This is a genomic window from Novosphingobium sp. ES2-1 (genome assembly GCF_015169775.1).
Classification (GTDB): Bacteria; Pseudomonadota; Alphaproteobacteria; order Sphingomonadales; family Sphingomonadaceae; genus Novosphingobium; species Novosphingobium subterraneum.
Genome location: NZ_CP063445.1, coordinates 560,981 through 615,462, shown reverse-complemented (window position 1 = coordinate 615,462; position 54,482 = coordinate 560,981). Strand labels below are relative to the sequence as shown.

Genomic DNA, 54,482 nt, shown 5'->3' with positions numbered 1-54,482 from the left:
TGGAAAACAGCACTCGCGCACCGTAATTCTGCAAGACTTCGATGTGGTTTCCCACGCGGACGATCGTTCCGCCGTTATTGGCGAGGATTGTCGCCGTCTCGCGCTTGTCGTCTGCCCCGCGCACGAGTGTCACGGTCTGTCCAACCGCTTTGTCCATCAGCTTTTCGGGCGTCAGCAGGTCGTAGTCGAAGTTCTGTTCGACAATGCTCGTGCCCCCGGCATTCAGCGTCACTGTCTCTGGTCGGATGGCTGCAGAAACATCAGGAAACTCCTGACGATGCCGCCCCGTCGGCAAAGACATCTGCCGCACGTCCTGCACCAGCGCGAGATCGTTGTTGTAGATGGTGAGCGAGACGTCGCCTTGCGCGCTTGTCGGAATGGTCTGAGCCAGAGCCACTATGGGAACAGCCGATCCCAGAAGACCAAGAACCTTGCGCATCTGCCCCTCCACCGTTCTCGAAAGGCTAACCTCTCTCCGGTGGCAGATCAACGCAGGCTGAACGACGGTTGCGATGAAACATGAGCGGCCTAAAGAGGAAAGATGGCCGAACACACATCAATGCTCCGCGATGGATTCCTTCTGCTCGGCTTCGCCTTGGCCTTCGTGTTGATCTTCCGACGCTTGGGGCTGGGGGCGACCTTGGGCTATCTCGTGGCCGGAGCTGTTGTCGGCCCGCAATTGCTGGGTCTGGTTGGCGATGCGGAAGAGAAGCTCGGCATCGCCGAACTGGGCATAACCTTGCTGTTGTTCCTGGTCGGGCTGGAATTGAACCCATCCCGGCTGTGGAAGATGAAGCGCGACATCCTCGGCCTTGGCCTGCTTCAGGTAACCGCTTGTGGGCTCGCCGTCGCAGGCATGATCCTGTTGACGACGGATTTCAGCTGGGAAGCAGCGCTGGCCCTGGGCCTGCCGCTGGCGCTCTCGTCCACGGCGCAGGTGCTGCCTATGCTGCAATCCTCGGGCCGATTGCGCACGCCGTTCGGCGAACGCGCCTTTGCGATCCTGCTCTTCCAGGATCTTTCGATCATCCCGATGATCACGATCATCACGGCAATGAGCCGCAACCCCGCCGATGCCGGGGGCCCTCCCGGGTGGCTGATGGTGCTCTACACTCTCGGCGCCATCGGGGGACTGATCGCCGCTGGCCGCTATCTGATCCGGCCGCTCTTCCGCCTGATCGGCAATCTGGGCGAGCGCGAGATGTTCGTGGTCGCTGCCTTGTTTACAGTCATGGCGTCGGCAGCCGTCATGGAACTCCTAGGTCTGTCGACTGCTTTGGGCGCATTTGTCGCAGGCGTCATGCTGGCAGACAGCCCCTATCGTCACGAACTCGAAGCCGATGTCGAGCCGTTCCGCTCGATTCTGCTCGGGCTCTTCTTCCTCGCCGTAGGCATGATGCTCAACCTTGCCGCCATCGCCGAGCGCCCCCTGTTCGTCGCGGGAATGGCCCTCGGCCTGATCGCGGTGAAGGCGGCGATCATCTTCGGCATCGGCCGCCTCTTCGGCATGCCCTGGCGCGGCGCACTCGCCCTCGGCCTGCTGCTCAGCCAAGGCGGCGAATTCGGCTTCGTGATGTTCACGCAGGCGCAAAGAGCACTGCTCATCGCTCCCGAAGCCGCCAGCCTGTTCGGAGCTGTTGTCACCCTGTCGATGGCCACGACGCCGTTTTTGATGATGGCGACAGCAGGGATCCGACGCGAAGCGGAGAATGCTTCGCACGGAGAGCGCGAAGGCCCCCAGCCCGACGGTTCGAACGCCGTGGTCGTGGGTTTTGGCCGCTTCGGGCAGGGTGTCACGCAGATGCTTCTGGCCAGCAACATCCCGGTAACAATGGTCGATACCGACATTGAGATGATCGACGTGGCAGCCACGTTCGGGGCCAAGGTCTATTTCGGCGACGGGACAAGGCTCGATCTGCTGCGTCAAGCCGGGGCAGCGGAAGCGGAGATGATCTTCTTCTGCATGGACGGCGATCAGGTCACGACTGATCTGGTCGAAGCCGTGCACGAAGCTTTCCCGCGCGCGTCAATCTACGTTCGCGCCTACGACCGGCGCGCGCTCATCCGGCTGCGCGGCACGCCAGTCAGCGCCGTCGTGCGCGAAGTGATGGAGTCCGCGGTCAAGATGGCGCGCGTCGCCCTCGCTGACGCAGGCCTCTCGGCAGAAGATATTGCGCGCGCCGAAGACATGTTCCGCGCCAATGATCGCGAACGGCTCAAACTGCAGATCGAAGCGGGCGACGTCCGTGTCGCGCGTGACCGTATCATCACGGAGCCGCAAGGGCGTCCGGCCTGACGGGCTAGGCAAGCAACTCGGCGGCTTCGTCGCGAATGCGCTGCGCCAAGGTGCGGTAATCGTCCGCACTTGCCGATTTGGCACGCCAGGCAGCAACGATGGCACGTTCGCAGCGCCAATTCTGAACCGGCAAGCGAACGACCAGAGCATCGCCCCCCACTTCCGACCGAAGGTAAAGCTCTGGCAGAATTGCCAGACCAACACCGCTGCCCACCATCTGGTGAATGCTGTCCAGGCTTGTCCCCTCGTAATCCAGCAGCATCTCGGCACCGAGTTCGGCGCAGACACGCTGGACTTGCTGGTGATAGTGGTGGCGTGGATCAAGCGTCAGGAAGCGCTCACCCTTGAGGTCCGACCGGTCAATGTGGGCAATCCCGGCGAGGTGATGGCTGCGCGATGCCACAACGCTCATGGGCTCGTCGAACAGGGGGACGACCTCCAGGTCCTCACCAATCACCGGCCCCGGCCCCACCATCAGATCTATCCGACCCGAAGCGAGATCACGGGTCTGTTCGGCCGGGATCCCTTCACGGATATAGAAGCGCAAGTCGCTCTGTTCGGCATTGAGCGCGCCGATCAGGGCAGGCAAAAGGTAAGGCCCGAGAGTGGGCGTGATCCCCAGCCGGACGATCCCGGAAGGCTGCTTGCGCGCGCGCGCCGCAACCGCGCGGATGTCGCGGATTTCCCGCAACACCCGGCGCGCTCTTTCGGATATCTCGCGACCGACCGGCGTCAATTCCACGCTTTGCGCTGCGCGATCGATCAACGCGGTGCCGAGCCGATCTTCAAGAGCACGTAACTGATGGCTGAGGGTAGGTTGCGAAATGTTGCAGGATTGTGCCGCGCGCCCAAAGTGACGCAGTTCGGCAACCGCCAGGAAATACTCAAGCTGTCTGACTGTAGGCATGAGACCTCCGATAGAAGAATTCTATCGATTCGTCGCCGTTCTTTCGATTGGACGCAATGGCCTGGCCCCGGCATTGTGCAGGGGCAAGGCAAAAGAGGATGCCCCGCCGACGGTCGATCTCCCACAGTTCACGCTTGTCCCCCCTCGCTGAACTGCCCGACTGTCCCTTGATGCCTTGCCGGGGCGACGCACCGCCAGTCCGCGTCGCCCCCAAGAGTTTCGCAACGGGCCTTGCGCGATCTACCCGACGCAAGGCGCGCCACTGCCGATCTGGCCCGCCCCCGGAAGCGGCAAGCCGACGGCAGCGGAGCACTGGCGGCGCATTGTGACGACCCTGGCACGAGGCGCCGCCAGACAATTCAGGGTTATCCCGCCCAGACCGAGAGGTCACTTGCCATGCTGAAGATATTGGCCGCGATTGCCGTAACGACCGGAACGCCCCAACCGCTGGAGGCCCACCACGCCTACCGCTTGCCTGAAGCCTCGTCTCCTCGCCCGGTCACGCATGATCGGCGCTGTTCAAGCACGCGCGAGGTCACGGTCTGTGCAAAGCGAGGCGATGGCCTACGCTTGGTCATGGATGGCGTAGAGGCCGGGCCACCGCTTCACCAGGCGCAGCTGCGGATCGCACCATCGCGCTGTGCCAACCCGGTCGAGAACGGATTGCGCTGCATCCGGCCCGAAGTGTTCGCCCGCTTGAACCTCGACGACTGAGGTCACGCTCCGCGTTCCAGTGCTGCGATGATGTGCTGCGCCAACAAGTGCGCCGTATCCGAAAGGCCGGGCGCTTCGAGCAGGGCGATCTCGGTGTCGTAAAGCGGCGGCAGGCCAGCCTCCTCTCCAGCTGTCGCCAAGCCGGCAGGCACCATTTCCAGCGGCAGTACGGTGATCCCAAGTCCTGCACGCACCGCAGAAAGACTCCCCGCCAGGCTGGTCGATGTATAGGCCACGCGCCAGCCGCGCCCTATCGCGTCCAGTGCTTCCGTGGCGCGTTTGCGATAGACGCACGGCTCGGGCGAAACCACCAGCGGCACCCGCTCGAAGTCTGCCGCTGATTGCCGGTCCCGCGCGACCCAGACCAGTGGCTCGCGCCACACCCGAACGCCGTCCTGCACGTCCTGTGTCGGCTGGCGCTTTACCAGGACAAGATCGAAGTTTCCTGCGTGAAAGCGCTCGAGGAGATTGAGAGTCAGGTCGCAGGTAACCTCAAGCTCGACCAGCGGGTGCGCCTCGGTGAATGCTGCAAGAACCGAGGGCAGATGGGCCGTTGCAAAATCCTCGGGCACGCCGACGCGGACCGATCCGGCAATGTCCGGCTCGAACATCTCGGCCAAGGTTGCATCGTTCAGCCGCAGAATTTGCCGGGCCGGGCCGATCAGCCGTTCGCCTTCGGGCGTGATCGAAAGGTGTCGCGGGCTCCGCAGGAACAGCGAGCGCCCGACCTGCTCTTCAAGGCGCTTCAGTTGCAGGGATATCGCCGACTGCGTCCGGCCCAGCCTCTCACCGGCGCGGGTAAGGCTTCCCGTATCCGCAATCGTCACGAAGCAGCGCAAAAGGTCGATGTCGAGGTTCCGCAGGGCCATCACGGGATTTTATCATTGACGTTTGCAATCTTCAATATTTCATAAATTCGTTTCTAAAATCATCGACCGTGCTGCACCTGCGAAACGAAGGAGGCACACGATGAACCCGACAACCATGACTGCACCTGTCACAAAAAGGGGCTTGGCGCTTCGCCTCAAGCCGGCCGACTGGCCCGTTTTCGCCCTTGGCTCCCTGCTTGCCGCAACTATCGCCACCGGCCATGCCATGGTCACTACCCCAGGCGTTGCCCTGTCAGGACTTGGCATCCTGATCGCCGTCGTTGTCCTTGCCTTTTCCCGTCGACAACTGCGTGCAGACCGGCGCAGTGATTCCTTCACACGCCTCGCGACCAGCCTTGCCATAGCGATTGTCTTGCTGGGCCTGACCGCCGACGCCATGCTGCTCGCTGCCGCCTGGATCGTCTCGGGCCGCCTCATGGCTGGATTGATCGGCCATGTTGGCGAATGGAGCGAAGCCCGCGATGCCGCACGCCGCGCCACAATTGCCTTCACGATTGGCGACGTGGCGCTGATCGGCGCAGTGACCTTGCTCTCGATTGCCGCCGGATCGAGCGATATCGTTGCCATAAGGTCTGTCGTTGGGTCCTCCTCTCTTCTGACGACCACCGCCGCCTTTCTCCTGGTCATCGCCGCACTGGCCCGCTGTGCGATCCCGCCGTTCTCGAACTGGTTGATGCGCTCGCTGGCCGCGCCGACTCCGGTGTCCGCCCTGATGCATGCCGGTTTCGTCAATGCAGGTGGGTTTCTGCTCATCCAGTTTGCCCCCGTTCTCGAGGCATCGCCCCACGCGCGTTACGCGCTCTTTGCTACCGGCGTCGTCGCAGCATTGGTCGGCAGTGCCATCATGCTGGTGCGGGCCGACGTGAAGGGATCGCTCGCGGCATCGACCATCGCGCAGATGGGCTTCATGCTGCTCACGGTTGCGCTCGGCGCCTATGCTGCGGCTCTTTGGCACATGGTCGCTCACGGCCTGTTCAAGGCCTGGCTGTTCCTCGGCTCGGCAGGCACCATTTCCACCAGGCCGACACGTTCCAAGGGTCTGGCCCAGCCGTGGCCCGCGCTCATCGCGCTCGCAACGATCGTCGGCGCAATCTTCCTGATCGAGGCGCGCCGGGCTGATGCACTCCTGCCAGTCTGCCTCGCACTCACTGCGCTGCTCAGTGCCATGGCCGTTGCGTCACGATCTCTGCCGCGTGGACCACTGGGCGCAGTCGTGGCCCTGATGCCGGGCGCTCTGATTGCCCTCAACGCTGCGGTGCTCGTTCTGATGACCGCACTCCAGCCCGATGCCGCCCAGCCATTGCTGTCGCCTTACGGGCAGCTTGGCATCCTCTCGCTGTTTCTCGCCGGATGGGTCTGTCAGCAACGCATCGTGAGCGGCGAACAGGCTCTGCCTCCCTCCCTCTTCGCTCGCCTGCTTCATGCGGGCAACGCCCTCACCACTTCCACCCCCCGTCTCCACCACCGTCATTGCGAAGGACTGAAGCCATGAACATTGCTACTGCGTCACTCGCACCCGATACCGGCGTTCCAGCCAGCCTCCAGGAAGAACGGCGCGAACTGCAAGCCCTTGTCGATATTGCCGGGCAGACTGTTGCCCCGCTCTGGCCGCTGGACAGTGCCATCGCCGTCAACCCGCTGTCGGGCTTCGAAGACCTCCCGTTCGAGGACGCCCTGCCCCAGGCTGCCCAGCTCTTCGGCGCCCGCCCCTCCCTCTCGCTGGTCCAGTGGCGCGCGCTCAAGGCAGAAGGCCGCATTGCTGATATCGCTTTCCGCAAGGCCGTGGTCGCCGCGCTTGGCGGTCTGGAACCCGCATTCGCGCCGCTCGGCCCCGATCTCAACGCCTATAACCTTCTTGTGGCGCGCCTTGTCGAGCTTCCAGCGGACGACACTCCGGTTGTCCGCCGGGAACTCACCACGCCGATCGCCATACTTGCGCGGTACCTCGCGGCCTTCTTCGACCGCAACGCCACGCTCACCCTGCCCGGTCGTCAGCACGGCCTGTACAACAGCGTGAGCGCGGCGCTTCGTCATGATCCGGGCCTTGTCCGCGCAGGTGACGATACCGCCGCACACTGGCTCGCGAACGTCCCTGCCGATCCTCTCGAGATGCTACTCTTTGCCGCGCGCCGCGATGGCGTTTCCCGTGACCGGCGCCTTGGCTGGCTGCGTGGCCTCGTCGCCACCTTGCCGGGTTGGGCGGCGCATCTGCGCTGGCGCAGCGAACATGGCGGCCCTGCCGCCAGTGCATCTGCCCCGGCATCGATGATCGAACTGATGGCACTGGTCGCGCTCGTCGAAGGCAGCGTTCGCAGCGGTCCCCGGGCACTGGCAGAACCTTCGCGCCAACACGCCCATGTCTGCCGCACGCTGCTTGCTCATTTCGGTCTTGATCCGGAAACGCCCGCCACGTGGTCGCAGGCTGCACGTGAGAGCCTGAACCGCATCGCCGCGATGTCGCTGGCCGAACTGGGACTGATCTTCCAGCAAGCAGCAGAGACCAGCTTCCTCGGCACGGTCGCCCCCCAGCTCGAAGGCGCATCGGCAAAACAGACCGCAAAGACCAAGGTGCCGGTTGCGGAAGCCCAGGCAGTGTTCTGCATCGATGTCCGCTCCGAACCCATGCGCCGCGCGCTGGAAGCACAGGGCCGTTACGAAACGGTTGGCTATGCCGGCTTCTTCGGGCTGCCCATCGCCATCTCGCCGGCCTGTGATGCACCGGAGCGCAACCAGCTGCCGGTCCTGCTTTCACCCTCCCACGTCGTGGCCGAACGCGCCGCGCAAGGGCAGGAGGCCGAGGCCAATGCGCTGCTGGCGCGCCATGCCGCCCTCGCCGACGCCCGCGCCATTCTCGATACGACCAAGGGCGGTGCAACGGGCTTTGCGACGGCGGAGGCCGCTGGCCCGCTGGCAGCGGTCGCCCTGCTCGCGCGCACGCTTGCCCCACGCCTGACAGACGCCTTCCGCAGACGATTGGTGGGCGAACGGGGACACGTTCTCACGCCCGCCGCCTGCAACGATCATGGCCATGGCCACGGCAGCAACGCGATCCCGCTGGAACAACGCATTGCCTATGCGCGCACCATGTTCTCGCTGACCGGACTTTCGCCGGATACCGCGCGCCTCGTCGCGCTTGTCGGCCACGGCGGCTGCACCACCAACAATGCCTTCGCGGCAAGCCTCGATTGCGGCGCCTGCGGTGGCCATCCGGGTGGCCCGAACGCACGGCTCATGGCATCCATCCTCAACGACGGTCAGGTCCGCGCAGGCCTGGCCGATCAGGGCGTTGCCATTCCGGATGATAGCTGGTTCATCGCCGCGCAGCACGATACCACCCGCGACGTGGTCGAAATCTTCGACCGCCAGCTCGTGCCGGGAAGCCACGTGGCCGATCTCGCGAGGTTCGAGCATGCCCTGCAAAGGGCCGGTGCGCAGTGCCGCAACGAGCGTGCCGCCCGCCTTGGCCGCTCTGCCGAAGACCTGTTGACCGGGGCCGCGCACTGGGGAGAAGTCCGCCCGGAATGGGGCCTGTCCGGCAACGCCGCCTTCATCGTCGGCCCGCGCGCGCTGACCGCGGAAATCGACCTTGGCGGCAGCGCCTTCCTTCACAGCTATGACTGGACAAGGGACAAGGATGGCAGCGCACTTGCGGGCATCATGACTGCGCCGATGATCGTCGCCCAGTGGATCAATTGCCAGTACCTGTTCTCGACCATCGACAACGAGGTGTTCGGCGCGGGCGACAAGACGACGCAGAATGTGGTCGGGGGCTTTGGCGTCGTGCAGGGCAGCGGCGGCGATCTCTGTGTCGGCCTGCCGCGGCAGTCGCTGTTCCATGATGATGGCACGCCCTACCACACACCACGCCGCCTTGCGGTCATCATCGAGGCACCGCTCCAGCGAGTCCAGGACATCGTCCTGGCGCATGATGTGGTCGGCCGACTGGTTGAAAACGGCTGGATCAATCTTGTCGTCATCGATCCGTGGAAGCACAAGGCCCACCACTGGGTCCGCGGCGAATGGGCCGCCCGGCCCTGCTGATCGGACCATGTTGATCGCTCGCTGCTGAAAACTTGATGAAAACCCATGACACCGCCCGCCTCTCATCATAGGGGCGGGCGCCATGAGGGGCCTGCGCGCATTCCTGCTGCATAACCGCCATCTGGCAGTGCTGCTGGTCGCGCTGGCGCTCGCCATGAAGGCCTTGGTCCCGGCTGGCTACATGGTCGGCGGCACTTCGCGCGCGATTACCATTCTGGTCTGCGCCGACAGTACCGGTGCACACTCGGCGGTTCAGGTCACCATCCCGCAAGGCGCTAAGGAAACCGCCGCCAAGGATCACAAGCCCTGCACTTTCGCAGGCCACGGCGCCGCTCTCCTGGGCGGGGCCGATCCGACCCAGCTCGCCGTCGCGCTGGCCTTCGTGCTGGCGCTGGGCTTCCTCGCCATCGCGGTCCCACGCCTTGCTCCATCGCGCCGCATCCTGCCGCCTCCGTGCGGCCCGCCCTCGGAAATCGCCACCTCGATAGCCTGACCGAACCGGTCATCCTGCCCGCCGTCTGAACCCAGACGCGATCGAAAGCGATTCCCGCATGACTACCCGCATACTCGCCGTGGCCCCTCTGGCCATGGCCTTCTCGCTCGCCACTCCTGCCCACGCCGAAGACGCCGCAGCCGAAGGCGCCGCGATCATCGTCATCGGTCATGGCGATGCCTCCATTGCCGAACAGGAGGCAGCCGCAACGCCCGGCGGCACCGATGTCGTTGCTTACGAAGACTTCGCCGACCGCACCGTGATTTCCTTGCGCGATGCGCTGGCCTTTTCGCCCGGAGTCTACACCCAGCCGCGCTTTGGACAGGAGGTCCGCATCTCGATCCGCGGCTCGGGCCTCTCGCGCAGCTTCCACATGCGTGGCCTGACGCTGCTTCAGGATGGCGTTCCGATCAACCTTGCCGACGACAACGGCGATTTCCAGGAGCTTGAGCCGATCTTCCTCGATCATCTCGAGGTCTATCGCGGCGCCAATGCCCTTCGCTTCGGCTCAGGTACACTGGGCGGCGCGATCAATGGCGTAACGCCACGTGGTGACAGCGCGCGCGGTCTTTACGCCCGCGTCGATGGTGGCTCGTTCGGCCTCGCGCGCGGTCTGGTTTCCGCAGGCTTCGGCGATAGCACAGTCAACGCCTGGGCCGGGATCAGCGCCGACCGCCACGATGGTGACCGGCAACACGCCAGTCGCCGATCCCTACGCTTCAACGGCAACGTCGGTCTCTCTCTGGCCGAGAACCTCAGCACGCGCTTCTACGTCACCGCCAGCCATATCCGGCAGGAGTTGCCCGGCGCACTCTCCCTTGCCGATGCCCTGACCACGCCGCAGAAAGGCAACTTCACCGGCGATCAGGCTCGCAACATCGATTCCCTGCGCTTGCAGAACCGCACAGCCTTCGATCTCGGCGCGCTCGAACTCACTGTCGGTGGCTTCTACAACATCAAGCAACTTGATCACCCGATCTTCATGGTCATCGACCAGAAGTCAGACGATCGCGGCCTCTTCGCCCGTGCCGAATGGGAGGCGGGGATTGTCTCGATCACCCTCGGCGGCGAATCCCGCTGGGGCACGACCCGCGCCCGGCAATTCATCAACAACGGCGGCAAGCGCGGCGCACTGACCTTCCGCGCACAGCAGCGCGCGCGCACGTCCTCCGCGTATGGGGAACTGCGGGTCTCTCCAGTGGAGAGTCTCACCCTGATTGCCGGGGGCATCTATGCCAATGGTGCTCGTCGGCAGGAACGCGAACTGCCTTCGACTGTCACCGGCAATGCCTCCTTCGATGCCTTCTCCCCCCGCTTCGGTGCACTGTGGATCCCGGCAGCAGGAGTTCAGGTCTATGCCAACTACAGCCGCTCTGCCGAATTCCCGACCTTCGTCGAGCTTGCCCAGCAAGCCGCCTTCGTGCCCGTACGCCCGCAACGGGCTTGGACAGCGGAAATCGGCACGCGCGGCCGCCTGGGCACGCTGGAATGGGACATATCGCTCTATCGCGCCAACCTGACCGGCGAGATGCTGCAGTACACACCCGATGCCAATGTCGGCATCCCCGCTGCCACGTTCAACGCAGGTCGCACGCGCCATCAGGGCGTCGAGGCCGGTCTCTCGTGGCAGCCGGCCGGCTGGCTCCGCCTTCGCCAGATCTGGCAGTATTCGGACTTCCGGTTCCGCGGCGATGTCCAGTTTGCCGACAACCGCCTGCCTGTCGTCCCGCGCCATGTCCTGCGCAGCGAAGTCCGCCTGGGCGGCGATACCCTGCACATCGCACCCAGCCTCGAATGGGTCCCGCAGGGCGCCTTTGCGGACTATCGCAACACCGTTCGCGCGCCCGGCTATGCGCTTGTCGGATTAAGCGCGGGAGCCTCGCTGACGAGCGATATCGATCTCTTCGCCGACTTGCGCAACATCACTGGGAAGAAGGCCGTAGGCGACATCGCCGCCGTCATCACCGCATCTGGCACTTCGGCAATCTACTACCCGGTTGAGCGCCGCGCGGTCTATGCCGGCCTGCGCGCCAGGTTCTGACATCTTGACGAAGCGTGGTGGCGGCAGACAATGCTGCTGTCACCACACGGGCGCCAAGACTCCAGCATTGATCAGCAACGGGATCACCTGAGCATGCGCGCGCCCCATTGACCTCGTCGGCGAATCCGCGCAATAGCGCCCCACCTCGCATGAGGGGCGCTTAGCTCAGTTGGTAGAGCATCTCGTTTACACCGAGAGGGTCGGCGGTTCGAGCCCGTCAGCGCCCACCACCGTTCCCAGCCACATGCCTCATGCGATAGTCCGTGCGTCTGCGTGCTGTGCAAGCCGTGTGATTGCCGGTATCCTTGGGTCATGGTCCGGCGCGTACTCATCGCCTTATCGCTGACCGCCTTGACTGCCGGGTGCGTAGGGTCTCCCGAGCAGCCGGTGCGCAAGCCTTCGCGCTCGAGCACTGGAGCCTCGCTCAGCCAGTCCCCGCAGACTCGGGCCTGTCTCGCCAATCTTGGCGCTGCGCAAGCCCGCTTCACCCCGCTCGCCGACCAATACTACGGCGCAGGCTGCTCGACTCTCGGCACGGTCAGGCTTGAGTCCCTGCGTGCTGACAATGGCCTGCTGAACATCACCAATCTCGGCCCGGTGTCCTGCCCGGCCGCAAACGCGCTGCAAGGTTGGGCGCGTTTCGGGGTGGACCGTGCTGCCCGCCAGATCCTTGGCAGCCCGCTCCAGCGGATCGAGACCATGGGCAGTTATTCCTGCCGCAATGTTGCGGGCACCAGCCGCTTATCCGCGCACGCCACGGCCAATGCCATCGACATCGCCGCCTTCCGCCTGGCCGATGGCCGACGGATCAGCATCGTCAATGACTGGAACTCCCCCTCACCGCAGGTTCGGGCCTTTCTGCGCACGATCCGCGACAGCGCATGCAAGCGCTTCGGCACCGTGCTGACCCCGGATTACAACGCTGCCCACCGCGATCATCTGCATCTCGAACCGGGCGGCCTCAAGTCGTTCTGCCGCTAAAGCTGGCGTAAAAGCAAAGGGCGGAGGTTGCCCCCCGCCCTTCGCGTTCCGGTCAATCGTGCCAAATTGCGTCAGGCCGCGACGTCGTCCAGTCCGGTCGCCTCGATCCGCAGGCGGACCGCTTCGGCGGCATGGCGGGCGCCAAGCTTGCCCATCATCTTCATGCGGTGGATCTCCACCGTGCGCGGGCTGATGTCGAGCTCACGCGCGATTGCCTTGTTGCTCTGCCCTTCGGCAAGGCGATCGAGGACTTCACGTTCACGCAACGAAAGGCGGGCAATGCGCTGGCGCGCTTCGGCAGCACGGGCGCGCTGGGCGCGGTAGGCTTCGGCTTCGCGGCTGGCGCGGGCAACGGCTTCATTCAGGGGGCCGATCTGCGTCGGCATGGCGAGATAATCAAGCGCACCGGCCTTTATCGCACGGACCACCGCTGCCGTCTGGGGTGGCTCGGCAATTGCGATGACCGGCAGCCAGTGGCCCGCCTGCATCATCACCGAAATGAGCCGCGGGATGCCTTCTCCCACCGGCTCGTCCTGGGCCAGGACAAGGCCGCCGGAAGGTGCATGCGCCAGCAGTTCCTCGGCATTGGCATAGATCTCGGCGTGATGGCCGGCAGCGAAGGCAAGCCGGGCCAATTGAGCCCTGCGGGCGGAATCCCCATCGAGGATGTGAAGAGTGACACGATCAACCATGACGCTCATTAAGCGCCTGATTTTTTGACTTTGCCACTTGGGTTAGCTTCGTAATGAACCAGAACTGACGTTCATCGGCCCGCTATAAAGGTTTTTCCTTAGGATGAACGCTTCCGGAACGGAGCATTTAGGGCGACGTTAACCAAGAAATGTGATGCAGCACACGAAATTCACGTGTTTTTCGTAGCGAGATCCAGCACTTAAGGACGTCTTGAAAGGTCGTCATTAACCAGACTGGACGTTATCGAATCACCATTCTCGAATCGAGATTACAGAATCACCCCACGCCGATGTCGAACTTGTAATCCGGTAGCGAATGGAATGCCTGCCGCAGAGCTTCGCTCCAGCTGGAAGAGATGGATTTGAAATAGGGGTCGCTGGCAAGAATGCGACGCTGGTGCAGCGGCTCGAACCGATCACGCTCCATGACGAGCAGATCGAACGGCAGACCTACCGAAAGATTTGCCGCCACCGTTGAATCGAACGAGACCATCAGCAGCTTCACTGCGTCCTCGAAACTCATGGACCGATCGTAGCCGCGAAGCAGGATCGGTCGGCCGTACTTTGTCTCGCCGATCTGGAAGAACGGCGTATCGAAGCTCGCCTCGATGAAGTTCCCCTCCGGGTAGATCATGAACAGCCGCGGCTCCATGTCCTGGATCTGCCCGGCCACGATCATCGAAGCAGTGAAGCGCGGCCCTTCCGACCGCATTCCGTTGTCCTGCCGCCCTTCTATCACGTTGCGCAGGAGGTTGCCGACAAGCGTCGCCACCTGGAACATCGTCGGCGCCTCGAGGATCGATGGTCGCCGGTCGCTCGGCGCCTTGTTGCGCTCCTCGAGCTGCGAGATGACGGCCTGGGTCGTTGCCAGATTGCCGGCAGTCATGATCGTGATCTGCCGTTCTCCGGGAACGGACCAATGATGCATCTTCCGGAATACGGATATGTTGTCGACGCCCGAATTGGTCCGGGTGTCGCTCATCATCACCAGGCCCTTGTCGAGGATCATCCCCACGCAATATGTCATCGCCCTGCCCCGATCCCGCCTGGACTCAAACTAAAAATGGTGTGGCCTATTGTTCCACACGCTGCTGTTCCACGGCAAGCTTCACATGCATCGTTTCGTCAAGTGCGCCGTATCGGATACCTGTGATTGGGGCTGCATCCTGATAGTCACGACCGGTCGCCACGCGGACATAGCGGGCATCGGGGCTGATGCCGTTGGACACGTCAAAACCGACCCAGCCCAGCCCTTCGACATGCGCTTCCGCCCAGGCGTGGCCGGCGTCCTGCTCGATCCGGTCGTTCATCATCAGGTAGCCGCTGACATAGCGCGCCGGGATGCCCAGGGACCGCGCAGCGCCGATGAACACGTGCGCATGATCCTGGCACACGCCCCGCCCTGCTGCGAGGGCACCCTCGGCGGTCGTTTCCGCATTGGTGTGCCCGGTCGAATATGCCACCCGCTCACGGATCAGCGCGGAGAGGGCATGCAGCGTGGCAAGCGTGTTCCCCTCCTGCGGCACGGCCGAGGCCAGCGAACGGAGGCGTGGGCCAACCTTGGTCAGGTCGGTCGGTTCGAGAAACTGCCACATCGGCACAAAGCCGGAATGCTTGCCCATGATACCGGCTTCGTCGTTGGTGGCCACCAGCCCCTCACACCGGATCGTCACTTCCTGCACGCCCTGGTCGAACGAAATCAGGGCGACGTGATTGCAGTGGGCGTCGTCGTACTCCACCTGAAGCTGCGCACCCTCGAACGACATCCGCCATTCCAGCACGCGCTGGCCAGCCGAAGTCTTCGGCTTCAACCGAAGCCTCTGCAGCCCGCGGCTGACCGGCCCGGAAAAGACGTAATGCGTGGTATGATCGATGGCGAGACGCATAGGACGGTGGCTCAATCGATGAAGCGGTAATCGCGCTGGATCTGCATCGCCAGCGTGGTGTTGTTGCGGATGAACGTGCCGATGAATTCGTGCAGGCCCTGCTCGAAGATCGCATCGATCGTCGCCTGATGGAACTGGCAATCGGCATCGCGCAGGATTTCATGGCAATGCATCTCGCTGCCATATTCCCGCGCAAGGCTGGCAAGATTCGAACGCAGCTTGGAATAGCAGAACGCCAGGCTGCGCGGAAAACGGCCATCAAGGATAAGGAACTCGGCAATGCCCCTCGGGTCCATCCGCCCGGCGTTGAGCCAGCGATAGGCGCGCTCGCCCGCAACCGAGCGCAGCACGTTTTCCCACTGCACGTTGTCGAGGCTTGATCCGACATAGGAGATCGACGGCAGCAGCACGTAATACTTCACGTCGAGGATGCGTGCGGTGTTGTCCGCCCGCTCGATGAAGCTGCCCAGCCTCGCGAAGTTGTAGATCTCGTTGCGCAGCATGGTGCCTTCCATGGCCCCGCGCACTTGCGTCGACTGGCGGCGCACAAGGTCGAGCACGTCGCCCAGCCGCGTCTCGGTCACCGGCCGCGCCAGCGCTTCCTTCAGCTTCATCCAGCCGTCGTTGACCGATTCCCACACCTCGCGGGTGATGCCGCCACGCACCATGCGGGCGTTGGTGCGCGCCATCTCGGTCATCGCCAGCACGCTGCCGGGATTGTCCTTGTCGCGCAGAATGTAGTTGAACACGTGACCGCCCGTGTATTCGCTGCCGTAACGCGCCTCATAGCCCGGCCGCAGCCCCAGCGTGACGATCAGCGACCGCCATTCGTCCGAAGCATCGGAAGCATCGCGGGTCAGCGCCATGCGGAAGCCCGCCTCGATCAGGCGCGAGATGTTCTCGGCCCGCTCGAGGTAGCGGAACAGCCAGAAAATGCCGTTTGCGGATCTGCCTAACATTGGATTTCCTTAGGCATCAGTCGTCCAGTACCCAGCTGTCCTTGGTCCCGCCGCCCTGCGACGAGTTGACCACCAGCGATCCCTTCTTCAGAGCCACGCGCGTGAGGCCGCCCGGCGTGATGTCGATCCCGTTGGGGCTGACCAGCACGAACGGGCGCAGATCGACGTGGCGCGGCGCCAGCCCCGCCTTGGTCAGGATCGGCACGGTGGAAAGCGAGAGCGTGGGCTGCGCTATATAGTTCTCGGGCTTGGCGCGCAGCTTGGCCTCGAACGCCGCCAGTTCCTTGCGCGAGGATGTCGGCCCGATCAGCATGCCATAACCGCCCGATCCGTGAACTTCCTTGACCACCAGTTCGGCAAGATTGTCGAGCACGTACTTCAGCGATTCCGGCTCGGCACAGCGCCAGGTCGGCACGTTCTGCAGGATCGGCTTTTCGCCGGTGTAGAACTCGACGATCTCGGGCATGAACGAATAGATTGCCTTGTCGTCGCAGATGCCCGTTCCCGGCGCATTGGCAATCGTGATCCCGCCCGCGCGATAGACGTCCATGATCCCCGATACGCCCAGCACCGAATTGGGATTGAATGTCAGCGGATCGAGGTATTCGTCGTCCACCCGCCGATAGAGCACGTCGATCGGCTCATACCCGCGCGTCGTGCGCATTGCGATGCGCCCGTTCTCGATTCGCAAATCGCTGCCTTCGACAATTTCCGCACCCATCTGATCGGCCAGAAAGGCATGTTCGAAATAGGCCGAATTGTAGATCCCCGGCGTCAGCACCGCGACGACAGGCTTCTTCCCATCGCACGCGGGCGGCGCACAGGCGGCGAGGCTGCGGGCAAGGCGGCGTGGATAGTCCGAAACCTCGCGCACACGAACACGAGTGAACAGTTCCGGGAACATCGCCATCATCGTCTCGCGGTTCTCCAGCATGTAGGAGACGCCGCTTGGCGTGCGGGCATTGTCCTCCAGCACCATGAAATCGTCCTCGCCAGTGCGGACAAGGTCGATGCCGACGATGTGGGTGTAGACCCCGCCCGGCGGCGTGAAGCCGACCATCTCCGGCAGGAACGCCACGTTGCCTTTCAGCAGCCGCGCCGGAAGCCTGCCCGAACGCACGATCTCCTGCCGGTGGTAAAGGTCATGCAGAAAGGCATTGAGTGCCCGCACCCGCTGCTCGATCCCGCGCGACAGCTTGCGCCATTGCTGCGCCGTGATGATCCGGGGCACCATGTCGAAGGGAATGAGGCGCTCTTCCGCGTCCTCGTTGCCATAGACGTTGAAGGTTATTCCGGTGCGACGGAAGAAAGCCTCGGCCTCGCTGCCCTTGCGTCTTAGCAGATCCGGTGGCTGCTCGTCGTACCACTGGCAATATCCAGCGTAAGCAGGCCGCACCGAGCCATCGGCGTTGAGCATCTCGTCATAGGACGAGGGCGAGGTTGTTTTCATAGGCACATCCCGTCTGAACCCCAAGCTTGCACAACGAATCCGCTTTGCCAAGCGCGCCAATGCTGCACTGCGAAATAAAGTTGGAGCCGGCGTGCCTGCAGCAATCGGGCATGGAATCTGGCAAGCAATTCCGCTTGCTTCGGCCTGCCTGGAATGAGACTTAATCGCTCAACTAAAAGTTCCGGGAGAACGGCGATGCCACAGGTCCACAAGCGCACCTGCCACATCTGCGAAGCCAACTGCGGCGTGCTGATCGAGGTCGAAGCCGGCAAGGTTCTTTCGATCAAGGGTGATCCTGACAACCCGTTGTCTCGCGGGCATATCTGCCCAAAGGGCACCGCCCTGCAGGACTTGCAGGAGGACCCTGACCGCCTGCGCAAACCCTTGAAGCGCGTCGGTTCGGACTGGCACGAAATCAGCTTTGAACAGGCCTTTGCCGAGATCGGCGAGAAGACCCGCGCCATCCTTGCCCGCGATCCCGGCAGCACGGCCGTCTACGTCGGCAATCCCAACGCGCACTCCTATGGCAACGCGCTCAACATCGGCTTTCTTGAAAAGGCACTGCGCACGCGGAACAAGTTCTCCGCCAGCACGGTCGACCAGATGCCCCATCAGGTCGCCAATCTGCGCCTGTGGGGCCACGCCAGCATGTTCCCGATTCCCGATGCGGACCGCACGCAGACTTTGATCATCCTCGGCGGAAACCCGATGGCGTCGAACGGCTCGCTGTGGACCGTCCCGGATTTCCGCAACCGCATGAAGGACTTGCGAGACCGGGGTGGCGAACTCGTCGTCATCGACCCGCGCCGCACCGAAACCGCCAGGATCGCAGACAGACATCTGTTCATTCGCCCGGCCACCGACGTCTGGTTCCTCGTCGCACTGCTCAAGGCAGTCATGGCGCGCAAACCCCACCGCCCCGTGCAGGATTTCGTCACCGGCCTCGACGAAGTCGGCGCCCTGCTGCAGCGTTTTGACAGCGAGGCCTGCGCCACGGCCTGCGGCATCGCCCTGCCTGAAATCGAGCGCCTGGCTGACCGCTTTGCCGCAGGGCCAGCCGCGCTCTACGGCCGCATGGGGATCGCCACGCAGGCGCATGGCACGCTGAACGCCTGGCTTATCTCCTTGATAAACATTGCCTCAGGCCAGCTCGATCGCGAGGGCGGCTGGGTGTTCGGACGGGCTGCGGTGGACACCGTCAGCGTCCTCCCGCCGGGCTCGATCGGCAAGCACACCTCCCGCGTTTCCGGCCACCGCTCGGTCCTCGGCGAATTTCCCGCCGCCGCCATGGCCGAGGAGATCGAGACGCCCGGCGAAGGCCAGATCAAGGCCCTGTTCGTCGTCGCCGGCAACCCCGTCCTGTCCACGCCCAACGGCTCGCGCCTGGCCAAAGCACTGGAATCGCTGGACTTGATGGTGTCCATAGACATCTACCGCAACGCCACCAGCGCCCACGCCCACTACGTCCTGCCACCCACTGGCCCGCTGGAGCGCGACCACTACGGCCTGTTCCTCCTGCCCATGGCCGCGCGCACCATTGCGGTCTATTCGCCCCCCACCCTGCCGCAGGCCGAAGGAAGCTTGCACGACTGGGAAATCCTCCGCTGCCTCGCCAGCGCGATCAGCGGGCAACCAGTGCAGGCACCCACCCCGCGCGAGGCGCTTGACGGACTTCTCCAAACCGGGCCCTACGCCCTCACTCTCCAACAGGTAGAAGCCTCGCCTTCGGGCATCGATCTGGGTCCACCGCCCACCGGTCAGTTACCCGCCCGCCTGCGTTCCGCCTCGAAGAGTGTGGCCTGTGCCATACCAGAGTTCATGGTTTGCCTCGGAGAGTTGGAAATCCCCGAAAATGATAATTCCGTTAGTTCTCTGAGACTTATCGGAAGACGCCACTTGCGCACCAACAACTCCTGGCTCGCCAACAGCCGCCGCCTCATCAAGGGCCCCGATCGCTGCACGGTGATGATCAATCCGGCCGACGCAGAACAACGCGGCATCGCTGATGGTGCCACCGTCAAGGTCCGCTCAAGTACTGGAGAAATAAGGCTTTCTGCCGAGGTCACCGAAGACATGATGCCCGGCACCGTCTCCATCCCCCACGGCTGGGGCCACGCCCTCCCCGGCGTCGCCATGGCCAATGCCCTCGGCAAACCCGGCGTCAGCGTCAACGACATCACGCTCAACGAAGTCGACCCGCTCTCCGGCAACGCCGCACTGAGCGGCATCGCGGTGGAAGTGGAACTGGCTTGATCTCGCAGAAATCGTAATTCACACCAAGACAATGACTCCTCGGCAGCGAGCGATCTTTTCGACAGCTTTTGAACGGCATCCAGATGGTTGGCTATGGTACGCCAATGCGTGGACTGGCGGCGTCCTGGTCTCAGCTGAAGAGCGTGAAATCTGCCTGCAGTTCAAACCTTTAGCGTTCAGACGAGCTCTGGCTGGACGAAAGCCTAGTTCACCGCGCAGACCATACTGGCCAATGTTTAAGCGCATGGTTGCAGCAATGCTCACTGGCGTTGATCCCGCATCACCGCCGGATCAACGTCAGTAGGCAGCCACCAGCCGCTTCAGCATCGCGGCCACATCGGGGTGCGCGGCGAAGCCCAGGTGCGTGCAACGCATTGGAATTGCCAGGTCTCGCTCACCCTTGCGCCCGCAGGCGGAGCGGTGGGATACGATGCCGTCGCGGGGGCTCCACAGGGCGACAGTCGGCACCGGCGGCTTGGTTGCCATGTCGCGGCCGATGGGCGGTTCGTCCACCGAATGGCCCGCAATCAACTGGTAAGCGCGCCAGGCATTGTTGGCGCGGCGGTCTCCGGAAAAGGGCGTGCCCATGGTGACGACCAGCCGCACCGCTTCGGGGTGGGCCTTGGCCACCTCGCGCGAGAACAGGCCGCCGAGGCTCCAGCCGACCAGCACCAGCGGCTCGCCTTCCTTGCGCGCCATGGCGACGACACGTTCGCACAGCCGTTCGAAGCGGTCCTCGGTCGGGCCGAAGTTGAAGCCCAGGCCCCAGTCGCTGACGCGGTGCCCTGCGGCTTCAAGCGCAAGGCGCAGCGGCTTCATCCGCACCGGATGGGTGCCGAAGCCGGGCAGCAGCATCACAGCGCGCGATTCGCCGGCAGGTTCATCTTGCACAGGCATCTGCCGCGAGGCCTGCCAATGCTCTATCGGCGTGCGCAACTCACCCAGAAACGCCTGCCACTTCGGTCCACGCACATCCACAGGGCGCGACTGCAAGGCAAGACTTCCGCGCCGCGCGATCTCCTCGCGCAGCAGCGAAAGGCGGGCAGTCGCCTGCCCGAGTCCCGCCGCCCCTTGCTGAAGATTGAAGATCATTGCCATTGCCTGCCCGCTATCGACCGAACCAGCGATGAACGCCAGCATTTGGCAATTGTTTCAAATTCGCGTCAAGAATTGACAAGCGAGCGCGATATCAACCCTCGATGACGCGGCTCTGGGGATGGTGCTTGTCGAGATGCTTGCGCAGAATCCGGAGATTGCGCGAGTTCGAGCGGAAGAACAGGTCGAAGGCATCGCCCACTAGCGGCACGGCGCCGAGTGCAGTGTCGAACGCAACATTCGCGCCCATGCGCCACAGCTTCCATTTTGGCAGGCCAAGGTTGCGCGCTTCCCACACAATGTAGGCGCCCATCGCGGCGGTCAGCACATCGCCAAGAACGGGGACAAGACCGGCAATCGCGTCCAGGCCAACCTCGCGCCGGATGCCGGGGATGGTGAAGCTGCGCTCCAGCACGCGCTCCAGCATTTCGACGCGCTGGCGAACCGAGGCGGGATCGTTGCCGATGCCCGGCAATTCCGGGCGTATGCGCTGGGGACGGTTGGCGGAAGCGGAGTGGTCCATGCCCCTTATCTGGGAAGCCATGCCATCGGCGGCAAGGGATGCCAGCCCCAGGGGTTCGCCGCGAAGCCCGATGTGCCGCTGCGGACCATCGACCAGCGCAAGGGCCGGGCGATAGGGATGAAACCGTTGGCCGCAGTGATTTCCGCCTCGGCCTCGGCCAGCAATGCGGCACGGGCTGCCGGATCGATCGATTTGCGGGCTTCGGCCACGCGCTCGTCTCCTACCGGACTGCACACCGCCTTCTGCACCGTGCATGACAACTGATTGAGAAACCACGTCGCACGGCCATATCGCGCGGCGATGTCAACAAGGCGCAGGTCTGCACGGTCACGCTCGCCCACGCGCCGGATCGACAGGCCGATGCGGGCAAAATCGCTTTGCAGCTGATCGAAGACCCGTCCTGAACCAGGTCCCGCCGGCATGGCTATATTCAGCGTCGGGATGGCCTTGCCCGCGCCTTTCCAGGCCGCAACGCGGGCGGCGGCCTGATCCTGGCGTTGCTCGACCGACGTGCCCTGCCATCGTTCGCCAATCGTGCCGAGATCATCCTCGACATCGGGCGAAACGACCCGGGTGGTGCCTTGCCAGCCGCCAATATTGAAGCGGCCGATCACTGCTTCCCGGTCGATCGCCATGGCCAGCGCCTCTCGGTTGGCGGACGCGCCGAGAAAACCCTGGGTGCTATCGACCATCAGGCCAAACAGGCCGATGACCGGATCAAGCTGGACGTTGCCCCGCGTGAGCCCGATCGAGCCGGCCAGGGGCAGCGTATCGATCCGCCCACCGAGCAGGACATCGGCGTAACCGTCGTTGAAAAGAGCCACAGCCTTGTCGGGCGAGGCGAAAGTCAGTGCAAGCTTGCGCGCGCGCCGCGCGAAATCGGGCTGCTTGGGCAAGCCGCGCTGTTCGGGCGGAATGAGCGTGAAGATGCTGGCACCTTCCTCATCCTGTCCCTTCGCCATGGGCCCGGTGCCCTTGCCCTGCCACAGCAGCGCCATTTCAGGCTGGGCCAGCAATATCAGCAATTCTGGAACTGGAGCTGAAAGGTCTATCTCGATCACGCGATCGGCCATCACGCGCACTTCGTCGATCGCGGCCAGATCGAGCCCCAGGGCCCTGCCCTTCAACCCGGCAATCGTCTTGCGCAGGGCAGCGGCGGCAGCATCGGCGGTAATGCGCTTGCCATCGGGCCAGGTGCCGTCGCGCAGGCGGAAAATGTAGCTTTGCCCGTTGTCGGTAACGATCCAGCGGTCGGCCAGCGCGGGCACAACGCGGCCTTGCTCATCGAAGCTGACAAGGCCTTCGTGGGTGGCGGAGCGCAGGAGTTGCGCGGCAGGCGAAAGGCGCTGGCCAGTCTCCTTGAGCGCGGAGGAATTGCCCATCACGGCAATTTCGAGGGTGCCTTCACGCGATTGGCCGCAAGCGCCGAGCGCAAGGGCCAAGGCAGTCATAACGGCATGGCGCGGGATCATGGCGCCAGCCTAAGCCAGCAGCGCGCCAGCGTCCAGAAGGTCAGATCTTGCGCAATGGCCCCGTCTGCGTGGCGATCGGGACCTTCACGAAACGCGGTGTCGAAGGCCCGTTGCCGACAGGAGCGCGAGCGAGCTTGGGATCGACCTCCTCGACGAAGGCAATGCCGAAACGGTTATCCTGAATCCAGGCAACAACCCCTTCGACCCAGCCGATGTTTCGCAAGTTTACCTGAACCGGAGTTCCCCGCATCACCTTCATCTCGCCTTCGGCCATCATGCCGCCTGCGGAAAGGTTGCGAACCTTTACGCGGTGCTCGGCCTCGGTCCCAGAAAGGCGCACTTCGGCCATCAGGAAAAGGCTGTCGCGCCCCAGTTGCCGATGGTCGATGTCTGTCACCAAAGGTCCTGTCTTCCTTCGAGGAAACCCACGCATGCCAACCGATGTGGGTGGGCACGCACCGAACTACCGATAATTCGTAGATCTTTCCTAAACGTCGAGGGTAAACAAGAGGTTGCCACGGCGGTTTGTTAACCTGAATGTCATGGTCCCGGACAGGTCATGGCCGGGACCACAGCCTCACATGTCCCGCGAAATTTTTTCCCTGCGTTCATGCGCTTCCTGCGCCTCGACTGTCATCGTCGCGATCGGGCGGGCGATGAGGCGACCGAGGCCGATGGGCTCACCGGTCACTTCGCAGTAACCATATTCGCCTTCATCAATCCGGCGCATGGCGGAATCAATCTTGGCGATGAGCTTGCGCTGGCGATCACGGGTGCGCAGTTCAATGCCCCAGTCGGTCTCGCTCGAGGCGCGGTCGTTGAGGTCGGGTTCGCGGATCGGTCCGTCCTGCAGCGCGGTCAGCGTGCCAGCCGCAGCGGAGAGGATCGACTTCTTCCATTCCATCAGCAGGCGGCGAAACCAGTCCTGCTGGGCTTCATTCATGTAGGGTTCGTCGTCATTGGGAACATAATCGCTCGGCATCGCACGACGCGCTTTTGCCAGAACGTCAATCTCGTCACTCAAGACCCCAGCCATTCGGCCCTCCGCATAACAAGCTATCCGCCCCTCCCGGCCTGCATCATTCCCTTGTCAGGCGTGCAAGCTCTTGTCTTCGCGCGCCTATAGGATTGGCCCGTGACGCGCACAAGCACTTAGGCGGCCATGATGCATTAATGACGACTGAAGCGTGAGAAGACGCACAGGGTTTTCCCAATCTGTTTCATCCGAAAGCTGATTTGTTTCAGCATTAACCATTTGTTGACCAAGATCGTTGACCTTCGTCCTGTCGGAAGACCGGGGGTTCGGCCTTCCTTTCAGGGGGTAGAGGTTATGGGACAGACCTGGATAAAGCTGATTACCAAGGAAGGGACACCGATCAGCGAATCGCGCGATGTTGCCGACATGCTGGTGGCAACTTGCCTTGCTGCCGCCGCTGCAGGCGACACGAGCGCGCTGTTCGATCTGGGCGTTGCCTATTCGACCGGCAGTCACGGCGTGGACTGCGACCTGATCGAGGCACACAAGTGGTTCAACCTTGCAGCCGTCGGCGGTCATGACGAAGCTGCCCAATGCCGGGCAGACGTGGCCGACGAGATGACCGCGCGCGAGATTGCCGAAGCGCAGCGCCGAGCACGTGAATGGCTGCGGGCAGGACGCGCGGCGGCTTGAACTGCCAATTCATCCCTTCCTGAACGGGGTCCGCTCTCCAAGATACATCTGGTCTTGCGCGATGCCTGCGCGTTCGCGTTCGAGAAAATCGGCGACCGCGCTGCGGAAGTTGGGATCGGCGATGTAATGGGCTGACCAGGTGCGGACGGGTTCGTAACCCCTTGCAAGCTTGTGGCCCCCTTGGGCGCCTGCTTCCACCCGCGACAGGCCCAGCGCGATGGCAGCATCGATTGCCTGATAATAGCAGAGTTCGAAGTGGAGGAAGGGCTTCTCCACCACTGCGCCCCAGTAGCGGCCGTAGAGCGCGTCCCTGCCAATGAAGTTGAGCGCGCCCGCCACGGGTTCGTCGCCATCGAAGGCGAGGACGAGGAGGACCTTGTCAGCCATGCGTTTGCCGATCAGGTCGAAGGCGGCACGGGTCAGATAGGGGCGGCCCCATTTGCGCATCCCCGTATCCTGATAGAACACCCAGAACGCGTCCCAGTGTTGGGGGCGGATGGCATCGCCGGTCAGCTGGCGGATCTCGACGCCGTCCTGCGCCTTGGCCCGCTCCTTGCGCAGGTTCTTGCGCTTTTCGGAACTCAGCGCGCCGAGGAAGTCGGCAAAGCTTTCATAGCCACGGTTCTCCCAGTGGAACTGGATGTCCGAGCGGGGTAGCCAGCCGGCCTGTTCGAACAGCGGCAACTGACCCGGCTCGATGAAGGTGGCGTGGGCTGAGGACAGGCCGTTGCTGTTACAGAGCTGTTCAGCGGCGCGCAGGAGCGGGATTGCGAGCTCCGGGCGATCTCCGAGCAGCAGGCGGGGGCCGGTGGCTGGCGTAAAGGGGGCGCTGATCTGCAGCTTGGGGTAATAGCTGCCCCCTGCCCTGGCCCAAGCGTCCGCCCACGAATGGTCGAACACGTACTCGCCCTGGCTGTGGCTCTTGAGGTAGGCGGGCAGTGCTGCGGCGGGCTTGCCACCTTCGCCCTCGATCACGATGGGCAGTGGTGACCAGCCGGAGCGGCCGCCGACCGATCCAGAATCCTCAAGCAGTTTCAGGAAAGCGTGGGAAACGAAGGGGTTGCCGTCACCTGCAAGCCGGTCCCAGTCCTCGGCAGCGATTTCCGAGACGGACTTGTGGATGCGCGCGGTGTAAGTCACGCGAGGGTCATGCCCCGACGCCTGCGCCCTCGGCAATAGGTCCATCGGCACAGTCTGCCGCACGTGCGGCGAGCTCGGCGGAGCGGACGGTCCATGTCAGGACCGGGAAGCCGCGCTTGCGATGGGCGGCGGCAAACTTGCTCGGCAGATCGCGCACGTCCCATGCAAGAAACTGGGGGCGAGCCTGCCAGAAGGCAAAGTGCAGTTTGAGCGTGGCGAGGAGCGTGCGCTTGCCCTCCTCGGTCACGACAAGGCCGTGGACCACGTGCGGCGAATGGCGACCGAACCAGCGGCAGACGCGCGGGTCGAAGCTCATGACGGCAACGGGCCCGCGATAGCCTTCAAGCCCACGGCGCACAGCCAGGCACAATGGCGCGACCCGGATTTCGCGCTTCGACTTTAGTTCGATCAGCAGCGGCGCGCGACCGGCGACAGAATCGAGGAAGGTGCGCAGGGTGGGGATGCAGTCGCTGCTGCCGGTCAGCTGAATCTTGGCCAGCGCATCGGCGCGCCGTTCGATCACCGGACCGGTTTCGGCGGTCAGGCGATCGAGGTCCCAATCGTGGAAGACCACTGCCTGACCATCAGCGGTGCGCTGGACATCGCATTCGATGCCCATGCCCCGCTCGACGGCAAGGGCGAACGCGCTGGGCGAATTTTCGGGAACGCCGGCCCCGTGCAAGCCGCGATGGGCGTAGCTCACGCCTCGCAGCCAGCCGACCCGCGCCTGATCCGGCGCGGGGACCAGAAAGCGGTCAAGCAGGGCGAACAGCAAGGACAGCATCGACTTCCACCGCAGCGCCCAAGGGCAGGACAGGCACGCCGACCGCGCTGCGGGCGTGCTTGCCAGCGTCGCCGAAAGCCGCAGCCATCAGCTCGGACGCGCCATTGGCGACCTTCGGCTGATCGGTGAAGTCCGCGGTCGAGCTGATGAACGCACCAAGCTTGACCACGCGCTCCACGCGATCGAGCGAGCCCAATGCCGCCTTGACCTGGGCGAGGATCATCAACCCGCAAGCCTGGGCGGCGGCGGTGCCATCCTCAAGGCTGACGTTCTCGCCGAGGCGGCCAGTCACCAGCTTGCCATCGATGAAGGGAAGCTGGCCCGAGACGTGGAGCAGCCCGTTCGCCTCGACCGTCGGCACATAGGCGGCAACAGGCGCGGCGGCCTGCGGCAGCGTGTGCCCGAGGGCTGCCAGCTTTGCTTCAACGGGATCGGTCACGCGTCTTCTCCATGTATTTGTTCGAGTATCCAGGGCAGTGCCGCTTCCCAGTCATCGATCCGGGCGTGGGCATGGCCGGCCTTGTGGGCGCAGTCGATATGGGGGCTGAGCAGCGGTTCGCCGCACAGGTGCAGGCGGATCACCTCGGGCGTCAGTTGCGAAACCGAATCGTGGTGCTGCGGCAGATCGTCAATGAACAGGGCGCGCGAGGGATTGTACTCGTCGAGGATCGCCTTGAGCGCAGGGCCTTTCGGCCCTTGGTTGGTGAAGACGCGAGCGTTGATGCCGACATCGGCCAGCTGGCGCGCGCGCATGTCACGGCGGTGATCGTTGAGATTGGTCAGGATCACCACGTCGGCGTCCTGCCCGACCGCGTTGATCCCGGCGACGGCACCGGCAATGGCCTGCTGGCGATACATCTCGGTATCGAAGAACTTGTTGAGCAGGTTCCAGATTTCCTGTGGCGGCACCAGCTCGCCATCCTTGGCGTAGCGCATCGCCTTGGAGAAATCGGCGCTGTCCATCTTGAAGCTGACGCCTTGGCTTTCGCCCAGCCAGTCACGGAACGGGGCGACCATGTGCAGCAGCACCTCGTCGCAATCGCTGACGATCAGGGGGCGGCTACTCATGACAATTCCTTCCGGGCGGCAATCAGGGTTTCGGGCGAGATGTCGAGCGCGAAAGCCGCGTTGACAAGGTCTGCCTCGTGATTGGCAAGAAAATCGAGAACGGCAGCGAGCATGGAGGGATCGCCAAGGCCCGCGCGCAACTCGTCGGGTGTCAGGCCAGTGAGGCTGAGGAACCGCTCGGCGCGGTCACCATCGGACAGGACCCAGCCGAGAGCCTGCAGCGCAAGGGCAGCGGCATCGATGGGGGAGGAAGGCTCGCGGATGATTGTCAGGGCCTTTCGCGGGCAATAAGGGTGGCGCCGTCAGCTTTCGAAAACAGGCGTGTCAGTGGCAAAAAGAATTCTGGTTGTCGAGGACAACGACCTCAACCGCAAGCTGTTCTGCGACTTGCTGCGCGCCAAGGGTTTCGAGGTGGAACCGGTGGCCGATGGCCGCGAGGCGATCGAGAAGACGCGCCTGTTCATGCCGCATCTGGTGATCATGGACATCCAGCTGCCGAACGTCTCGGGCATTGACCTGATCGAGGCGATCAAGGCGGACGAGGAGCTGAAGGCGATCCCGATACTTGCCGTGACGGCCTATGCCGGCAAGGGCGACGAAGAGACTATCCGCGCGGCAGGCGCCGAGGGCTATCTTGCCAAGCCGGTGTCGATCGGGCCGTTCATGGTGGCGGTGAACGCCTTGGTTTGAGAGTTACATCGCCGCCGCAACGCTGCTCGCGTGTTCGATCACGAAGGTGACGACTGTCAGGCACAGGCCGGTCATGAAGCTCTTGTAGGCGTAGGCGAGGTATTTGTACTTCTTGCGCTGCAGGACCTGCCCGTTCTGGTAGATATCGTGGAGCATGGTGCGGAACACGGTTTCGTCGGCCCGCAATTCGGACAGGATTGAATCGGTCCACTCGCCCTCGTCCATATGGGTGAAGTAGCCGAAGAACAGCTTGTTGGGCTTGCCATCGTTCAGCTTTGCAGACCTGGGGTTGCTGACCGATGGCAGGACCGCGAACACCGCGCACATGGCCGAGATGAACGCAAACAGCGCCAGCACGCCCAGCGACCACGGCATTGCGCCGCTCTTCGCCTGCCCCACCGCGATGGTGAACACGAGGAACGTCGCGCCCATCAGGATCGAGGCCTTGGCATCGGCCATCTGGCTTAGCGTCAGGTTGATCTGCTGCGATGTGCGCACCAGGTGAATGGCGTGATTGGAGTATCCCGAGGGCGACGGCATCGATGGTGCGGCCAGCGGTTGCTCGGCCTGTTCCTCGACTTGTGCCATCATTCCCCCCCTGCCGTTCTGTGCGCCGTTTCTGGCCGCCGTTCTGTGCGGTTATCCGTAATTCCGGGGATGACACAGAGGCAGCGTGCTTGACAAGCAGTGCCATTGGCCGCTTTTCGGCCTTAATCGTCTGGCAGGGGGCCTCTCCTGCTCCTTGGAGAAGAATTGATGGATCGCGCCGCAACCGCCGAAAAGATCGCCGAACTGATCGAACCCTTCAACAAGAAGGGCATCGCAATCACCGAAGCGACCACTTTTGCTGGCGATCTGGAATGGGATAGCCTGACCGTGATGGATTTCGTCGCGGCCATCGAGGATGACTTCGACATCATCATCAGCATGAACCAGCAGGCCGAGATCGAAACCTACGGCCAGTTGATCGATGCAGTGACGAAGCTGCAGGGATAAGCCAATGACCGATCTTTTCAGCAAGTTCGACCCACTGATCGAACAGCGCCGCGCGCTGCTGGCAGGTGGGGTGGAAGATCCGTTCAACCTCGTGATGGAGCGGGTGATCAGCCCGACCGTTGCGGTGTGCAACGGGCGCGAGACGATCCTGCTCGGCACCTACAACTACATGGGCATGACCTTCGACCCCGACGTGATCGCGGCGGGCAAGCAGGCCCTCGATGATTTCGGTTCGGGCACTACGGGCAGCCGCGTGCTGAACGGAACCTATGCCGGGCACAAGGCCTGCGAAGAAGCGCTCAAGGAGTTCTATGGCATGGATCATGCCATGGTGTTCTCCACCGGCTACCAGGCCAATCTCGGCATCATCAGCACGATTGCCGGCAAGGGTGACTACATCATCCTCGACATCGACAGCCACGCTTCCATCTGGGACGGCTGCAAGATGGGCGATGCCGAAGTGGTGCCGTTCAAGCACAACGACATCGAGGCCATGGAAAAGCGCCTGAAGCGCGTGCCGGAAGGTGCGGGCAAGCTGGTGGTGCTGGAAGGCGTCTACTCGATGCTGGGCGACATCGCCCCGCTCAAGGACATGATCCGCGTTGCCAAGGAACATGGCGCGATGGTGCTGGTGGACGAGGCGCACTCGATGGGCTTCATCGGCCCCAACGGGCGCGGCGTGGCCGAGGATCAAGGGTGTCTCGAGGACGTCGATTTCGTGATCGGCACGTTCTCGAAGTCGGTCGGCACCGTCGGCGGCTTCTGCGTTTCCAACCATCCCAAGTTCGAGATTATGCGGCTAGTGTGCCGTCCCTACGTGTTCACCGCCTCACTTCCGCCGAGCGTGGTGCACACGGCTGCAACGTCTATCCGCAAGCTTATGCACGCCGGAAACAAGCGGGCACACCTGTGGGAGAACTCGAAGACGCTGCACAAGGGCCTGCGCGACAAGGGCTTCCAGCTGGGCACCAGCGAAGCGCAGAGCGCGATCATTGCCGTGATCATGCCCGATCTCGAGCGGGGCGCGGCAATGTGGGAAGCGCTCCTGCACGAAGGGCTTTACGTGAACCTTGCCCGTCCCCCGGCAACGCCCGCAGGCATGACACTGCTGCGCTGTTCGCTTTGCGCCGAGCATTCTGCCGAGCAGGTCGGCAAGATCATCGGCATGTTCGAACGCGCCGGAAAGGCCGTGGGAATCATCTGATGCGGTTGGTTCTGGGAGCAGTTCTGGCTCTGGCAGCGCTTCCGGCACGGGCGCAGAACCGTCCTCCCGTTGCGCCCACGGTGACCCCGCCGGGCGACGGAATGATCGAGAAGCCCTGCCCCACCGACACGCGCGGGCTGTTCTTCGGCCATCCCTATGTGCGCCAGTACGACTGGGCGTGGCAATGCCGCTATGCCGAGGCTGACAAGCAGTTGGCACAGACGCCGCGCGTGGTCTTCATCGGGGATTCTATCACCGAGAACTGGGTGGGCCTCGCACCGTCGCTGTTCGTCGCAGGAGCTGTCGGGCGGGGGATCAGCGGACAGACTAGCCCGCAGATACTGGTGCGGTTCTATCAGGATGTGGTCAGGCTGCGGCCCAAGGTCGTGCACATCATGATCGGTACCAACGACCTTGCGGGCAACACCGGACCGAATAGCCCCGAGATGTACACCAACCATATCGCGGCAATGGTTGATCTGGCCAAGGCGAACGGCATCGCGGTGGTGATCGGCAGCATTCTGCCAGCCGCCAAGTTCCCGTGGAAACCGGCGCTTTCGCCCGCAAGGCAGGTCGTTGCGCTGAATGCCTGGCTCAAGGACTATGCCAAGGCTCGTGGTGCGGTTTATGCCGATTACCACGCAGCGCTGGTCAACGCCGAGGGCGGGATCAATCCGGAGCTGGCACCCGATGGCATTCATCCGAACGCCAAAGGCTATGCGGTAATGGAGCCCATCGCCAAGGCGGCGATTGCCGAAGCCGAGAAGCAGGCAGCGAAGAAGCGTTAATCGGCGCCGTTGCGCTCAAGCCAGCGTGCGCGGATTGCGTCCGAGCCTTCACGGCTGCCATCGTGGCTCCAGCCCGGCTCGCGCACCAGGTACGAGAGCTTGTGCCGGAACGGCGCGTGCCAGAAATCGGCTAGCATTCCCTGCCATTCATGGAACGCGGCATGCAGCAGGTGGAAGCTGCCCAATTGCTTGACGATGCCGTAGCGGATCGCAAGATCGTCGCGCTCGCGCTGGAACGTTCCGAACAGGCGATCCCACACGATCAACGCCCCGGCATAGTTGCGATCGAGGTAAATCGGGTTGGTGGCGTGATGAACGCGGTGGTGCGACGGCGTGTTGAACACTGCCTCGAACCAGCGAGGCATGCGCCCGACCGCCTCGGTGTGGATCCAGAACTGGTAGATCAGGTTGGCACCGCCGACGGTGACGATCATCGCCGGATGGAAGCCGAGAAACGCCGGCCAGATGCGGAAGATGAAAGACAGGGCGAAGAAGCCGGTCCAGGTCTGCCGCAGCGCGGTCGACAGGTTGTAGTGCTGGCTCGAGTGGTGATTGACGTGGCTCGCCCAGAACCAGCGCACGCGGTGTCCGGTGCGGTGAGCCCAGTAGTAATTGAAGTCATCGAGCACGAAGCAGGCGATCCATGCCCACCACGCGGACGGCACCGTTGCCACACGGTGATCATAGAGCCACATCGCCGCCGCAAAGACGACGCCAGCCGTCAGTGCCCCGGCAACGGTGCTGCCAAGGCCCAGCGCCAGGCTGGTCAGGGTATCGCGCGGTTCGTACTTTTCGGGGGCGCTGCGTGCGGCCCAGATCATCTCGGCGAGCACCATGATAACGAAGAACGGCACCGCATAGGTGACCACATCAATCGGCTTCATGCGGCTGCTCCCAGGCGGCGGAGGCTGGCAGCCCAGACCTGCGCCTGATCGCCCAGGTCCAGTGTGACCGTGCCGAAGCGTCGGTCATCGATGGCGATGGTAAGAAAGCGCCCATCGAGCCGCACCCCGGCGTGGCTGGTCAGCTGGCGTGTGGCGAAATGGCTGCCATGCTGGCGGATGAGCAGGACCCGGCCGAGCCGGTCGCGGGCAAGCGCACCGATGCCGGCGCGGTCGACGACGATGTCCTGAGCCTCGAAGCCGCAGATCGCATCCTCGGCCAAAGCGCGCGCTTCGTCGGCGCCGTGAATGCGGGGGTCGCCGCCGAGTTGCATGCGGCGCGCCAGCCATGCCAGCATGAGTATCGCCAGAAGCGATCCCAGCAATTGCAGAACCTTGGCCACGACCGGATTGCCCAGTGCGGTCTCGATCAGAGTGTTCACCCCCGCCCCCGGTGCGCGTTATCCGGCCTGCCCGGCGAGCATGTCGACTGTCGCCCGGATCGGCGAAATGTCATACCCGGCACCGGCCGCCCTAGCTGCAATCTCGTCAGGATCGAGGCCAGAGCGAGCCTGCGCGAGCGCCCAGAGCAGGGTCGAACGGGTGCCGGAGCGACAGTAGGCGAGCACGGGGGCGTCGCCCGCCTGAGCCAGCGCCGCCTGCATCGCCTCGACCTGCGGCATCGAGAAGCCGGCGTGGCTGACCGGAATCGCGACATAGGCGATTCCGGCATCGCGTGCGGCCGCTTCGATATCGGCGCCCGGAGTCTGATCGTCGGCTTCACCTTCAGGACGGTTGTTGATGATCATGCCGATGCCCAGCGCCTTGGCATAGGCCACTTCGGCGAGGCCGATCTGCGGACTGGCATAAGTCTTGTCGTCGATCTTGCGAAACATCTGGTGGGTCCTGACAATCTGTTCGCCACGCTTCTGCCCAATGCTCGTGCCCGGGGCAAGTACGGCGCTTGCCCCGGTCATGGGCATTGCGCAGATCGGCACAAATGCCACAGTTTTCGGGACGAATTGTGGCCGCCTTGTCGATTCCGTTAGCGGTCCTGCATTTTTGCTCTATAGTCTTGGCCGCAAAGGTAAGGTCCGGCCTCTTGAGTCCGGCACTGATTCCCTCGTCGCGCCGCCGGTTCCCGCGTCCGGCCTGCGGTGCCGTGAAGGTTGGGGCGGATTGAAGGTCTATTGATTTCTATGGGTTTTGACAGAGGGCGGCGCGGTCGCGGCAGAGACAAGCGCGACGGATTCGGCGACGAAGGCGGTTTTGATCCCTACGGCGGCGGCGGTGGCGGCTTTGGCGGCGGCGGTTATGGTGACCGTGGCGGCTTTGGCGGCGGCGATCGCTTTGGCGGCGGCGGCGGACGTGGCGGCTTCGGGGGCGGTGATCGCGGCGGCTTCGGCGGTGGTGATCGTGGTGGCTTCGGCGGCGGCGATCGCGGCGGCTTTGGCGGCGGTGGTCCGCGCGGCGGCGGTGGCGGCTTCGGCGGCGGTCGTGGCGGCGGCATGCCTGCCCAGGTTGTCGGCACCGGCAAGGGTGTCGTGAAGTTCTTCAACGGCCAGAAGGGCTTCGGCTTCATCTCGCGCGAAGACGGTGGTGAGGACGTGTTCGTCCACATCAGTGCAGTCGAGCGTGCCGGCCTTGAAGGCCTGGCTGAAGGCCAGACGCTGGAATTCAACCTCGTCGACCGTGGTGGCAAGATTTCTGCTGCAGACCTTCAGGTCGTGGGCGATGTCATCCCCGTGGCTTCGAAGCCCGCTGCCCCGCAGCGCGAGCTGACTGGCGAAAAGGCCACCGGCACGGTCAAGTTCTTCAACGCGATGAAGGGCTTCGGCTTCATCACTCGCGATGACGGCCAGCCCGACGCATTCGTGCACATCAGCGCCGTCGAACGCTCGGGCCTGCGCGAGCTGAACGAAGGCGACAAGCTGGAATTCGACCTCGAGGTCGATCGACGAGGCAAGCACTCGGCGGTCAACCTGGTGCCGATTCAGGGTTGATCCCGATTGCATCGCTTCCGGTAGTCTAACCGGCGGCCTGCAACCACATACGCGCACAGATGGCGGTCCTGAAGGGCCGCCATTTGTCGTTTGTCGATTCCCCTTTTTCTATCTGGCTCGCGCAGTATTGTTGCGCAATCTGGAAACATTCGTGACTGAACAGGAGAGTTCTATGTCGATCACCCCGCTGATGCCCGTGTACCCCCGGTGCGGCGTGCGTCCGGTGCGAGGCGAACATTGCCACCTGATTTCCGAGGATGGCACGCGCTACCTCGATTTCGCCAGCGGCATCGCAGTGAACCTGCTCGGTCATTCGAACGAACACCTGATCGGTGCGATCCAGAAACAGGCTGCGACGCTGATGCATGTGTCGAATCTCTATGGCAGCCCTCAGGGTGAACATCTCGCCCAACGCCTGGTCGACCTTACTTTTGCCGACACCGTGTTCTTCACGAACTCGGGCGCCGAGGCGGTCGAGTGCGCGATCAAGACCGCGCGTGCCTATCATTCGGCCGTGGGCAATGACCACAAGTACGAGCTGATCACCTTCAAGAACGCCTTCCATGGCCGCACGATGGCCACGATCAGTGCCTCCAATCAGGAGAAGATGCACAAGGGCTTCCTGCCGCTGCTCGAAGGCTTCAAGTACGTCGACTTCGACGACCTCGAAGGCGCCAAGGCAGCAATGGGTCCGAACACCGCCGGCTTCCTGGTCGAGCCCATCCAGGGCGAAGGCGGCATCCGCGATGCCTCGGACGAGTTCCTCAAGGGCCTGCGCACGCTGTGCGACGAACATGACCTCGTGCTGATCTTCGATGAAGTGCAGTGCGGTGTTGCCCGCACCGGCACGCTCTATGCCTACGAACAGTATGGCATCACGCCTGACGTGATGGCGACTGCCAAGGGCATCGGCGGCGGCTTCCCGATGGGTGCTTGCCTCGCCACGGAAAAGGCGGCGCGCGGCATGGTCGCCGGCACGCACGGCAGCACCTATGGCGGCAACCCGCTGGCCATGGCAGCCGGCGAAGCTGTGCTCGATGTGGTCGCCAACGAGGAATTCCTCAGCGAAGTGCGTGCCAAGGGTGAGCGGCTGCGCGGCCGTATCGAACAGTTCATCGGCAACTACCCCGACCTGTTCATCGGCGTTCGCGGGCGTGGCCTGATGCTCGGCCTCATGATGAAGGTCGAACCCCGTCCGTTCGTCGCCCACATGCGCGACAACCACCAGCTGCTGACCGTTTCGGCGGGCGACAACACCGTCCGCGTGATCCCGCCGCTTGTGATCGACGACAGCCACATCGACGAATTCATGGAGCGTCTTTCAGCCGCTGCGGCAAGCTACGCGCCGGAGGCGCCGGTTACATGACCAGGCACTTCCTGAACCTCACCGATGCTGGCGGCGATTCCATCGCTGCCATGCTGAATGACGCGATAGACCGGAAGGCTGCGCGCGCCGCTCTTCCCAAGGGCCAGCCAGACGCAGACGCGCCACTGGCCGGTCGCGTGCTGGCCATGGTGTTCGAAAAGAATTCCACGCGCACCCGCGTGTCGTTCGACATTGCCATGCGCCAACTTGGCGGTTCGGCGCTGATCCTCGATGCGGGTACGACCCAGCTCGGCCGCGGCGAGACGATCGCCGACACGGCGCGTGTGCTCAGCCGCATGGCAGACGCCATCATGCTGCGCACCGACGACCATGCCAAGGTCGAGGAACTGGCCCGCTATGCCAGCGTTCCGGTGATCAATGGCCTCACCGACCTGTCCCACCCCTGCCAGATCATGGCGGACCTGCTCACCGTGATCGAGCATGGCAAGGCCCTGCCCGGCCTGGAGGTCGCCTGGCTGGGCGATGGCAACAACGTGCTCAACTCGATCGTCGAAGCGGCCGGACTGATGAAGTTCAATGTGCGCATCGGCGTGCCGGAGGGGTATGAATCCGACGCTGCGATGATCGAGGCGGCAAAGCTCGCTGGCGGCGGCATCCGTGTGGTCCGCGATCCGGTAGAGGCTGTTCGCGGAGCCGACGTTGTCGTCACCGACACATGGATTTCGATGGGCCAGGCCCATGCCGAAGCCAAGCTGGCGGCAATGGAGCCTTATCAGGTCAACGATGCGCTCATGGCCCACGCCAAGCCCGACGCCCTGTTCCTGCATTGCCTGCCCGCGCATCGCAACGAGGAGGTCACGGACTCCGTGATCGACGGCCCTCGCTCGGTCGTGTGGGATGAGGCCGAGAACCGCATTCATGCGCAGAAGTCTGTGCTGCGCTGGGTGTTCGGCCAGATTTGAAGGATGTGAAGTAAAGTGAGTGAACAGGTCCAGCCGTCCACCGGTTTCGATACGGTGATGCAGTTCACCCTGCCGCACAAGAATGCGCGCGGCCGGGCAGTGCGGCTGGGCCCGGTTCTCGACACGATCCTGTCTGCCCATGCCTATCCTGCGCCGATCCGCCACCTGCTGGCCGAAGCGCTGACGATCACCGCCCTGCTGGGATCACTGCTGAAGGGCGACGACAGCCAATTGACGCTGCAGGCGCAGACGCAAGACGGCATCGTCGACCTCTTGGTCTGCGACTATCGCAATGGCGAGCTGCGTGGCTACGTCCGGCATGACCGGGCACGGTTGGACGAGTTGGGTCCGGTACCGTCGCTCTTCTCCCTGTTCGGCGAAGGATACTTGGCGATCACCTTTGACCTTGCCGCAACCGGGCAGCGTTATCAGGGCGTCGTGCCGCTTGAGGGCAATTCGCTGGCAGAAGCGTGCCAGAGCTATTTCTTTCAGTCCGAACAAATACCCACGCTGATTCGTATCGGCGTCAGCAACACCCCTGGCGCATGCGTCGCAGGGGGCCTGCTGCTACAGCACCTGCCAGAAGGCGAGGAAGGCCGCGAGCGTCTGCATGTGCAGCTGGACCATCCCGAGTGGGAGCACGTCTCCGTCCTCGGTGGCTCGATCAGCGAGGCAGAGCTGGTCGATCCGGCGCTCGACCTCGAAAGCGTAGTGTGGCGCCTGTTCCACGAGGAGCCGGAAATCCGGGCCGAGACCGGTACGGCCCTCACCCGCGGTTGCCGCTGCACGATCGAACATTATCGCGACATCTTGTCCCGCTTTGCCGCATCCGAGCGCGCGGAAATGGAGAATGACGACGGGCGCATCGTGGTGGATTGCGCGTTCTGTTCGCGGGAATTTGCGATCGAACTGGACTGACAATCAGGCCTTGACCTAAAATGTGACAGTACTTTTCACATTTGGTCGCGCACTGTGACCGTTCCGTCGCGCGAAACACCGTGATAAGATCAAGCATTGAGTGAGCAACGGCACAGACGCCCGCGCTCATGGGTGCGAGTGGAGCTTCATGTCGTCACGTCTGGTCCCGCTTCGCGGCCTCGGTCGCGCCACAGTCCTGTCTGCCATTGCGGCTGGAGCCTTCGCTGCGACGTCCGGCGTCGCGCAAGGGCCTGCCCTTGCCATGCTTGACCGGTTGGAGCCGGGTCTGTGGGAAGTGCGCGCCCGCGATGAGGCCGATACCGTGCAGCTATGCGTCGACAATGGCCGGAAGCTTATCCAGGTGCGCCACCGTGGCGAGGCTTGCCGGCGGTTTGTCATCGACGATGCGCCCAATATGGTGACGGTGCAGTACACCTGCCCGGCCGGTGGCTATGGCCACACCCGGGTCCGCTTCGAGAACCCGCGCCTCGCACAACTGGAAACGCAGGGGATCGACAACGGCCTGCCGTTCAACTTCGTCGCCGAAGCACGGCGGCTCGGTCCGTGCCCGCGTTGAGACAGGAAGCATAAAGTTACGCGCGAGACCATTGCATCGGGCCGGCGGCACGGCTAGCCCATTGGCAATGTTGCAAAGCCCTGAAGTCGCCCAAGCTCCTCTCGCAGTCGTTCTCCTTTCGGGCGGACTCGATTCGATGGTTTGCGCAGGGCTGGCCAAGGAGCAGGGATTCCGCGTTCTTGCGCTGACGATTGATTACAACCAGCGGCACCGCATTGAGCTCGACGCGGCGCGCGTGATCGCAGAGCGCGTCGGCGTGGAACGCCACGTCATCCTGCCACTGGACTTGCGCCAGTTCGGCGGTTCTGCGCTGACTGCGGATATCGACGTGCCCAAGGACGGCGTGGGAGACGACATCCCGGTGACCTATGTCCCGGCCCGTAACCTCGTGTTTCTGTCGCTCGCCCTGGCTTGGGCAGAAGCTGCTGGCTCGAAGGACCTGTTCATCGGGGTGAACGCCCTGGACTATTCAGGCTACCCCGATTGCCGGCCGGAGTTCGTGCAGGGCTTCGAAGGCCTGGCGCGGATCGCCACCAAGATCGGCAGCGAGGGTGGGACAGTAACTGTCCATGCCCCGCTCCAACACCTCAAGAAATCACAGATCGCGCAGGAAGCAGCGCGACTGGGGCTCGATGCTGGCCAGAGCTGGTCCTGCTACGATCCCCTGACCGATGGGAGAGCCTGCGGCGTATGCGACAGTTGTCGCCTGCGACGCGCAGGGTTTGAAGAGGCAGGCCTGAATGACGGAACCCGGTACAGCGACTAGCACGGACCCGACGCACCCTCAGGAACAGGAAGCGACTGCGTACAGCTGGTACGTCTTGAGCATTCTGGTGCTAGTCTACGTCCTAAATTTCGTTGACCGGCAGATCCTTTCGATCTTGGCCAACGATATCAAGAAGGACCTGTCGCTTACCGACGCGGACCTCGGCTTCCTTTACGGAACCGCCTTTGCAGTGTTTTACTCGCTGTTCGGCATTCCCCTCGGCCGTCTCGCCGACAGCTGGCATAGAGTCCGCCTGATGAGTGCCGGACTCGCGTTGTGGTCACTGATGACAGCGGTCTCGGGCCTGTCTCGGACCGGGGGACAACTCACCGCCGCGCGCATCGGCGTCGGTGTAGGAGAGGCGACGGCGAGCCCGGCGGCCTATTCCCTGATTTCGGACTACTTCCCGCAAAGGCTGCGCGCAACCGCCTTGTCGATCTACTCCTCCGGGTTGTTCCTGGGGGGCGGCCTGTCCCTGCTGGTGGGGGGCCTTATCGTCGAGCAATGGAACGCGGCGTACCCCGCAGGAGGCCCCTTCGGCCTTGTTGGCTGGCAGGCAGCCTTCATGGCCGTTGGCCTGCCCGGAGTGCTTCTGGCCTTGCTCGTTGCCACCCTGCGCGAACCCATACGCGGCGCCATCGACGGACTGCCAACGCCCAGCGTGGAGCGCCCTTTCAAGGGATTTTTCGCAGAACTCGTTACGGTGATCCCGCCGTTGACGCTGATCGGCGCTGCGCGGCGCGGCGCCATGGCCCTGATCGCCAATCTCGCGGTGGCCGTGGTCATTGCCGGCGGGGTCTACGCACTTACCATGCTGCTGGGACGACCGACGCGTCAGCAATGGATCTTCGTGGGGGTTGGCCTTTACGCGGTCTACAGTTGGGCAAGCGCCTTGCGGGCGCGCGACCTGCCAACCTTCCGCCTGATCTGGGGAACCCCTGCATTCCTGTGCACGACGCTTGGATACGGCATGGTGGCGTTCACTTCGTACGCCACGTCCTACTGGGCCGCTCCTTACGCCGAGCGCGTGTTCGCCATTGCCAAAGGTGACCTTGGATGGTTCATCGGCGCGCCCGGTGCCTTGGCCGGGTTCCTCGGCGTGATCATTGGTGGCCGCATTGCCGACCATCTGTACAAACGACATTCTGCCGGGCGGATCATGGTGACCTTGTTCGGGCTGATTGCGCCTATCGTCCCAATGGTCATTGCCTTCCGGACCGACAGCTTCGCAACTTTCGTCGCCATGCTGTTTGTGGCGCAGACGATGTCGAGCAGCGCGCTGGGCGGTGCCGCGGCAACCAGTCAATCCCTGGTCCTGCCGCGCATGCGGGGCACTGCCACGGCCACGTTCTTCCTCGCCACCACGCTGGTCGGTCTCGCGCTCGGGCCGTTCATGGCGGGCTACGTGTCGGCTACCAACGGCGAAGATCTATCGCTTGGGGTGCTGTCCACGCTTGCGGCAGCGCCGATCGGGCTCGTTCTTCTTATCGTGGCAATTCGCAGTGTCCCCGGAGCGCTGGCCAGCCTCGATCAGCGGGCACGCGCAGCCGGGGAAACCCTCGCCTGATCAGGCGCCCTGGGTAAGTACACCACAGGCAACGCGGCCCCCGCTGTTGCCGCTGGGGTCGGTCTTGTAATCGTCCGGCCCGGCGTGGACGACGATGGCAGTGCCATCGGTATCGAACAGGCTGGCCAGCACCGTGGCGGCTGTACCGCTGAGGGGCGCGCTCAACGTCCCGGTCCCGTCAGCTGCAACGGTGATGTTCGGAAGATCCCCCAGGTGCGGGCCGGCGGGGTTCATCGTGCCATGTTGGTGAGCGGTGGGATTCAAATGACCACCGGCCGATGTGAAGCCCGGAGCCTCGCACTTTCCGGTCGTATGCATGTGGATCCCATGCTGCCCGGTCGACATTCCCCGCACATCGGCAACGAGCGAGAGCGCAGTCCCCGACTGCTCGATCCTGACAGTGCCTACCGAAGCGCCCGCAGCGTCTGAAAGCGTAGCCCGTGCCAGCGTCGATGTCTGGTCCGCCTGGTCCATCGTTGCACATGCGCCCAGCAGAAGCGAGCAGGAGAGAGGCAGGATTGCGGCCTTAGATAGCATTACAACGGTCTCCGATCAGTTGGCGCCCTAGCTCATAACGAAAAAGGGGCCGGATTTCTCCGACCCCTCGTTCTTTTTCCGGCAAAGCCGAAGCTTACATGCCCGAACCCGGACCGTACGTGATTTCCACGCGACGGTTCTGAAGTTCGCGAACGCCGTCGGCGGTCGGAACGCGGTTGTTGCTTTCGCCGAATGCCTGGCTGGTGATCGAGCCATCCGGAATGCCATGCGAGGTCAGGTACGACCGGACCGACACGTTTCGGCGCTCCGAAAGGGCCTGGTTGTACTTCACGGTACCCGAACGGTCGGCATAACCGGCCAGCATGATCGGAACGCTCGCGCAGTTGCCGTAGGCGGTAACCGCGTTGTCGAGGATCGTAGCCGCCTCAGGCGTGATGTCCGACTTATCCCAGTCGAAGAACACGATGTACGGACCCTTGTTGCAGACCGGAGCCGGCGGCGGGGGCGGCGGGGGAGGCGGGGGAGGCGGAGGCGGCGGGGGAGGCGGCGGCGGAGCCGCTTCTTCCACCGGAGCCGCGCCACCGAAGTTGTAGCTGAGCGTGCCGAGGATCGAGTGCGAACGGAAGCGCGTACGAGCAGCGGTGCCGTCAGCAGCAACCAGATCGACGTTGTTGTGGTTGAAGAAGCGATACTTCAGGCCCACATCGACATGATCGCTGATCGGCGCACGGATACCGGCCAGAGCCTGCCATGCAAAACCGGTGTCGGAGTCATTGACCTGGACGCCGACGGTGGAGTTACCAGCGTTGATGAAGTACTTGGAGCGGGCGACGCCGACACCACCGCCAACGAAGCCCTGGAGGCCATCGTCCGGACCGAAGTCAAGCAGACCGTTGACCATGAAGCTCAGCGCGTCAGCATGCCCCTGCGGGTTGTCACGCACCACACCGCCGATGTCGACCGAGTCATTGTATGCACGACGGTAGCTGACTTCGCTTTCAAGGCGGAAGCCGCCGAAGTCATAACCGACGATACCACCGAAGTCGTACCCATCGTGGTTGCTCAGAACGATCCCACCGTTAAGTGCTTCCGAGTCTTCAACCTTCATCGCGCCAGCGTCGGCCTCGACGTACCAAGAATCATCTCGTGCAAACGCAGGAGATGCCAAGGCACTCGACGCCAGGGCAAGGCCCAGGACCAGTTTCCGCATTATCGTTTCCCCTTTTAGCGACATCATGCCACGTCGTGCAGGTTGTCTACCGGTTCCAAAGTGGTCATGCAAGCGGACAAACACACCGAGTGTTGCATGAAAACAACGGATTGCCTCCATTGTGCAGTGCAAATTCTCGATGATTGCGCCCTCATGTGCCGGTGAAATGCCGCTAGAGGGAATTGGTTCCACTTAGTTCGCTGAAATTGTGCCGGTTACTTTAAGCAGTTCGATCAAGGCTGCGATCGCGGCCCGTGCCTCGGCATCGACAACTGCTCCACCTTGCGGGCTGGCCGGGGCCGTTGCAAGAGTCCAGCCACCGTCAAACAGGCGGTTGGCGCCGTTCTGGAGATCATAGCAGCGCATGCCGATGACTGGCTGCACAAACCGCCAGCCCCCTTCCGTCCAGCCCGCAATCGCGTTTTGGTGGTTGGCGAATGGCCCGGTCGGACTTGCCCCCACGATCCATGCCTGTCCGATCACAGGGGCAGTCGGCGGATCACTCAGAACGCCTTGGACAGAACCGGCCACGCAAATATCCAGCAAGGCAAGCGCCTCGTTCACCGTGGTCTCCTTCTGCGCCTGGCCGGCAAAGAGCAGCGGGAGACCCAGTCGTGCGGTCGACGTCGAATAGCTGATAGGGTCAGTCATTGGTTTCCCTTTTCATACTGGCGGGTCATTCTGGTGCCGTGACGATCAGCGGCAATGACAGGGAGGTCCTTCCCACCTGCCGGATGCTGAAGCGGTGCGCCTCGGTCGCCGGGCCCAGGGCTGAAACCTGCGCGGATGTAAGCCGCAGGCGTGGCTCGGTCGTGTTCCAGGTGACGTTCACCGCGTCCGCAGTGCCATAAGCGATCTGCCAGAGTTCCTGAGGCTCATTGAGAGGGACATCGAGCTCGTTCAGCCAAGCCCATCCACCGCGCGATCGCCGGATCCAGTCCAATTGCAGCCCCCCATCGGCGAGGCGTTTTGCCTCGCCGTGGACTGGGGCCAATGGTCGCAAGCCTATGCCGCGGTTGATCACCTCGGTTGTGACGACTTCCGCGTCGCCAAGCCCGAGCGCTGCGATCTGAAGTCCTTCGGCCACGTCCGATGGATCGATCATTGTCAGGGAATCATCGATCAACACGAAAGGCTCATCGCTGGCATGGTTGGAGATGGCTGCCTCAGTCCCCCCACGCCCGCGAAGGAGGCCGCTGATGCGCCATGTTCCGTTCGCAAGCCTTTCTGCGCGCGAAAACTGGATGAGCTCTGATCCGAGGTATGAAAGATTGCTGCCTTGCATCAATTGGGCCCATGTCGCGTCAGCTAACGCTGCATCCTGCGGCACAAGTGCCACATCAACCGTGGCATGTGCGTCGAACATCAGCGGCGTCCCTGCGGGCAGTTGCGTAAGGGTGCGCCCAAGGACTGCGCGGCGTCGGCCTGTCGATCCGATTGCCGCAAGCTGACCATCGCCGGCTTGGACGAACAAGGAGGCACCGGTCCACCCGGCGCTTTGAGATGAAGCAGCCACTCGAAGCTTGACTGTAGTCGGATCGCCCACGCCGTCCCAGGGCAATTCAAACGCTGCCAGCGACGTCGGTCCCGGTTGCAGATCGAGAGCCTGATTCGCCCGGCCCGGATCGCTGATCGTCGTATCCACAGGTGCGGATGGCGGCACTGCGACCAGGTCCAGCATTACCCCGTCCGCCTGCCATTCCCATTGCTCCACTCGCCACCGGCCTTCGGTGACGGGAGTGGTCACAATGGCACCGGGGGCAAAAGCGTGGTCGATCTCGGTTATGCGGTAACGAAGGGTGTCGTGCGCAATCGTCCGACGGCGCGCTGCGCGATCCGCAATGACGCTAGCTTCAGCGGCCGTCATCGCCGCCGGGAGTTCAATGGTAGCCACGTCTCCGGGGGCACTGCGGCCAATGCTGCGCTGCAGGCCCGGCTGATAGTCCCGCCCGATATCGTAGTAGCGGACCGCACATTGCTGCGACACCGGAAGCGCCTCGCGCCGACGCGACCAGCCGCTTGCACGCGCATCCTCGGCGGATTCGCCGCCGGCACACGGCTGCGGCAAGGAAAGGGTAGTTGCCTGGCTGTCGTCGCCAAGCCGGAAGCGCAACCTCTCGTCGGCCACGGTGCAGGCAATCGGCGATAGCTCGGCCAGCGTAGCCACCGCGTCAGCCACCCCGCCCTGCTCGACGGAATATCCTGCCAGCGTAAGCGAACCGATACCCGAGACGTCGGCGGTCGGCAGCAGGAACTGCACGACGTCGGCCGCACTGACCGCGCTTTCGTCGGCCAGGATTTCGAAGGTCAGGGAAGGAAGACGATTGCCGAAATCGGCCAGCTCGAGATCCTCGAACACGACATAGGCCAAGCTACGATAAGCCGGATTCAGCGCTGCGCCTTCGGCCTGCACGAGCAGCGGATCAGGAGCCTGGTCGGCATAACCTCGATGCACGCGGACGCTTCCGCCCACTTTCAGATCGCCTGCCGCCCCGCGCAGAAGGTTGCCGTCTGCCCAGATGCGCCCGATCCCCGTAACGGGTCTGCTCGATACGGCGACTGCAAAAGATGCGGTGTAAGTATAGCTGGTGACAGAGGGCTGGCCTTTCCCGCCACCGTTCTTCTGCTTGTGCTCGACCAGTTCGGTCGACCAGATCACGCTGCCCGACGAACGAATTCGGCCGAAATGCATCGGCAATGCCGACCCATAGCTGGAAGTCTGGACCGACAGCTCCTTGAGCCTTGGCCCCTCGACCTTGCGCTTGCCGAATACCGCGCCGTCGATCTGCTGTCCGAGCAGAGCGCCGATCGCACCGCCCAGCGGCCCGCCGAATGCGGTGCCCACGGCGGTAAGAAGCAGGGTTGCCATCGCAATCAATCCTTCTCGTCTGCCAGTTGCCATTGCAGGCTGACCGGCCATGGAAGCGGCCCGGGCAGAAATGTCACTCGGCCCAATGAAGCGTGTGCATGAACGAAGCCGCCAGGCACGCGCACCGCCAAATGCGATTGCACCGGCCCGACTCGGCACAACACAACATCGCCACCGTCCGCACATTCCGTCAGCCCGCTTGCCGCGGCGCAGCGCAGGAACCGCGCCACACTGGTCGAACGCAGCGCATAGCCCTCGGGCGGATCAGGCTGCCGCCCGGCGCGGCGCAGCGCTTCGGCCACCAGTCCCACGCAATCGAGGCCGGTAGCCGGATCGCGCCCGTGCAACCGGAACGGCACCCCCACCAGGCCCAGCGCCGCCTCGGCAAGCGCCCGGCTCATCCTTGCGCCGCCGGATAACGGGTGAGCAGGTCGTTGCCGGGAAGATACGGCTCGCCCTGGAAATTCACGGCATTGCCGAACCGCGCTGAACAGGTTGCAATCGTGTGATCGCATCCCTCACGCAGCACAACCCGCTGCCCCGCCGTCGCGTCTTCAGCCAGGGGGCGGTCGAGCACGAGCCATCCATCATCCACCACGCGCACGCGCAGCACCGCCCCGGCATCGCCGCCATCCACCGGCCTCAGCCAGCCGAAAGCGAAATCGGCCGCAACAATGCCGCTGGCCCTGACCCATTGTCGGCCTGCCCCCACCTCGGTCAACGTGGCCTCATGCGTGAAGCGGGCCGAAGAAAGCGTGCAACCCTCGCCACAGAACTCGGCGCGGCAGGTCGGCGACGTGCGCGGCACCAGATCGCGCGCCAGCACCTGCTTGAGCGACTCCAGTTCGGCCGAGAACTGCTCCCCCTCACGACCGACCGATCCGATCGTCCCGGTGAACAGCGCCTCGAACTCCAGGCTTTCCCAATCGACCAGCCCCATCGCCACGCGCGCGCCGTCGAACCGTCCGCTGGCAAGCTCCGCCTCGCCTATCGCATCGTGCGCCAGTGCGCCGGAGACTTCTGCCGAGTCCGCCTCCAGCGTCGCTGTCCGACGCACGGCCGATGGCACCATTCCCGGCGCCGTCCGGTGGCGAAGCCCGGCGAATACCAGATCGCGGTCATGGCTGGTGAAGCCCAGCGCCACACCGTCGCGCCGCTCGATCCGCCACCACACCGCCACGGTCTCAAGGGGCTGGCTGAACCAGGTCCGGCTCATGCGTCTTCTCGCAGTTCGACCAGCGGCACGCTCGGCGCCTCGCCAGCCGCGAATTCCGCGCCCGAAATGTCGAGACGGTCCTCGGCAAACCGCACCGGCACGTCGAAGAGGAAGCCGGCCCGCACCACCGAGCCTGCGGCCGGCGCCGTCGCGAACACCAGCACGCCTTTGGCATCGAGTGAAAAATCGCCGGTCTCGGCACCGTCGACACTCACCCTCAACGATTCGCCGCGCGGCCGGGTGATCCGCCGCTTCTGCGCATCGGCCCCGTCGCCATAGTGCTTGAAGAGGGCAAAGCGCGCAGTCGCGCCATCGCCGGTCCCCAGAATCTGGTCCGTCGGCGTCGGCACCCCGGTCATCCCGTTGGAGCTGAAGTCCGAAGGATCGCGCAAGCGAAACCCGCGCGCCTGCCCGCGCCGCGCCCGGAAGAATGCGATCAGCTCGCCCAGTTCCGCCTCGGACCGCACGCCCGGCCCCACGTCAAAGCGCAGCCTGGCATCCGACCACAGGCTGTTACGCCGCTCGAAGCCCGAAGCCGTGATCGTGACATTGGTCGAGAATTCCGGCGTCACCGAAGCGTCCCGTCCCAGCGCCAGCGGGAACAGGACATCGTCAAAGGATTGCATGGTCTCGTCTCCGCTCTTGTCGGGAAGCCGGGTAAAGCCGTCGCGCGAAACCTGCGGCAGAGCCCAGATGAAGGTTTCCGCCACCCCAAGGCCAGCCGCCTCGCTCGCCGCCGCATCGATGCGAGCCCATTCCACTTCCGCATTGTCCGCAAACAGCACGAAGCCTGAGAGGTAGTGCTGCTTCGATCGCGGGTAGCCCAGTCGCGCCTCGGCCATCACCCGCGCCTCGGCGCGCAGCGCATCCTTGCCCGCCGTGACCCAATCGTAGTCTTCCAGCTGCAGCACGTCGAAAGCAGGCGAGGCCCATCCGACGGGCAGATTCGCGCGGTAAGCCTCGGGCGTCACGGGATCGAGCACGGTCGGCAGGAATGCCAGCAGCAGCGTCTCCGCCCCGGCACTGCCCGCAGCCGCTTTCACCGCTGCGGCGAGGTCCGCCGTCGATTGCGCCAGCAAGGCGCCTGCCTGATCGAGCAGGCTCTTCTGCGCCGCGTCAAGGTTCGCGCCCATGTCCGGAATGTTTACGGGACTGCCGCCAAACGCCGCCTTGGCCGCGTCGTCGTAGATGCAGATGCGCCGGTCCTGCGTCACCCACCACCACGGTTCGCCCACCTGATGCCGCACCGGCAGCCCGGCGCCCTGCATCAGGCCGACCAGCGCCACGCCAACCTTGCGCACCCACGCCATCGCCTGTGCGTTCGCGGGCGAAAGCAGTGCCGAAGGCGGCACCCATCCCGTCCGCGCCGGCGCTCCGTCCCACGCCTTCTGCTGCCACGCCGCCGGGCAGTTCTGCGCCAGCACCTCATAGGATTGCGAGGCGATGATCGTCTGCCCCATTGCCTTGGCCCCGGCGAAGAACGCCTCATGCCACTTTTGCGCCGCCGGGTTCATCGCTGGCTGCCAGGGATCGACCACGAACCCGCCTGCCCCGTCCGGTACCAGCGAATAGAAGTGGCTCATGCCGATGTAGTGGTTGATGCTGCCGCGATAGCCCAGGCCCCGGATCTGCCGCAGCAGTCGTGCCGGCGTCAGGTTGTAGGCGTCGTCATAGCCGGTGCACATGGCGAGGCCATGCGGCGGGACCATCACGTCACCCAGTTCCAGCATCGGCTTGTGCCCCTGGCAGGAAATCTCGGAAAGCTCCGCCCACCCCGCCGCCGAAGTCGCAAACGGCGTCGCACTGCCCGGCGCATAGCCCGGCGCCACCAGCGAGATGAACAGCCGGTCGATATCCGCCGGATGCACCGGGTCAGCTTCGGCCGGCAGCAGGAACCCGCCGTCGAGTTCTGAAAACTTCAGCGTGATCTGCGCATCGGTTGGCGAGCCGCTGGCATAGTTCCACAGCCGCACGTACCAGGCCCGCGCATTGCCAGCCGCATCGCGTCCCTCGATGGTCAGCGTCGGCCCGTTTACCGCATCAAGGGGCAGGACCCCGCCCGATCGCCAGCGGAACGAAAGCGTCAGCCGCGAATAATCGCGCCGCGTTTCATAGGCCAGCAGCGGGTGATCCCACTTGTCTTCGGATTCCCAGATCAGCCCGACCAGATCGTCCGCCTTGCGGAACACCGCGTCCACCCGCAGCGCATCGGGCGCGGTCGTCACCACCGAGGCCATTGCGGGCCTTGGGAAATTCACCGTCCAGAAGCGCGGATCGAAGCGCTGGATCGTGTCGGTATGCTGCACCGTGCGGCGCTTGGCCAGCCAGTAACTCATCGCCGGTTCCCCGCCTGATCAGAATTCGTTGAGAGCACGGCGCACCGCCTGCGCCACCTGCTTGCCCGAACGGCGCAGGCTTTCGGGCTGGTTGCTGCCTTGCGGGCTGACGATCCGGATCGAAACGTTCACGTCCCGCCCTCGCCCCCCGCCGACCGAAGGCTCCACGCGCCCGGCTGACGTCGGCACGAACAGCTCCGGACCACGCTCGCCCACGAGGTAACCCCTGCCCGGTGCCACCGGCCCGCCCGTGGCGCGCCCCGGCAATCCGAAGATCGATGAGACCAGTCCCGTCAGCAGGCCGCCGATCCCGCCCGATTGCGCGCCCGTTGCCCCGCCAATCGAGCCGATCCCGGCCTGCACCGCCTGCGCGGCAATGTCGCCGACCACGTTCAGCGCCACGCGTCGCAAGTCTTCGAACCCCAGCGAGCCGCGCCGGATCGCACCCAGCAGTCCGCGCTCCAGCGTGTCGCCTGCCCGGCCGAACCCGTCGACCAGGATCGAATCGAAGCTCCCGCGCATCTGCGCCAGGTCCGCGGTGAAGCCAGACGTGTTGGCGCGTACGTCGATCATCAGCGTGTCGAGTTCATCCGTCACGATCTTGCTCCATCAGTCTGTCGATTGTGCCGCGATCCACGCCCTGGCCATCGGGCGTGCGCATCGCGGCAAGGACGGTGGCCAGTTCCTCGGGCGTCGCCGACCAGAACCGGTTCGGTGACCAGCCCAGCAGCAGCGCGGCCTGTCCCGATAGCCGCGCTGCCACCTTGCCGAAGGTGCCGCTCATCCGCCGCCCTTCAGCACCTGCACGATCAGTGCACGCAGCACCGGCGTACAGGCGGCCAGTCCTTCGCGCGCCACCGCCTCGGCAAAGTCGGCGCGCTCAAGCCCGTTGCGATCGCGCAAGGCGTGCCAGAACAGCGCGACCATCTCGCCCAGCCGCAGCTGCCCGGCGCTCGCCCGCTCGACCAATGCAAACAGCGAGCCGAGTTCCTCCTCCGCTGCCACCAGGGCGCCGAAGGTCGGGCGCAGCACCAGCGGCTGCGCCAAGCGATAGCACCGCTTCACCGCGGTGCGGGTTGGCTGCATCCGCCATCAGACCTGCGCCACCACGCCCGAGCTTTCGAGCGTCATCGTATAGTTGCGCTCGCCGTTGAAATCGCCCGAGTAGTCGAGCCGCTGGACGAGGAAACGCCCACGCATCTTCTCGCCACCCTCGAACGACAGCTCGTAGTCGGCGATGGTCCCGGAAAGGGCATTGCCGCGCACCTGGCCTTCAGCCGCGCTGCCAAGGAAGATGCCCGCCGCGCTCACCGTCACCGAGCGCGTCCCCGCACCGGAAAGCAGCTCGCGCCACCCGCCCGAATCCTTCGAGGTTATGACCACCGCCTCGCCGTTGATGGACATCTGCGTGGTCCGCAGGCCCGCCACGGTGTTGTAGGTCGGCGTTGCCGCGCCATCGCTGATCTTCAGCAGAAAGGCGCTTCCTTTCTGTGCTGCCATGTCGGTTCTCCTTGAAACAGAATGAGGTGTCAGGCCGCCATCACGCGCGCCCGATATTCCAGCACGACCACCCGCACCGCTTCGCCACGCTGTTCGGCCCGCGCCTTCAGCATCGCCAGGCTGGCAATGCGGAAACCACTCGCTGCCTGGTCGTAGGGCAGGCTCTCGACCCGCGCCTCGATCGCCGCGACCAGCGCCGCGCCGCCCAGCGGATCGTCGCTGCGGAAGTTCAGCTCCAGCGCCACGCGGATCTCGCGCCCGGCGAGCGTCTTGGTGCCCCAGTTGGTGCTCGCGCTTGCCGTCAGCGCCAGCCACGGCAAGGCCACGCGCGAAGGTGCTTCCTCGACCACCGCGTTGAGCGCCGCGCCCAGCGCCGGATCATTTGCCAGCCAGTCGATCAGCACGGCGCGAAAGGGAATTTCCATTGCCTATTCCTTTCCGAACAAGGGCCAGAGCAAACCTGCCTGGCGCCACCGCCGCGCGCTCTTGCCCTGCGCCAGCATTGCCGCCCGCGCCTTGGCCAGCGCCTGCGCTTTCTCGGTCAGCCGCCGCACCAGCCCGGCGCCATCGGCCCGCCCCTCGATCATGCGAGGCGCATCCGCCGCCACGGCCGCCACAGCGCGGCGACCACGGCCGGCGGCAGCGTTGCCGCCTTCTTCTCGTCGTCACGCGCGCGATGCTGGTGCGCCGCAAGCCGGATCACGCCATGGCGGATCGCCTCGGGCAAAGTGGTCCAGTCGCTGGCAAGACCGGCAACATAGGTCACCACCACCCGCGTCTGCTCGATCGGCCGGCGCAACCGCACAAGGCCGGTGCCATCGGCACGAATGTCCAGCTCGTAATCGGTCGAAGCCAGCGCCGTGCGCAGACCCGCCGTGCTCAGACCTGCCATCGCGGTGATCGCGGTAACCGGTCGCGCCGAGAGCGCCTGCCACTCGCCACTGGCTTCCAGCACGTCCTCGCAGCCCGATTGCAGCGGCATCGTGCCGGTAAAGCCCTCGCACACGTCAAACGCGGCGCGCATCAGCGAGGCCAGCTCGCCATCGTCGGCGGTCCGGGAAATCCCGAGCCAGGCCTTCAGTTCGCTAAGCGCCGCCGAGGCCACGGCTGGCGGCGCGACAATTGCCCGCATCATGGCAATCTCCGGTCATCTTGGAAGGAAAGGGGGCCTGCGGCGGCAGGGGGAGGAACCGCCGCAGGCATCCGGAGGCCGTCAGGCTTCCGGAAGGGTCAGCCGAACGCCGATCAGGCCGTGATTCTCAGCAGCTTGATCGCATCGCTGTCCATGACCTGCCCGCCCACGCGGCGGGTGGCATAGAACTGGACGTAGGGCTTGTTGGTATAGGGATCGCGCAGGATCGTGGTCTGGCGGCGTTCCGCGATCAGGTAGCCGGCCTTGAAGTTGCCGAACGCGATCGGGAAGGCATTGGCCGCCACATCCGGCATGTCCTCGGCCTCGACCACCGGATAGCCGAGCAGGCGATCGGGCTGGCCCTGTACCAGACCCGGCTGCCACAGGAACGCGCCGTCCGAAGTCTTGAGCTTGCGGATCGTCGCCAGCGTGGTCGAGTTCATCACCCACACTGCGCCCTGGCGCAGCGGCGCCTTCATCTGGAACACCAGATCGATCAGCTTGGCCTCCGGCGCACTATCAAAGCCGGAGGCATTGCCCGAACCGATGAACTGCAGCGCCCCGAAGGCACGGGTATTGTCGCCTGCAGCGCTGGTCGTGGCGGTGAGGAAGCCCTTGGGCTGGTTGGTGCCGGTACCGTTGATGAACGCCGCACCTTCGGCGCGAGCAAATTCGGTCGCGATCTCGCCCGCCAGCCAGCTCTCGACATCGAACGCCGCGTCATCGAGCATCGCCTGCGTCGCCGAAGGATTGGCGTAGAGTTCTCCGGTCGGCGGCAGGATCTCGGCCAGCTTGGGGCTTGCCGTTTCGGGACGCGCCCCGGTCTCGCTGACCCAGCCCGAAGCCGCGCCGCCGATCGACACCAGGCGACGGAAGCCCGAAGTGCCGGTCTGCACGACATTGGCCACCGAACGGATCGGGCTGATCTCCACCATGCGGCGCGCGATCATCTCGTCGATCTTCTGCGGCACGGCAAAGCCGCCATCGGCCGGTACGGTGCCCGAAAGCGCCTTCAGCTCGGTCTCGCGGCCATGGCGGACATAGCCGTCGATGAAGCCGTTGATCTCCTGACCGCCTTCCGCACTGCCAGCGAGCATGGGACGAACCGCCATGCGGCCCGCCCGCTCGATCCGGCCTTTCACTTCCTCCACCGCGCTGCGCAGCGCGGCGATGGCGGCATCGTGCGCATCCTGGCGCTCGACGATGTCGAACGATTCAGCGATGGCATCGGCCTTGGTTTCGATCTCCAGATTATCCATGTGGCTCAACGTCCTTTCTGCATGAAACAGGTCGCACGGGACCGCGCGGCCCATCGGGGACTTCGGTTTCGGGAAAATCAGCCCGCCTCGGGCTCGACGTAGTGGACCCGCGCCAGCGGCTGCATCGGCCGGGTCACCAGGCTCACCTCGAACAGGTCGAGGTCCTCGAGCTCGCGCCCTCCCGGCAGCGCCCGGCCCTTGAGCACGCGGTATCCGAACGAAAGCCCGTCCACCGCGCCGTTCTTGAGCGCCCGCGCCGCCGCCGAATCCGCGGCATCGATCCGTGCCACCACGCGCAGGCCGCGCTCGTCCTCGCCTGCGCTCTCGATCCAGCCGATGCGCTGGTCGGGGCGGTGCTGCCACAGCAGCGGCAGCTTCATCCCTTCGGCCAGCCTGCGCTCGAGACTGCCCTTGAACGCGCCCGGCAGGATCGTATCGCCGCCGCTGTCGCGCTTGCGGAAGATCGCGGCGTAGCCCGCGAACCGCACCGGGGCGCTCAACGCACCAGCTCCATCAGGCCCGTGCGCACCGCGATGCCCAGCAGCAGCAGCGCCAGCAGGCCCCGCACCACCCAGGTCACCACGGCCTTCCACGCGCTCGCCTTGGCATCGCGCCAGGCGCCTAGCAGCTGACGCAGCTCTGCCATGTCGGTCGGCGCATGATCGTCAGCCAGCCCCATCCGGCTCAGCACCCGTGCCGCGCCGAGGTCCGAAGCCTCTTCCACGATCGCCCGCAACGTGACGAGATCGCCGCCCTCGTCCTCGGCCTGCGCGACCAGCCGCGCCAGCATGTCCTCGCGCGTCATGCCCGCACCTCACCGATCCCGAGCCCAAAGCCGAGCATTTGGCGCTTCTCCTCAGCCGAAAGGAAGTCCGCGCCCGAAACCTGGGCCCACAACCGCTCGCGATCCTCGGCCAGCGCCGGCACCGCATCGAGATCGACGCTCAGCGCCGCCCCGGCAAACGATCCCGCCAGCCCCTCGGCCAGCGCGGAGAGCACCTTCCCCGCCAGCGGCAGCAGCGTCAGCCGCCACAGCGCCCGGTTCGCCTCGCGATAGTTGGCGTAAGTGTTATCGCCCGGAATCCCCAGCAGCATCGGCGGCACGCCGAAGGCCAGAGCGATGTCGCGCGCCGCCGCCGCCTTGAGCGTGGCAAAGTCCATGTCCGCCGGGGTCAGCGCCAGCGCCTGCCACTTCAGGCCGCCTTCCAGCAGCATCGGCCTCCCGGCATTGCCCATGCCCGAATAGGCCGCCGTCAGCTCCGCCTTGATCCGCTCGAACTGGTCGGCCGAAAGCGCCGCCCCCGGCTCGCCGGGATCATAGACCAGCGCCCCCGAAGGCCGCGCCGCATTCTCCAGCAACGCGCGGTTCCAGCCCGCCGCTGCATTGTGGATGGCCACAGCCTCCTCGGCTGCCTCCAGGCACCCCGCGCCATAATGATCGTCAAGCGGATGGAAGTGCTTCACATGGATCAGGTTCGGACGCCCGAAGTCGTCCGTCGCCTCGATCCGCATCGCCTTCTCGCCGACCTTGTAGGCAAAGGCCGCAGGCCATCCGCCAGCATCGGGGATCACCGTCACCCGCTCGGGCCGCAGCGCAAACAGCTCCACCGGCACGCCATCGGCATCGCGAAGCACCTGAACATAGGCATTGCCGTGCAGCAGCAGATGCGCCGCCAGCGTCTCGATCAGCGGCTGGCCCGCACTGGTCTCGCTGATCAGCGCCAGAAGCTCGGGTTGCGAAGCCCTGACCGGTGCCCCGCCAATTCCTTCGGCCACGAGCCGCACCGCGCGCTGTGCCACCGGATTGCGCAAGTAGGCCTCGCGGATCGCCACGGGATAGTTGATCGGCCCCCGGGCGCTATCCCCGCGCCAGTCCGAAGCGGCAATCCACGGCGAGACGAAACTGCGCCCCAGCGGCGCGCGCGGCGTCACCGCCTCGCCCTTGAAGGCAGCAGCAAGCGATTGAAAGAACGACATAGTCTGCCTTTCATGATGAAACTGAATGACTGCCCCGCAAGGCGCACTTCTCTTCTCCCGTCCCCCCTTCGACAGGCTCAGGATGAGCGGGAGGGGGTCGGGGGTGGGCAAGCAGCCCCACCAAAACCTTCAATCAAACCAGATGCGCGGCTCCGCCTGTTGCCCCAGCATCAGCTCGGTCAGCGCCCAGACACAGGCATCCGCCCGGTCGGGAGATCGCCCCGGCCCCTGGTATTCGCCGCCCGGCATCATTCCGCACAACTCGTCCTCCAGCCTTGCGAACATCCCGGCGTGGCGCACCCGCCCCGCTTCATAGAGCGCCGCCACCGGCTCTGCCCGCGCCGCCTTGCCCCGGCTTGCATGGACAAGGCGCAAGGGCAGGTTCGCCTGTGCCGCACGCAGCACCGCGCTCACCATCTCGCCCCCCTGGTTCGCCTCGGCCACCACCCGGT

61 protein-coding genes and 1 tRNA gene (2 of these 62 running past the window's edge) are annotated in these 54,482 nt (G+C 64.3%); 21 read left to right on the top strand and 41 right to left on the bottom strand.

Going from position 1 to position 54,482, the window contains the following annotated elements; translation table 11 throughout:
* Nucleotides 1–439, bottom strand: partial view of a DUF4139 domain-containing protein gene (locus tag IM701_RS03010; protein ID WP_193827744.1) — the start only. Its footprint begins 1,025 nt before the window's first position; the window shows 439 of its 1,464 coding nt (coding positions 1–439); it begins with the start codon at nt 437–439; its stop codon lies beyond the left edge, outside the window.
* A 102-nt stretch (nt 440–541) separates the two neighbouring features.
* Between IM701_RS03010 and IM701_RS03005 the strand changes: the two genes are divergently transcribed.
* The gene (locus tag IM701_RS03005; RefSeq protein WP_052242112.1) at nt 542–2,296 is read left to right on the top strand and encodes a cation:proton antiporter; all 1,755 of its coding nucleotides are present in this window, start codon (nt 542–544) and stop codon (nt 2,294–2,296) included.
* A 4-nt stretch (nt 2,297–2,300) separates the two neighbouring features.
* On the opposite strand, the gene IM701_RS03000 is transcribed toward IM701_RS03005, so the two are convergent.
* Nucleotides 2,301–3,203 (bottom strand): LysR substrate-binding domain-containing protein, encoded by a 903-nt coding sequence (locus tag IM701_RS03000; RefSeq protein ID WP_039332584.1) that lies wholly within the window; start codon nt 3,201–3,203, stop codon nt 2,301–2,303.
* A gap of 396 nt (nt 3,204–3,599) precedes the next feature.
* On the opposite strand from IM701_RS03000, the gene IM701_RS02995 reads away from it, so the two are divergent.
* Nucleotides 3,600–3,917 (top strand): hypothetical protein, encoded by a 318-nt coding sequence (locus IM701_RS02995; protein ID WP_193827743.1) that lies wholly within the window; start codon nt 3,600–3,602, stop codon nt 3,915–3,917.
* A 2-nt stretch (nt 3,918–3,919) separates the two neighbouring features.
* On the opposite strand, the gene IM701_RS02990 is transcribed toward IM701_RS02995, so the two are convergent.
* Nucleotides 3,920–4,786, bottom strand: coding sequence for a LysR substrate-binding domain-containing protein (locus IM701_RS02990; protein ID WP_193827742.1), 867 nt, complete (start codon nt 4,784–4,786; stop codon nt 3,920–3,922).
* 100 nt (nt 4,787–4,886) lie between these two features.
* Here IM701_RS02990 and IM701_RS02985 point away from each other — a divergent pair, with 100 nt between their 5' ends.
* The 6 genes from IM701_RS02985 to IM701_RS02960 all read left to right on the top strand — a co-directional run bounded on the left by IM701_RS02985 (nt 4,887) and on the right by IM701_RS02960 (nt 12,363).
* Nucleotides 4,887–6,299: a proton-conducting transporter membrane subunit gene (locus tag IM701_RS02985; RefSeq protein ID WP_193827741.1), complete on the top strand. Its 1,413-nt coding sequence runs from the start codon at nt 4,887–4,889 to the stop codon at nt 6,297–6,299.
* Nucleotides 6,296–8,848: a DUF2309 domain-containing protein gene (locus IM701_RS02980; protein WP_193827740.1), complete on the top strand. Its 2,553-nt coding sequence runs from the start codon at nt 6,296–6,298 to the stop codon at nt 8,846–8,848. The genes IM701_RS02985 and IM701_RS02980 overlap by 4 nt, the downstream gene beginning before the upstream one ends.
* A gap of 82 nt (nt 8,849–8,930) precedes the next feature.
* On the top strand, nt 8,931–9,341 hold the full coding sequence (locus tag IM701_RS02975; RefSeq protein WP_193827739.1) for a hypothetical protein: 411 nt from the start codon (nt 8,931–8,933) through the stop codon (nt 9,339–9,341).
* A 58-nt stretch (nt 9,342–9,399) separates the two neighbouring features.
* Nucleotides 9,400–11,382 (top strand): TonB-dependent receptor, encoded by a 1,983-nt coding sequence (locus IM701_RS02970; RefSeq protein WP_193827738.1) that lies wholly within the window; start codon nt 9,400–9,402, stop codon nt 11,380–11,382.
* Nucleotides 11,383–11,536: 154 nt separating this feature from the next.
* Nucleotides 11,537–11,612, top strand: a tRNA-Val gene (locus IM701_RS02965).
* Nucleotides 11,613–11,694: 82 nt separating this feature from the next.
* Nucleotides 11,695–12,363, top strand: coding sequence for an extensin family protein (locus IM701_RS02960; protein ID WP_052242108.1), 669 nt, complete (start codon nt 11,695–11,697; stop codon nt 12,361–12,363).
* 71 nt (nt 12,364–12,434) lie between these two features.
* On the opposite strand, the gene IM701_RS02955 is transcribed toward IM701_RS02960, so the two are convergent.
* The 5 genes from IM701_RS02955 to IM701_RS02935 all read right to left on the bottom strand — a co-directional run bounded on the left by IM701_RS02955 (nt 12,435) and on the right by IM701_RS02935 (nt 17,350).
* Nucleotides 12,435–13,064 (bottom strand): response regulator transcription factor, encoded by a 630-nt coding sequence (locus IM701_RS02955; RefSeq protein WP_230487772.1) that lies wholly within the window; start codon nt 13,062–13,064, stop codon nt 12,435–12,437.
* A 268-nt stretch (nt 13,065–13,332) separates the two neighbouring features.
* The gene (locus IM701_RS02950) at nt 13,333–14,082 is read right to left on the bottom strand and encodes a proteasome-type protease (protein WP_039332573.1); all 750 of its coding nucleotides are present in this window, start codon (nt 14,080–14,082) and stop codon (nt 13,333–13,335) included.
* Nucleotides 14,083–14,128: 46 nt separating this feature from the next.
* Entirely contained in the window at nt 14,129–14,941 is an 813-nt protein-coding gene (locus IM701_RS02945) for a transglutaminase family protein (protein ID WP_193827737.1), read from the bottom strand.
* A gap of 11 nt (nt 14,942–14,952) precedes the next feature.
* Nucleotides 14,953–15,900 carry an alpha-E domain-containing protein gene (locus IM701_RS02940; protein WP_062347116.1) on the bottom strand — a complete coding sequence of 316 codons (948 nt, stop codon included), beginning with the start codon at nt 15,898–15,900 and terminating at the stop codon, nt 14,953–14,955.
* 16 nt (nt 15,901–15,916) lie between these two features.
* The gene (locus IM701_RS02935) at nt 15,917–17,350 is read right to left on the bottom strand and encodes a circularly permuted type 2 ATP-grasp protein (protein WP_193827736.1); all 1,434 of its coding nucleotides are present in this window, start codon (nt 17,348–17,350) and stop codon (nt 15,917–15,919) included.
* A 195-nt stretch (nt 17,351–17,545) separates the two neighbouring features.
* Between IM701_RS02935 and IM701_RS02930 the strand changes: the two genes are divergently transcribed.
* Entirely contained in the window at nt 17,546–19,603 is a 2,058-nt protein-coding gene (locus tag IM701_RS02930; protein WP_193827735.1) for a molybdopterin oxidoreductase family protein, read from the top strand.
* A 297-nt stretch (nt 19,604–19,900) separates the two neighbouring features.
* Here IM701_RS02930 and IM701_RS02925 read toward each other — a convergent pair whose 3' ends face one another.
* From IM701_RS02925 to dksA, 5 genes are all read right to left on the bottom strand, one after another.
* Nucleotides 19,901–20,695 carry a triacylglycerol lipase gene (locus IM701_RS02925; protein WP_193828319.1) on the bottom strand — a complete coding sequence of 265 codons (795 nt, stop codon included), beginning with the start codon at nt 20,693–20,695 and terminating at the stop codon, nt 19,901–19,903.
* A 97-nt stretch (nt 20,696–20,792) separates the two neighbouring features.
* Nucleotides 20,793–21,221, bottom strand: coding sequence for a DUF4112 domain-containing protein (locus IM701_RS02920; RefSeq protein ID WP_052242106.1), 429 nt, complete (start codon nt 21,219–21,221; stop codon nt 20,793–20,795).
* 5 nt (nt 21,222–21,226) lie between these two features.
* Nucleotides 21,227–22,693, bottom strand: a complete 1,467-nt coding sequence (locus IM701_RS02915; protein WP_193827734.1) for an ABC transporter substrate-binding protein — start codon at nt 22,691–22,693, stop codon at nt 21,227–21,229.
* A 40-nt stretch (nt 22,694–22,733) separates the two neighbouring features.
* Nucleotides 22,734–23,090, bottom strand: coding sequence for a PilZ domain-containing protein (locus tag IM701_RS02910; protein WP_193827733.1), 357 nt, complete (start codon nt 23,088–23,090; stop codon nt 22,734–22,736).
* Nucleotides 23,091–23,270: 180 nt separating this feature from the next.
* Complete coding sequence (gene dksA / locus IM701_RS02905; RefSeq protein ID WP_039332497.1) at nt 23,271–23,729, bottom strand: RNA polymerase-binding protein DksA; 459 nt, start codon at nt 23,727–23,729, stop codon at nt 23,271–23,273.
* A gap of 294 nt (nt 23,730–24,023) precedes the next feature.
* Between dksA and IM701_RS02900 the strand changes: the two genes are divergently transcribed.
* A complete protein-coding gene (locus IM701_RS02900) occupies nt 24,024–24,362 on the top strand; it encodes a sel1 repeat family protein (RefSeq protein ID WP_193827732.1) in 339 nt (112 codons plus the stop codon).
* A 9-nt stretch (nt 24,363–24,371) separates the two neighbouring features.
* On the opposite strand, the gene IM701_RS02895 is transcribed toward IM701_RS02900, so the two are convergent.
* From IM701_RS02895 to IM701_RS02875, 5 genes are read right to left on the bottom strand one after another with little or no spacing between them, the layout of a single operon-like run.
* Entirely contained in the window at nt 24,372–25,502 is a 1,131-nt protein-coding gene (locus tag IM701_RS02895; protein WP_230487771.1) for a GNAT family N-acetyltransferase, read from the bottom strand.
* A gap of 7 nt (nt 25,503–25,509) precedes the next feature.
* Nucleotides 25,510–26,286, bottom strand: coding sequence for a glycerophosphodiester phosphodiesterase family protein (locus tag IM701_RS02890; RefSeq protein ID WP_230487770.1), 777 nt, complete (start codon nt 26,284–26,286; stop codon nt 25,510–25,512).
* Nucleotides 26,258–26,725, bottom strand: coding sequence for a RidA family protein (locus IM701_RS02885; RefSeq protein WP_039332489.1), 468 nt, complete (start codon nt 26,723–26,725; stop codon nt 26,258–26,260). The genes IM701_RS02890 and IM701_RS02885 overlap by 29 nt, the downstream gene beginning before the upstream one ends.
* The gene (locus IM701_RS02880) at nt 26,722–27,354 is read right to left on the bottom strand and encodes a hypothetical protein (RefSeq protein WP_039332486.1); all 633 of its coding nucleotides are present in this window, start codon (nt 27,352–27,354) and stop codon (nt 26,722–26,724) included. Before IM701_RS02880 ends, IM701_RS02885 begins: the two co-directional genes overlap by 4 nt.
* A complete protein-coding gene (locus IM701_RS02875; RefSeq protein WP_322788216.1) occupies nt 27,351–27,554 on the bottom strand; it encodes a DUF3572 family protein in 204 nt (67 codons plus the stop codon). The genes IM701_RS02880 and IM701_RS02875 overlap by 4 nt, the downstream gene beginning before the upstream one ends.
* A gap of 127 nt (nt 27,555–27,681) precedes the next feature.
* Between IM701_RS02875 and IM701_RS02870 the strand changes: the two genes are divergently transcribed.
* Nucleotides 27,682–28,044 (top strand): response regulator, encoded by a 363-nt coding sequence (locus IM701_RS02870; RefSeq protein WP_039332483.1) that lies wholly within the window; start codon nt 27,682–27,684, stop codon nt 28,042–28,044.
* Between the two features lie 3 nt (nt 28,045–28,047).
* Here the strand turns inward: IM701_RS02870 and IM701_RS02865 are convergent, their stop codons facing one another.
* Nucleotides 28,048–28,632, bottom strand: a complete 585-nt coding sequence (locus IM701_RS02865) for a Pycsar system effector family protein (protein WP_193827730.1) — start codon at nt 28,630–28,632, stop codon at nt 28,048–28,050.
* A 168-nt stretch (nt 28,633–28,800) separates the two neighbouring features.
* Between IM701_RS02865 and IM701_RS02860 the strand changes: the two genes are divergently transcribed.
* Genes IM701_RS02860 through IM701_RS02850 form a run of 3 tightly spaced genes read left to right on the top strand, consistent with a single transcriptional unit; the run spans nt 28,801 to nt 31,032 of the window.
* Nucleotides 28,801–29,040, top strand: coding sequence for an acyl carrier protein (locus IM701_RS02860; RefSeq protein WP_039332481.1), 240 nt, complete (start codon nt 28,801–28,803; stop codon nt 29,038–29,040).
* A 4-nt stretch (nt 29,041–29,044) separates the two neighbouring features.
* A complete protein-coding gene (locus tag IM701_RS02855; protein WP_062347092.1) occupies nt 29,045–30,244 on the top strand; it encodes an aminotransferase class I/II-fold pyridoxal phosphate-dependent enzyme in 1,200 nt (399 codons plus the stop codon).
* Complete coding sequence (locus tag IM701_RS02850; RefSeq protein WP_193827729.1) at nt 30,244–31,032, top strand: SGNH/GDSL hydrolase family protein; 789 nt, start codon at nt 30,244–30,246, stop codon at nt 31,030–31,032. Before IM701_RS02855 ends, IM701_RS02850 begins: the two co-directional genes overlap by 1 nt.
* Here the strand turns inward: IM701_RS02850 and IM701_RS02845 are convergent.
* Genes IM701_RS02845 through IM701_RS02835 form a run of 3 tightly spaced genes read right to left on the bottom strand, consistent with a single transcriptional unit; the run spans nt 31,029 to nt 32,809 of the window.
* Nucleotides 31,029–31,916, bottom strand: a complete 888-nt coding sequence (locus tag IM701_RS02845; protein WP_193827728.1) for a sterol desaturase family protein — start codon at nt 31,914–31,916, stop codon at nt 31,029–31,031. The genes IM701_RS02850 and IM701_RS02845 overlap by 4 nt on opposite strands.
* Nucleotides 31,913–32,356: a hypothetical protein gene (locus IM701_RS02840; RefSeq protein ID WP_230487769.1), complete on the bottom strand. Its 444-nt coding sequence runs from the start codon at nt 32,354–32,356 to the stop codon at nt 31,913–31,915. Before IM701_RS02840 ends, IM701_RS02845 begins: the two co-directional genes overlap by 4 nt.
* A gap of 18 nt (nt 32,357–32,374) precedes the next feature.
* A complete protein-coding gene (locus tag IM701_RS02835) occupies nt 32,375–32,809 on the bottom strand; it encodes a TIGR01244 family sulfur transferase (protein WP_193827727.1) in 435 nt (144 codons plus the stop codon).
* A 303-nt stretch (nt 32,810–33,112) separates the two neighbouring features.
* On the opposite strand from IM701_RS02835, the gene IM701_RS22165 reads away from it, so the two are divergent.
* From IM701_RS22165 to IM701_RS02800, 7 genes are all read left to right on the top strand, one after another.
* Entirely contained in the window at nt 33,113–33,916 is an 804-nt protein-coding gene (locus tag IM701_RS22165; protein ID WP_039332478.1) for a cold-shock protein, read from the top strand.
* Nucleotides 33,917–34,088: 172 nt separating this feature from the next.
* Entirely contained in the window at nt 34,089–35,282 is a 1,194-nt protein-coding gene (locus tag IM701_RS02825) for an aspartate aminotransferase family protein (protein ID WP_039332477.1), read from the top strand.
* Nucleotides 35,279–36,205: an ornithine carbamoyltransferase gene (gene argF / locus IM701_RS02820; protein ID WP_193827726.1), complete on the top strand. Its 927-nt coding sequence runs from the start codon at nt 35,279–35,281 to the stop codon at nt 36,203–36,205. The genes IM701_RS02825 and argF overlap by 4 nt, the downstream gene beginning before the upstream one ends.
* A gap of 57 nt (nt 36,206–36,262) precedes the next feature.
* Nucleotides 36,263–37,123, top strand: a complete 861-nt coding sequence (locus IM701_RS02815) for an Hsp33 family molecular chaperone HslO (RefSeq protein ID WP_193828316.1) — start codon at nt 36,263–36,265, stop codon at nt 37,121–37,123.
* Nucleotides 37,124–37,271: 148 nt separating this feature from the next.
* On the top strand, nt 37,272–37,700 hold the full coding sequence (locus IM701_RS02810) for a DUF3617 family protein (protein WP_230487768.1): 429 nt from the start codon (nt 37,272–37,274) through the stop codon (nt 37,698–37,700).
* Between the two features lie 67 nt (nt 37,701–37,767).
* Nucleotides 37,768–38,466, top strand: coding sequence for a 7-cyano-7-deazaguanine synthase QueC (gene queC, locus IM701_RS02805; protein ID WP_062347250.1), 699 nt, complete (start codon nt 37,768–37,770; stop codon nt 38,464–38,466).
* Nucleotides 38,441–40,033, top strand: coding sequence for an MFS transporter (locus tag IM701_RS02800; protein WP_193827725.1), 1,593 nt, complete (start codon nt 38,441–38,443; stop codon nt 40,031–40,033). Before queC ends, IM701_RS02800 begins: the two co-directional genes overlap by 26 nt.
* Here the strand turns inward: IM701_RS02800 and IM701_RS02795 are convergent, their stop codons facing one another.
* The 19 genes from IM701_RS02795 to IM701_RS02705 form a co-directional block, all read right to left on the bottom strand.
* The gene (locus IM701_RS02795) at nt 40,034–40,570 is read right to left on the bottom strand and encodes a superoxide dismutase family protein (RefSeq protein WP_193827724.1); all 537 of its coding nucleotides are present in this window, start codon (nt 40,568–40,570) and stop codon (nt 40,034–40,036) included.
* A 94-nt stretch (nt 40,571–40,664) separates the two neighbouring features.
* Complete coding sequence (locus IM701_RS02790) at nt 40,665–41,741, bottom strand: OmpA family protein (RefSeq protein WP_193827723.1); 1,077 nt, start codon at nt 41,739–41,741, stop codon at nt 40,665–40,667.
* A 192-nt stretch (nt 41,742–41,933) separates the two neighbouring features.
* The gene (locus IM701_RS02785; RefSeq protein WP_193827722.1) at nt 41,934–42,392 is read right to left on the bottom strand and encodes a DUF2793 domain-containing protein; all 459 of its coding nucleotides are present in this window, start codon (nt 42,390–42,392) and stop codon (nt 41,934–41,936) included.
* 25 nt (nt 42,393–42,417) lie between these two features.
* Nucleotides 42,418–44,610 (bottom strand): phage tail protein, encoded by a 2,193-nt coding sequence (locus IM701_RS02780; RefSeq protein WP_193827721.1) that lies wholly within the window; start codon nt 44,608–44,610, stop codon nt 42,418–42,420.
* A 5-nt stretch (nt 44,611–44,615) separates the two neighbouring features.
* Nucleotides 44,616–45,011, bottom strand: a complete 396-nt coding sequence (locus IM701_RS02775) for a C40 family peptidase (protein ID WP_193827720.1) — start codon at nt 45,009–45,011, stop codon at nt 44,616–44,618.
* Nucleotides 45,008–45,826, bottom strand: a complete 819-nt coding sequence (locus tag IM701_RS02770; protein ID WP_193827719.1) for a DUF2163 domain-containing protein — start codon at nt 45,824–45,826, stop codon at nt 45,008–45,010. The genes IM701_RS02775 and IM701_RS02770 overlap by 4 nt, the downstream gene beginning before the upstream one ends.
* Nucleotides 45,823–48,162, bottom strand: coding sequence for a DUF2460 domain-containing protein (locus IM701_RS02765; RefSeq protein WP_193827718.1), 2,340 nt, complete (start codon nt 48,160–48,162; stop codon nt 45,823–45,825). Before IM701_RS02765 ends, IM701_RS02770 begins: the two co-directional genes overlap by 4 nt.
* A gap of 18 nt (nt 48,163–48,180) precedes the next feature.
* Nucleotides 48,181–48,759 carry a phage tail tape measure protein gene (locus tag IM701_RS02760; RefSeq protein ID WP_193827717.1) on the bottom strand — a complete coding sequence of 193 codons (579 nt, stop codon included), beginning with the start codon at nt 48,757–48,759 and terminating at the stop codon, nt 48,181–48,183.
* Nucleotides 48,749–48,946 carry a phage tail assembly chaperone gene (locus tag IM701_RS02755; protein ID WP_193827716.1) on the bottom strand — a complete coding sequence of 66 codons (198 nt, stop codon included), beginning with the start codon at nt 48,944–48,946 and terminating at the stop codon, nt 48,749–48,751. The genes IM701_RS02760 and IM701_RS02755 overlap by 11 nt, the downstream gene beginning before the upstream one ends.
* On the bottom strand, nt 48,943–49,248 hold the full coding sequence (locus IM701_RS02750; protein ID WP_370584343.1) for a gene transfer agent family protein: 306 nt from the start codon (nt 49,246–49,248) through the stop codon (nt 48,943–48,945). The genes IM701_RS02755 and IM701_RS02750 overlap by 4 nt, the downstream gene beginning before the upstream one ends.
* Before the next feature lie 6 nt (nt 49,249–49,254).
* Nucleotides 49,255–49,662 carry a phage major tail protein, TP901-1 family gene (locus IM701_RS02745; protein WP_062346116.1) on the bottom strand — a complete coding sequence of 136 codons (408 nt, stop codon included), beginning with the start codon at nt 49,660–49,662 and terminating at the stop codon, nt 49,255–49,257.
* Nucleotides 49,663–49,691: 29 nt separating this feature from the next.
* Nucleotides 49,692–50,087, bottom strand: a complete 396-nt coding sequence (locus tag IM701_RS02740; RefSeq protein WP_193827715.1) for a DUF3168 domain-containing protein — start codon at nt 50,085–50,087, stop codon at nt 49,692–49,694.
* A 3-nt stretch (nt 50,088–50,090) separates the two neighbouring features.
* On the bottom strand, nt 50,091–50,249 hold the full coding sequence (locus IM701_RS02735) for a hypothetical protein (RefSeq protein ID WP_156135949.1): 159 nt from the start codon (nt 50,247–50,249) through the stop codon (nt 50,091–50,093).
* Nucleotides 50,246–50,797, bottom strand: coding sequence for a hypothetical protein (locus IM701_RS02730; protein ID WP_193827714.1), 552 nt, complete (start codon nt 50,795–50,797; stop codon nt 50,246–50,248). Before IM701_RS02730 ends, IM701_RS02735 begins: the two co-directional genes overlap by 4 nt.
* 110 nt (nt 50,798–50,907) lie before the next feature.
* On the bottom strand, nt 50,908–52,053 hold the full coding sequence (locus tag IM701_RS02725) for a phage major capsid protein (protein WP_193827713.1): 1,146 nt from the start codon (nt 52,051–52,053) through the stop codon (nt 50,908–50,910).
* A 77-nt stretch (nt 52,054–52,130) separates the two neighbouring features.
* Entirely contained in the window at nt 52,131–52,553 is a 423-nt protein-coding gene (locus tag IM701_RS02720) for an HK97 family phage prohead protease (RefSeq protein WP_193827712.1), read from the bottom strand.
* Nucleotides 52,550–52,858, bottom strand: a complete 309-nt coding sequence (locus IM701_RS02715; RefSeq protein WP_039338591.1) for a DUF6127 family protein — start codon at nt 52,856–52,858, stop codon at nt 52,550–52,552. Before IM701_RS02715 ends, IM701_RS02720 begins: the two co-directional genes overlap by 4 nt.
* A complete protein-coding gene (locus tag IM701_RS02710) occupies nt 52,855–54,030 on the bottom strand; it encodes a phage portal protein (RefSeq protein ID WP_193827711.1) in 1,176 nt (391 codons plus the stop codon). Before IM701_RS02710 ends, IM701_RS02715 begins: the two co-directional genes overlap by 4 nt.
* Before the next feature lie 129 nt (nt 54,031–54,159).
* Nucleotides 54,160–54,482 carry the final stretch of a DNA-packaging protein gene (locus IM701_RS02705; protein ID WP_193827710.1) on the bottom strand. The gene runs 1,015 nt beyond the window's last position, so 323 of the gene's 1,338 nt are visible here — the last part of the coding sequence; the start codon falls outside the window, past its right edge; its stop codon occupies nt 54,160–54,162.

Coding starts and splice junctions, on each gene's coding strand:
- IM701_RS02730 (WP_193827714.1), bottom strand. CDS start 50,797: ATGATGCGGGCAATTGTCGCGCCGCCAGCCGTGGCCTCGGCGGCGCTT.
- IM701_RS02770 (WP_193827719.1), bottom strand. CDS start 45,826: ATGAGCCGGACCTGGTTCAGCCAGCCCCTTGAGACCGTGGCGGTGTGG.
- IM701_RS02985 (WP_193827741.1), top strand. CDS start 4,887: ATGAACCCGACAACCATGACTGCACCTGTCACAAAAAGGGGCTTGGCG.
- IM701_RS02800 (WP_193827725.1), top strand. CDS start 38,441: ATGACGGAACCCGGTACAGCGACTAGCACGGACCCGACGCACCCTCAG.
- IM701_RS02845 (WP_193827728.1), bottom strand. CDS start 31,916: ATGAAGCCGATTGATGTGGTCACCTATGCGGTGCCGTTCTTCGTTATC.
- IM701_RS02890 (WP_230487770.1), bottom strand. CDS start 26,286: ATGCTGTCCTTGCTGTTCGCCCTGCTTGACCGCTTTCTGGTCCCCGCG.
- IM701_RS02740 (WP_193827715.1), bottom strand. CDS start 50,087: ATGGAAATTCCCTTTCGCGCCGTGCTGATCGACTGGCTGGCAAATGAT.
- IM701_RS02930 (WP_193827735.1), top strand. CDS start 17,546: ATGCCACAGGTCCACAAGCGCACCTGCCACATCTGCGAAGCCAACTGC.
- IM701_RS02850 (WP_193827729.1), top strand. CDS start 30,244: ATGCGGTTGGTTCTGGGAGCAGTTCTGGCTCTGGCAGCGCTTCCGGCA.
- IM701_RS02725 (WP_193827713.1), bottom strand. CDS start 52,053: ATGGATAATCTGGAGATCGAAACCAAGGCCGATGCCATCGCTGAATCG.
- IM701_RS02785 (WP_193827722.1), bottom strand. CDS start 42,392: ATGACTGACCCTATCAGCTATTCGACGTCGACCGCACGACTGGGTCTC.
- IM701_RS02995 (WP_193827743.1), top strand. CDS start 3,600: ATGCTGAAGATATTGGCCGCGATTGCCGTAACGACCGGAACGCCCCAA.
- IM701_RS02950 (WP_039332573.1), bottom strand. CDS start 14,082: ATGACATATTGCGTGGGGATGATCCTCGACAAGGGCCTGGTGATGATG.
- IM701_RS02945 (WP_193827737.1), bottom strand. CDS start 14,941: ATGCGTCTCGCCATCGATCATACCACGCATTACGTCTTTTCCGGGCCG.
- IM701_RS02750 (WP_370584343.1), bottom strand. CDS start 49,248: ATGCAGCCAACCCGCACCGCGGTGAAGCGGTGCTATCGCTTGGCGCAG.
- IM701_RS02925 (WP_193828319.1), bottom strand. CDS start 20,695: ATGATCTTCAATCTTCAGCAAGGGGCGGCGGGACTCGGGCAGGCGACT.
- IM701_RS03000 (WP_039332584.1), bottom strand. CDS start 3,203: ATGCCTACAGTCAGACAGCTTGAGTATTTCCTGGCGGTTGCCGAACTG.
- IM701_RS02970 (WP_193827738.1), top strand. CDS start 9,400: ATGACTACCCGCATACTCGCCGTGGCCCCTCTGGCCATGGCCTTCTCG.
- IM701_RS02715 (WP_039338591.1), bottom strand. CDS start 52,858: ATGACGCGCGAGGACATGCTGGCGCGGCTGGTCGCGCAGGCCGAGGAC.
- IM701_RS02780 (WP_193827721.1), bottom strand. CDS start 44,610: ATGGCAACCCTGCTTCTTACCGCCGTGGGCACCGCATTCGGCGGGCCG.
- IM701_RS02920 (WP_052242106.1), bottom strand. CDS start 21,221: ATGGACCACTCCGCTTCCGCCAACCGTCCCCAGCGCATACGCCCGGAA.
- IM701_RS22165 (WP_039332478.1), top strand. CDS start 33,113: ATGGGTTTTGACAGAGGGCGGCGCGGTCGCGGCAGAGACAAGCGCGAC.
- argF (WP_193827726.1), top strand. CDS start 35,279: ATGACCAGGCACTTCCTGAACCTCACCGATGCTGGCGGCGATTCCATC.
- dksA (WP_039332497.1), bottom strand. CDS start 23,729: ATGGCTGGGGTCTTGAGTGACGAGATTGACGTTCTGGCAAAAGCGCGT.
- IM701_RS02955 (WP_230487772.1), bottom strand. CDS start 13,064: ATGAGCGTCATGGTTGATCGTGTCACTCTTCACATCCTCGATGGGGAT.
- IM701_RS02975 (WP_193827739.1), top strand. CDS start 8,931: ATGAGGGGCCTGCGCGCATTCCTGCTGCATAACCGCCATCTGGCAGTG.
- IM701_RS02940 (WP_062347116.1), bottom strand. CDS start 15,900: ATGTTAGGCAGATCCGCAAACGGCATTTTCTGGCTGTTCCGCTACCTC.
- IM701_RS02790 (WP_193827723.1), bottom strand. CDS start 41,741: ATGCGGAAACTGGTCCTGGGCCTTGCCCTGGCGTCGAGTGCCTTGGCA.
- IM701_RS02825 (WP_039332477.1), top strand. CDS start 34,089: ATGTCGATCACCCCGCTGATGCCCGTGTACCCCCGGTGCGGCGTGCGT.
- IM701_RS02755 (WP_193827716.1), bottom strand. CDS start 48,946: ATGAGCGGCACCTTCGGCAAGGTGGCAGCGCGGCTATCGGGACAGGCC.
- IM701_RS02935 (WP_193827736.1), bottom strand. CDS start 17,350: ATGAAAACAACCTCGCCCTCGTCCTATGACGAGATGCTCAACGCCGAT.
- IM701_RS02855 (WP_062347092.1), top strand. CDS start 29,045: ATGACCGATCTTTTCAGCAAGTTCGACCCACTGATCGAACAGCGCCGC.
- IM701_RS03005 (WP_052242112.1), top strand. CDS start 542: ATGGCCGAACACACATCAATGCTCCGCGATGGATTCCTTCTGCTCGGC.
- IM701_RS02775 (WP_193827720.1), bottom strand. CDS start 45,011: ATGAGCCGGGCGCTTGCCGAGGCGGCGCTGGGCCTGGTGGGGGTGCCG.
- IM701_RS02900 (WP_193827732.1), top strand. CDS start 24,024: ATGGGACAGACCTGGATAAAGCTGATTACCAAGGAAGGGACACCGATC.
- IM701_RS02915 (WP_193827734.1), bottom strand. CDS start 22,693: ATGATCCCGCGCCATGCCGTTATGACTGCCTTGGCCCTTGCGCTCGGC.
- IM701_RS02745 (WP_062346116.1), bottom strand. CDS start 49,662: ATGGCAGCACAGAAAGGAAGCGCCTTTCTGCTGAAGATCAGCGATGGC.
- IM701_RS02810 (WP_230487768.1), top strand. CDS start 37,272: ATGTCGTCACGTCTGGTCCCGCTTCGCGGCCTCGGTCGCGCCACAGTC.
- IM701_RS02795 (WP_193827724.1), bottom strand. CDS start 40,570: ATGCTATCTAAGGCCGCAATCCTGCCTCTCTCCTGCTCGCTTCTGCTG.
- IM701_RS02765 (WP_193827718.1), bottom strand. CDS start 48,162: ATGAGTTACTGGCTGGCCAAGCGCCGCACGGTGCAGCATACCGACACG.
- IM701_RS02865 (WP_193827730.1), bottom strand. CDS start 28,632: ATGGCACAAGTCGAGGAACAGGCCGAGCAACCGCTGGCCGCACCATCG.
- queC (WP_062347250.1), top strand. CDS start 37,768: ATGTTGCAAAGCCCTGAAGTCGCCCAAGCTCCTCTCGCAGTCGTTCTC.
- IM701_RS02735 (WP_156135949.1), bottom strand. CDS start 50,249: ATGATCGAGGGGCGGGCCGATGGCGCCGGGCTGGTGCGGCGGCTGACC.
- IM701_RS02960 (WP_052242108.1), top strand. CDS start 11,695: ATGGTCCGGCGCGTACTCATCGCCTTATCGCTGACCGCCTTGACTGCC.
- IM701_RS02880 (WP_039332486.1), bottom strand. CDS start 27,354: ATGAGTAGCCGCCCCCTGATCGTCAGCGATTGCGACGAGGTGCTGCTG.
- IM701_RS02990 (WP_193827742.1), bottom strand. CDS start 4,786: ATGGCCCTGCGGAACCTCGACATCGACCTTTTGCGCTGCTTCGTGACG.
- IM701_RS02860 (WP_039332481.1), top strand. CDS start 28,801: ATGGATCGCGCCGCAACCGCCGAAAAGATCGCCGAACTGATCGAACCC.
- IM701_RS02980 (WP_193827740.1), top strand. CDS start 6,296: ATGAACATTGCTACTGCGTCACTCGCACCCGATACCGGCGTTCCAGCC.
- IM701_RS02835 (WP_193827727.1), bottom strand. CDS start 32,809: ATGTTTCGCAAGATCGACGACAAGACTTATGCCAGTCCGCAGATCGGC.
- IM701_RS02815 (WP_193828316.1), top strand. CDS start 36,263: ATGCAGTTCACCCTGCCGCACAAGAATGCGCGCGGCCGGGCAGTGCGG.
- IM701_RS02710 (WP_193827711.1), bottom strand. CDS start 54,030: ATGTCGTTCTTTCAATCGCTTGCTGCTGCCTTCAAGGGCGAGGCGGTG.